Source organism: Actinospineispora spinosispora DSM 44797 (assembly GCF_000429025.1).
Classification (GTDB): Bacteria; Actinomycetota; Actinomycetes; order Mycobacteriales; family Pseudonocardiaceae; genus Pseudonocardia; species Pseudonocardia spinosispora.
Genome location: NZ_AUBB01000030.1, coordinates 1 through 57,671, shown reverse-complemented (window position 1 = coordinate 57,671; position 57,671 = coordinate 1). Strand labels below are relative to the sequence as shown.

Below are 57,671 nucleotides of genomic sequence, written 5' to 3'. Positions count from 1 at the left end.
CATGCGGGTCCGGGGGTGGGTGCCGTCCAGCGGTAGGAAGCAGGCCCCGGCCTTCCACAGCGCTACGACGGTGATCGGCAGCTGAATGCTCCGGGACATCATGGTGGCGACCACATCACCGGCGCGTACCCCGGCCGCGCCCAGTGCGCGGGCGAGCTCGGTGGAGCGGGTATTGAGTTCGGCGTACGACATGCTTCGCTCATCGTCGATCAGCGCGGTCGCCGTGGGCATCGCCGCGGCGCGGTCGGCGAGCAGGTCGATGACGTCGACCGCTTCGGCCTCTGGTCCGTCCGCCGCGACGTTGCCGTTGGCGGCGAGGGTGCGCCGTTCCATCCCGCCGATGATCGGAAGCGTGCGCACCGGGTCTTCGAGGTGGGTCGCGCCGTGTACGAGCACGGTCTCGATCCGCTCGACGAGCAGCCGCATCGTCGCCTCGTCGAACAGGTCGGTGTTGTAGTTCAGTCGCAGCCGCCACCGACCCTCGCGCTCGATGAACGTCGTGGTGAGGTCGTAGCGGGAACCGTCCAGCTCCACCACCACGGGTTCGATGGTCGTTCCGGTCAGCCGGAGTATCGGCGGCGGCAGGTTGCTCACCAGCACGGACACCTGGAAGACCGGAGAGGCGTCGGGCAGCCGGGTGACCCGCAGACCCTCCACGACCTGTTCGAACGGCGTCGACTGATGGGCCAGCGAGCGCAGCACCGAGGTGCGCGTGTCGCGCAGCAGCTCGCGCAGCGAGCGGTCCGGGTCGATGCGCACCCGTACGGCGATCATGTTGAGGAACAGGCCGATGAGGCCTTCTGACGCCGAGTGCGCCCGCCCGGCGACCGGGGTGCCGACGACGATGTCGTCCTGGCTTGCCATGGCGCGCAGCACTACCGAGACCGCGGCGGTGAGCGTCATGTACGGGGTCGTCCGGGTGTCAGCGCAGAGCGTGGCGACGGCGTCGGCGGCGGTATCGGACAGGTCCACGTTCAGTGTGTCGCCCGAGTAGGTCTGCTTCTCGGGGCGCGGGCGGTCGGTCGGAAGGGTGAGGCGATCGGGTATGCCTGCCAGGTGTTGCGCCCAGAAGGTCAGCTCCTCCTCGGCCTGCTCGCCGGCAAGGTCGTCACGCTGCCGGAGCACGAAGTCGGTGTACTGAAGGGGCAGCGGCGCCAAATCCGGCGCGAGACCACCGGCTTCCGCGGCGTAGAGCGTGGAGAGTTCGTCGGTGATGACCGCGAATGACCAGCCATCCACGACGATGTGGTGCGCGATCACGATCAGGGCGTGTTGCTCTGGTCCCCACGAGATCAGCGTCGCCCGCAACAGCGGACCCGTGCCGAGGTCGAAACCCGCCTCGGCCAACCGGACCGCCTCGGCGCGTACGGTCTCCCGGCGATCGATCGGGGATTGTGGTGCGACCTCGACCAGAGGCAGCTCGAAGCCATGCCCGGCGTGCACGACCTGAGTAGGAGCCGCGGCCCCCGGCGCGACCTCGAAGGTGGTACGCAGCGTCGAGTGTCGCTCGAAGAGGCGGTCGAACGCCCGCCGGAGCGCGCCGATGTCGAGGACGCCGTGCACCAGGAACGCGACCTGGTCAAGGTAACCGCGATTGCCGGGTGCCACGGCCTCCTGGAACCACAGCCGCTGCTGGCTGAAGGACAAGGGGTATCCACGAGACATCGGCTCTCCTGGCTGCGGTCCAATCAAGACTCCTCCGAAAACGGTAGACGAGTATGAGAGTGTCCGGCGCCGCGAAGATATTCAACTGTGTGTCAAACATGTTTGACACACAGTTGAATATGAGATTAGTTGTTGCCTGCGCCTGGAATCCAGGGGGAAAGAGAGCCGCGATGCGATATGCCGACAACAATATGTCTATTGTGGACATATTCGAGGATAGGGTGAGAGAGTCGGGTTCTCGGCCGGCACTCGCGCGTGGACCGTGGACATTGACGTACGCGGAGCTGAACGACTGGGCGAACGCGCTTGCCCTGCGGCTGAGTGCCGATGGCGCTCAGTCGGGCCGTCGAGTCGGCATCTGCCTGCCTCGTGGTCCCGAGTTCGTGGTCGCGGTGCTCGCGGTGCTCAAGACCGGCGCGGCCTACGTTCCGCTTGATGACAGTTACCCTGAGGAACGGCTGGGATTTCTGGCCACTGATTCGGAACTGTCCGTGATCGTCGGGGACGGTGCGGCCGATGATGTGTGCACCCGCCTGGGTGTGACGCGCACCGACCCTGGTGAGGCCACCGGGCATTCGGTCGAGAACCCAGGCAGGCCGGTCAAGGCCGATGACCCCGCATACGTCATCTACACCTCAGGCACTACCGGCCGCCCCAAAGGAGTGGTGGTAAGCCATCGGAATCTAGCCGGCCTTATCGGTCGACCTGCCGCGGAATTCAATTTCGGAACAAGCGATACGCTATTGCTCGCGCACTCTTTCTCGTTTGACTTCTCAGTGTGGGAGATGTGGACCGCACTGGCTTATGGCGCCACGCTGGTGATCGCCACGTACGAGGAGATCCGTAACCCTCGACGTCTGGCATCGATCCTAGCGCGGGAGAAAATCACGGTACTCAATCAAACCCCGTCGGCTTTCTACCGGCTGTGGCGCGATGTCGTGCGCGTCGGCGCGCACGGCGCGCTCCGATTGGTCATCTTCGGCGGTGAGCGGCTGGATCCGGCCAAGCTCCACACAACCCTGGGCTCCGCGCCCCGCCCGAACGTCGAGTTCGTCAACATGTACGGGATCACCGAGACCACGGTGCATGTCACGAGGTCTACCGTGGACCTCGATCAGCTGGGGACCGAGCGCCGCAGCATGATCGGCACGCCGATTCCGGGCGTCGAGCTCTCCATCAGGGACGCCGAGGGGCGGGTCTGCCCTGAGGGGGTCACGGGCGAGCTGTGGGTCGGCGGAGCGGGCGTCGCACTCGGGTACCACAACCGGCCGGAACTCACCGCCGAGAAGTTCGTGTCCACCATCAGCCCGGCGGGCACGACGCAGCGCTGGTACCGCAGCGGCGACCTCGGTCGCGCACATCCCGGCGGGGACGTCGAGTTCCTGGGCCGTGCTGACCGGCAGCTCAACCTCCGGGGCCATCGCGTGGAACCCGAGGAGGTGGAGCGGGCGCTGGTCGAACGGTGCGGTGTGCGCGACGTCGTGGTCGTGGTCGAGAACGAGGCATTGTGCGCCGTGGTCGTCAGCGGCGGTCCGGCGCCGGATATCGGGCAGGTACGTCGCGGCCTCAGCGGCACGCTGCCCCCGCACATGATTCCGTCGCTGGTGGTACCGGTCGCGGCGATCCCGCTCGACGCCCACGGTAAGACCGACCCGGCGGCCCTGCGCCGCCTGATCGGCACAGCCATCAGACGACGCGGAGCCGAACGGGGCGATACCTCGGTGCTCAGCGGCACCCAGCGGGTGGTTCGGGACGTGTGGCAGAAGGTTCTCGGCCGGGCCGTCACGGACCTCGACGTCAATTTCTTCGACGCGGGCGGGCACTCCCTGGCGGTGGTCGACGTCGTGGACGGACTCGTCGCCCTCGGCTATGCGGTGCGGGTGACGGACCTGTTCGCCGCACCCACCATTCGCTCCTGCGCGGCCAGGCTGGACCACTCAGGAGAAGCGGTCCGCCGCGACGCCGTCGACCGAGGGAGCCGGTTCGTCGACGCGGTGGAGTCACTGCGAGTCCACCGGCACGGGGAAGGTACTTGATGGGATCAGACGCAGGCCTGCCGCCGATCGCGGTCGTCGGCATGAGCGCGCGTACCGCGGGTGCGGCGGATCTGGCCACGTTCTGGGATGCCATTCGATCCGGGGAGGACCTCATCCACCGGTGGCAGGCCGACGCCGACGCCGACGCGCCCTCGCGGACGACCATCGGCGCACACGGCGTGCTGGCGGACTCGGACTGCTTCGATGCCGGGTTCTTCGGCATGGCCGCTGAGCAGGCTCGAGTGACCGACCCGCAGCACCGGCTACTCCTGGAATCGACGTGGCACGCCCTGGAGGACGCGGGCTACCCACCGGACCGAGTCCCTGGCCGGGCGGGCCTCATCGCCTCCTGTGGAGCGAACCGCTACTGGTCCCGGCACGTCGAAGCGGGTTTCGTCACCGCCCCGTCGTCGGCGGACCTGCTGGATGCCCGCCTCGGCAATGACAAGGACTTCCTCGCCACCCGCATCGCCTACCAGCTGAACCTGCGTGGCCCCGTACTCACTGTTCAAACGGCCTGCTCGTCTTCGCTGGTCGCCATCCATCTGGCGATCCAGAACCTGCTCACCTACCAGGCCGACGTGATGATCGCGGGCGGCGTCTCGATCACTCTGCCCGACGAACGCGGCTACACGCTGGAAGAAGGCAGCGCGCTGTCGCTGGACGGCTACTGCCGCCCATTCGACATCAGAGCCAACGGCACCGTCCTCGGTGACGGCGTCGGTGTCGTGGTACTCAAGCGACTGTCGGATGCGATCACCGACGGTGACGTCGTGAGTGCGGTGATCGCCGGGTCCGCACTGAACAACGACGGCCGAGGCAAGGTCGGGTTCACCGCGCCCAGTGTGGACGGGCAGGTAGGAGTGATCCGCGAGGCGCTCGCCATCGCCGGCATGGACCCGGCGCAGATCGGTTATGTGGAGGCGCACGGCACTGCCACTTCGCTGGGCGACGGCGTCGAGCTGGCTGCCCTGCGTGAGGCCTTCGGCGACGGCCTGGCACACCGGACGTGCGCATTGGGTGCGCTCAAGGCCAACATCGGCCACACCGACGCCGCGGCCGGGGTGCTGGGACTGGTCAAGGCAGTGCTGTGCGTGCGGGACGGCGTCGTTCCCCCGGTGGCGAACTTCGAGAAGGCCACCGACCGGATCGAGTGGTCGGGCACGCCGTTCTTCGTCCCCGAGGACAGCGAAGTCTGGCCTAACCCCGGCCAGGTCCGCGCCGCCGGCGTCACCTCGTTGGGCATGGGCGGCACCAACGTTCATGTGGTCCTCCAGCAGCACTCGCCGCTGGGCACCACGACCGACGACTCGAAGCCCAGGGTGCTCACCCTGTCGGCGAGATCGCCGGAGGGACTGGCCCGCTACTGTTCGACGCTCGCCGACCACCTCGATGCGCTGTCCGACGTGCCGATCAGCCGAGTGGCGGCGCAATTGCGCGGCCGATCGGGCGGCACGTGGCGGCATGCACAGGTGGCGGCGAGCGCCACCGAAGCGGCGACGGGATTGCGGCACGCGGTCGCCGACCAGCGATTCGGCAGGCGTGACGATGAGGTCCGCGCAGTGCTCATGTTCTCCGGACAAGGGACGGAGGCGGGCACCACCGCCCGGGAGCTCGCGGGAGACGTTCCGGCATTCCGGTGGTACTTCGACGACAGCTGCCACGAGCTCTCCGCGACGCTGGGGCGGGACCTGGCCGGGCTGGTAGCTCGCGGTGATCCTGAGCTGGAGACCACTGCGATCGCTCAGCCGGTGCTGTTCGCCCTGCAGTACGCGGCATCCCGTTGGCTGCGCGACCTCGGCCTCGAGCCGGTCGCGGTGGTCGGCCACAGCGTCGGTGAGTTCGCCGCCGCGACCGTCAGCGGAGTCCTTCCTCTCGAGCATGCCGCACGGCTCGTGGTGGAGCGCGGCAGGTTGATGCAGGAGGCTCCCGAGGGACGCATGGTGGCGGTCTCGTTGGGTGAAGCGGACGTTCGTCGGCGGCTGCCCGGGGACTGCGTAGTCGCCGGGGTGAACGCACCGTTCCTGTCCGTGGTGTCCGGATCACCGGCGCCCATGGCGGAATTCCTCGCCGCCGTGCGCCGCGATGGAATTCGGGCGTCCGAGCTGGCTTCGCGCCGGGCGTTCCACCATCCGATGATGACCAGCGCCGCCGACCGACTTCGCGAGGCGCTGGCCGACATACCCTGGGGCGCCGCGCACACCCCGATGGCCTCGACGCTGACCGGACAGCTCGCCGACGCCACAGTGCTTGCCGACCCCGGCTACTGGGTTCGCCAGATCACCGAACCGGTCCTGTTCGCCGCCGCCCTGGACGGCGTGAGCGACCTGCGGCCGAACTGCTGGATCGAGATCGGGCCGGGCCATGCCCTCCAGACCTTCGCCGGGGCGAGCGAGGTACTCGACGACGAGCACCTCGTCGCCGGGCTGGGCGCGGACCGAGCCGGAGCCGTCCCGTGGCGGGATCTGCTCGCCCGGCTATGGCAGCGGGGCGCCGACCTGCGCATCGACTACGGAGCTCGGCAGGCCGGCCTCGTCGACCTCCCCGGCTACCCCTTCGCACGGAACCGCCATTGGATCGACCGGACTGCCCGGACCGTTCCAGGCCGGCAGCCGACGCGACCCACGGACCTCGCCCCACCGGACACACGCGAGGTGAGCACCTCTCGCGACGAGCGGAACACCGTGATCGTCGACGTCACCACCAGGCTGATGTCGATCTGGCGGGAGGTTCTGGGGCTGACCGAAGTGAACCCTCATGAGGACTTCTTCGAACAAGGGCACTCCCTGGCCGCGGTCCGCCTCCTGTCCCGGGTCCGGGAGCAGCTCGCTCCGTCCGCGAGCCTGGAGGCGTTCTTCGAGGAACCGACCTTCGACGCCCTTCGCAGACAGATCGAGCGGGCCGCCGACCAGATGGACCCGGTCGGACCCGCAGCGGTCACCCAGACTCCTGTGGCGCCGACGCCGGTCACCACCGCGCAACGACGCCCGCTCGCCACCCCGGTCGAGCGCCCGGCCCCGGGCACCCCCGCCCTGAGTGTGATCTTCTTTTCCGCACCGGTCGACGAAGTCACCGACAGTTCCTACGAGGTCGTACTGCGTACCGCGAAGGTCGCCGACCGCCTCGGATTCGAGGCGATCTGGACCCCGGAACGGCACTTCCACAGTTTCGGTGGCGCCTACCCCAATCCGTCCGTGCTCGGAGCCGCCATCGCCGCGGTGACCGAGCGGGTAGGGATTCGGGCGGGGAGCGTTGTGCTCCCGTTGCACAACCCGATGCGGGTGGCCGAAGAGTGGGCGGTCGTCGACCAGATCTCCCGGGGTCGAGTGGCGATCTCCTTCGCCACCGGCTGGCATCCGATCGATTTCGCCTTCGCCCCGGACAACTTCGCGGACCGGTACGACGTGCTCGAACGCGAGCTGGACACAGTTCGCAGGCTCTGGCGTGGCGAGGCGATTGAGGTGCGCACCGGCGATGGCAGGGTCGAGTCGGTGCGCACTTTTCCCCGGCCCGCGCAGCCCGATCTGCAGGTCTGGCTCAGCGCGACCGCGAGTGAGGACAGTTTCGTTCGCGCTGGACGGCTGGGCGCCAATGTCCTCACCGCGCTGCTGAGCCTGTCCGTCGACGAACTCGCCGATCGGGTGCGCAGCTATCGGCGTAGCCGGGCCGACGCCGGCCTGGATCCGAAGACGGGTCGGGTCACGGTGATGGCACACACCTTCATCGGTGATACGCGAGAGCAAGCGCGCCGGATTTGCCGGGAGCCGCTCAAACAGTACATTCTCGAGCACAGCGAGCTCTTGCGGTCCATGGGCGGTGGGATACAGGCCGCGGATCTGAAGACAGCGTCTGCCCCGGACCGGGAGGCTGTGCTGAATCGCGCTTTCGAGAAATATTTCGGCAATCGCGGACTGATGGGTGATTCAGCCGACGCCGTGAGAATAATGGCGAATCTGACCGCGGCTGGAGTGGATGAGGTCGCCGCGCTCGTCGACTTCGGACTGACCCAAGATCAGATCGAGGAGAGCCTGACCCTGCTCGCTGACGCCCGCGCCGGGGGAGCGGAGGTGAGTGGTGGTGGATGAGGCAGACGCAGAATTCGACGGTATAAGAGAGCTACCACTGTCTCTCAGTCAGAGGTCGATCTGGGTGTCCTGGCTGATGAATCCGCAAAGTCGCCTGCATATCCTATGCTTTCCGATGCTCATGGCGGGCGATCTAGATTTCGATTCGCTGCGTGCGTCCGTTGCCGAGATCGGCACCCGGCACCCGATCTTACGGTCGCGGATCGTGGACACAGTGGCCGGCCCTCGGCTGCGGTTCAGTGATGTACCTGCGATTCCAGTTTCTCGGACCCGTACAGATCTTCCACTGGAGCTCGCCTGTCGGCAGGCCGCGACCATGCAGTTCGACTTGACCGTCGGGCCCTTGGCGAGAGTGGAGATTCGACATGGTGATGGATACAACCTGCTAATTCTCACGGTACATCACGTGGTATTAGACGCCAGATCGTGCGCACTGTTGTTCGCCCAGCTGCGCGACTTATACCGGGGCGCGACTCTTCGACCCGTGAACAACGTTCCGCTGTTGGCCGACTTCGCCGAATGGCAGAATGCCGTGGCGATGGGTTCGGCGGGTGTCGCCCACAGAGAGTTCTGGCGCAATCGCCTCACCCCTCCTCCGCCAGTACCGGATTTCCCGGCGGTCGCGGGATCGCAGGACTGCGCAGTGTTCCATACCCGACTGTCAGCAGACTCGCAACGAATGGCCGGCAGAGTTTCCAGAGAACTCGGCGTGCGCACTCTCGCGATTTATCACGGAGCGTTCGTTCTCTTGATGTACTATCACACGGGGGTCAGTGATCTCGTTGTCTCGACGCCCTATCACGGCAGGACGAAGCGAGAGATTCGTGACCAAGTCGGATTCTTTTCCAATCCATTGCCGCTTCGCCATGAGGTCGATCCCGACGGTACCTATCGGACCTTCATGCACAAGACACTCCACGAGCTGACGACCGGTATCGAGCACGGCGATCTGTCGTTCCCAGAGATTCTGCGGGCCGCAGGCTTGAGCGGCCCCTCCGCGCGCGGTTGCACGAATAAGTTCCTCTTTCAATACTGGAACATTCGACCAAGATCGGAAGGCGTCGATCTGCATTCGGTCGAGATGACGAGTGGGCACAACCAGTGCACACTGCAGCTGCTTCCCATGGAAGACTTCTCCGACTATATGCTAGCGGTGATGTTCCGCGTGGAATCCGACGGGATAACCATGTCATGGAAGGACCATGGTGGCGTACTAGGCGGTGAAATGTTGTCAGGATTAGCCGCGGCGTACTCAGAATTACTGGAAGAGATGCTCACTTATCCGAACCGTAGGATCGGCAGATCCCGTGGAGTTTCCTGATCGAGGTCGACCGAAGAGTGCGTGTGCTGGTAGTACGACCAAACCCTGGGCGGCGAGGGAGAACGTTGATGTGGAACAAACCTTATGTGCCGTTCTTGAACCTCGCCGAGGAGGTCGGCGAGCTGGCCGGCGAACTGCGGGATGCGTTCACCGAGGTCATCGAATCGGGCTGTTTCCTGAACGGTCCGCAAGTGGACCATTTTGAACGTGAGCTGGCTCGGCGCTGCGGGAGCAGGTACGCGATCGGGGTGGGCAGTGGTACGCAAGCACTGCAGATCCTGCTGCTCGCGCATGGGATCGGTCGTGGTGACGAGGTCATCACCACTCCGGCGAGCTTCTTCGCCACCGCCAAGGCGATCGCGATGGTCGGCGCGCGTCCGATCTTCGCCGACGTCCGACCGGGCGACTACTGCATCGACCCCGACGCCGTCCGGCGCCTGATCACGCCGCGGACAAGGGCGATCTTGGCTGTCCATCTCTACGGCAGACCTGTCGATGTCGCGGCGCTCGGTGAGATCGCGGCTGAGCACGGCATCTTATTGCTGGAGGATGCGGCGCACGCGCTTGGCGGGTCGGTGGACGGCCACCCGGTCGGCTCGCTTGGCCACGGAGCCGCGCTGAGCTTCTATCCGACCAAGAACCTCGGCGCCCTCGGCGACGCGGGGGCAGTGGTGGTTGATGACCCGAGGGTGGCGGCGCGGGCCGCCTCGGCCCGATTCCTCGGGACGTCCGGACGGCGAGATGAATTCGACCAAGAGGGCATCAGCGGCAGGATGGATGAGCTCCAGGCTGCGGTGCTGCTGGTCCGGCTGCGCCATTTCGACCAGCGGCAGGCGGAGCGCGCCGCACGAGTAGACCGTTATCGCGCGTCTCTGCCCGGCTCCTTGCTCCTGCAGCCTGCGCCGCTCGGAGTAATCGATGCGCACCATCTCTTCGTGATCCGGCACCCGGAGCGAAACCGACTGGCTAGGGAACTCGCCAACGCCGGGGTGGCGACCCAGGTCCACTATCGGGTGGCTCTGCACCGGCAGCCGGTTTTCGGGCCTCAGCGGCCTCAGCCGGTCGCCGACCGTTGGGCGGACGAGGTGTTATCTCTCCCGCTCAGCCGGGCCGTCACTGATGACTGCCAGGACCAGGTCATTCAGGCGGTTACGGGGCTGACGCACCGGCTCGGCCGAGGGTAGTCGGGTGCATCTGGCGCCCCATATCGACACCACATCCGGGGAGTCAGAATTCGCTGCCGGCCATCTCCCGGGCCGGGAACGGCTCCTGCTGCACTGTCGCATCCGCGAAGGAATACCACAATTCGGCGCACTCGTTCGCCGCGACCGCGACAGTCTCCCGGAGATGGGCCGGTACCGCTTTGGCGATTGCGCGCCACCCGTTCGGTTCCCACGCCAGGGGATCGAGTGCCCGCAGCAGGAACCGCCCGGTCTGGGACTGACGTAACGCTGGATCGCGGCGCAGATGGTTGATCAATTCCGATCGGCCGCGGCGCTGATTTTCCTTGGCCGGGTGCGATGTGGACAGGTCATCAGCGGGCTCATCGGGCGTTGCGCGTGGCCTGGGCACAGTTAGATCATGATCGCGTCGCTGCCTGAGGGGTACCGGGTCGCGGCCCGATTCGTACCGCAGCCGGACATCGCGCACGGTGCCGACGGACAGCCCGGTCCGGTGTGCGATCTCCCGCAGCGTCGCCTTTGGGTTGTCGGTGAACAGTTGAAACGCGTGACGTCGCTGATGCGCGGTGTGCAGCGGTCGTGAACGGCCATCCCGGCCGAAGCGCACCGTCGAGTCCCAGCGACCCGCGTCCAGACACCGTCTGCGCTCTGCCACCCAACGTGGTGATACCTCGGCAAAGAACCCGATGGTGTTATTGGACCAGTCGGGCCACATGACGAGCAACCGGTCCACCGCGGCCTGTCGGTCTTTACGTGACAGCGGGAGGCCATGGGAAGAGTTGAGCTTGACCGCGAGTGCGAACGCCTCGCGATCGTCGCCGTCAAAGAAATGTGCGCGGACGACCGTGTCTCCCCGAGCTAATGCCACGTGGACTCGGTGCGCACCGTCGATGACGATCATGGTTGACCGCTGGACCATGATATGCGGCATCGGCGAGTATGTGCCGGCAAGGTTGCGTACGTGTTCTTCGTCCGCGCCTGACGTGCGCACCGAGCGCTGTAAAACCAACGAAGAGATGGCTACGGTCTCTGCCGGAGTTTCCTCCGCTTTGTATCCGATCAATCTAAACAGCTCTTCGCGGCTTTCTCTCGAATTCTCGAATTCGCTAGATGCTGCCATATTGATACCCCCTGCTATTCGGATTCTGCGAAACCTCAGCGTCTCGAATCCGTCACGCGGATTGAGTAGTTCGCCGCGTGAAGTAGTTTGAATCGACAGGCTGCGCCACTTAACCCTTCGGCTAGAAACTTAAAGTGGCGATCACCCACTCTAAACCGTAATCGCCGAGAATGTTAATCGGGAACTACTTTTCGTCGACCAGTCCACCGTATCACGAGTGATTAGCCACCTGGAAGGCTTTATCTCGCTAGTGCTGAAGGAGCTTGAGTCAGACCTCTCAGGGAAGACGGACCGATGCGTTGGAGGATAGGATCGCCGTTCGTGGGTCCCACGCACTCGTTGCGCACACCGCGCACCTTGTGGTCACACCGCGCTATGTGCACATCAATGCCGCTTACCTTAAGTGGATCAAGCTGTTGGCCTACGGTTTTGTCGGTGGCCCTGTCTACTGCGGTCTGGACCGGGGACAATGTGGCTGCGCGATAGTTGTGCTGGCCGGGCGGCGGCGTAGTGCGCGGGCTGCGCCCGGAAACTCCTCAACCCAGCCCCACCAGTCTCATCCGCGCCACCCGCACCGGCTTTCTTGATCACCACGGCCTGGTGGCTGTAGTCAGGCGAAAAAACAGCCACCAGACCGTGGTGATCAAGGCACGACAGCTGCCGGGCGCAGCCCCGCCCGCCCCGGTACGATGCCCCGCTGACGGTGTGCCGTTGCAGTCCCCTTGGCCATACATCTGCGGTACACCTTTCGTGTATGGTTTGTGTATGGCGAGGGAGCGAACGAATATCGAGCTCGAGGGCGACGATGTTCGAGCGATCATGGATCGCTACGGGGTACACACCAAGACCGAGGCGGTGAATCTGGCGCTGCGGCATCTGGCTGGCCAGCCGATGAGTCGCGAGGAGGCGTTGGGGATGCGCGGCGCCGGTGCGATCGGGGACCTGCCGGAGGACAGCGCACCGCGTGGTGGCCGGTGATCCTGGCCGATACTTCGGCTTGGGTGGAGTACGACCGGGCCACCGGCAGCCCGGTTGATCAACGTATGACCGCGTTGATCGGTGAGGACGGCCCGTTGGGCTACACCGAGCCGGTGGTGATGGAAGTGCTGTCCGGCGCTCGCAACGACGCCCGGGAGCAGGATCTGCGGCGGCTGTTGCTGCGGTTTCACCTGCTGCGCTTCGATGCCCCGACCGACTTCTATGCCGCGACCCGGATCTATCGGACCTGTCGGCGGGTGGGGGTCACCCCCCGGGGGATGGTGGATTGCATGATCGCGGCGGTGGCGTGGCGTCATCATGCGACGCTGTTGTCCTATGACGTGGATCTGTATCGCTTTGCCGAGGTCATGAACATCGACATGGACGCAGCGTCACTGCGGGCATGACATGCGCTGTCGGCTGTGCACCTGGTTGCTTCACCGCCTGAGTGATTGCTGATAAAGGAGCGCATCTCAGGCTCACTTCGGATATCGCGTACGGATCGCTGGGACTTCGAAGACGAATTTTGGTGCCTAGTCCTGTACGTGTGACCGTCCCTATGCTGCCACAGCAGAGTTCGCCCACGCTGAGGAGCTAGAAAAGCATGACCCAGACGTCAGTGGATCGCCCCGCGCGTTTCGCCGATCGCACGTCTCATTTCACGCTGCCTAAGCAGTGGGCGGCAATGCGTAAGGCACAGGAGCTGGAGTGGGAGACAGGCGTCCGAATAATTCACTTCGAGAAGGGCGACTTTCAAGGTGATGAGTTCCGGCCCGCTCCGCATATCATCGAGGCGGCCAATAAGGCGCTCGCTGACGGGCACGTCCGTTACGTGCCCGGCCCCGGCCTGCCGGAGCTGCGAGAGGCCATCGCCGAAGAAATGAGCACCCGCGGTCGGCCGACCGAGCCCGCTGAAGTCCTGGTGACCATGGGTGCCAAACACGCGCTCACGCAATCGATCCTCACGATCGTCGGAGAGGGGGATGAAGTCATCTTCCCCAACCCGGGTTACCCACCGGACGAATTCTGGATCACCTACGCGGGCGGTCGAGTGGTATACGCCCCGCTGGTGGAGCCATCCTTCGGCGTCGACCTCGACGCGCTGGATAACCAGATCACGGCGCGCACCAAGATGTTGATCCTCAACTCGCCGCAGCGGCCGAACGGTATGGTGATCAAAGACACCGAGAAAATAGCCGAGATCTGCAGCAGCCGGAACGTCACGGTGCTCACCGACGAGATCTTCAGCAAGCTGGTGTACGCACCGAATATCCATCAGTCGGTGTCCTCGGTGCCGGGCATGGCGGATCAGTCCATTGTCGTCGACACGTTCTCCAAGACGTATGCGATGACCGGATTCAGGATCGGCTGGTGTGTCGCGGACAAGCGCACCATTACTGAGCTCGATATCTTCCAACAGAACTCGGTGACCAACGTCGCCGCCTTCGTACAACTCGCGGCATTAGCTGCGCTGCGGGGTCCCCAAGACCACGTTGCCGCTACTCGTGAGCTGCTGCGCCGGAAACGAGATCGAGCGGTCGCCGCTCTGAACAAGATCGACGGAATCTCGTGTAGCGAACCAGACGGTAGCTTTTATGTCTTCCCTGATATCCGGGGCACCGGCTTGACCTCCCAGCAGTTCTCCGACTACATGCTCGAAGCGCATCAGGTCGCGGTCGTTGCCGGCACCGCCTTCGGCGACCGGGGGGAGGGCCACGTCCGGCTCACCTATGCCTGCCCGGACGACGTCCTCGAGGAAGGTCTGGATCGACTTCGAGTCGGTGCGGGAAAGCTCTGATATTCCGCACCTGACTACGGGGACATCATGCGGATCGTGATCTGCGGTGCCGGTACCGCGGGCTGCGTCGTTGCGGGACGACTGGCGAGGGATTCCCGCAACGAGGTGGTCCTGCTGGAAGCCGGTCCACACTATCGGCCGGGGAGCTGGCCCGAGGCACTGCGCCACGGGCATCGAATCGTCACCGAATCCCACGACTGGGGCTACCTCGCTGACACCGAGTACTCGGCGACGGGACAACACGTGCCACGCGGTCGAGTAGTGGGCGGCAGTTCGGCGACGAACGGCTCCGTTGCTCTCCGCGGTCGCCCCGAGGACTATCAGCGGTGGGGCGGTGCGGTCGATGGCTACGACTGGAACAGCTGGCTTCCGTGGTTTCGCCTCATCGAGAACGATCGAGAGTTCGGCTCCACGCCATTTCATGGCTCGGCCGGGCCGATTTCAATCAGCCGCCACCCCCGACCGTGGCTGCAGCTGCAGGAATATTTTGCCGAAGCGGCCGTCAACGCCGGCCACGACTGGGTCGCTGACCATAATCTGGCGGGTGCGCTGGGCGTGGGTCCGGTTCCGTTGAGCATGGTCGATGGGCAACGCCAGACTCCCGCCGACCACTACCTCGATCCGGCGTTGGCCCGGGAGAACCTCGAGCTTCGCACGGGAGTGCTCGTCGATCGAATCCGCTTCCGGGGTGGACGGGCCACCGGGGTAGCGATCGTCGACGCGCGCGGAGCGGCCGACCTGGTCGATGCCGACGCGGTCATTCTCGCCCTGGGCACCTACGCAACGCCTGCGGTCCTGCTGCGATCCGGAATCGGACCGGTGGCCGAACTCGAACGCCACGGCGTACCCATCGTGGAATCACTGCCCGGAGTCGGCGCGAACCTACAAGATCATGCGAAGATCTCGTGCCGGTTCGGGCTGGAGATTCCGGCTCCGGCCGAGGGGAATCCGTGGTACCAGTGCCTGCTGACCGGCGTGACCGAGGTGAACGGAGAGCGCCGCTACTACCAGGTGCTGCCGTACTCGGGTTACCTGGAGGGTGACCGAAGCGTCACGGATCTCAACGTGCAGATCTGTGATGCCCGCGCTCAGCGGGGATCGGTACGACTCCGCGGTCGGGACCCGGCCGCTCCCCCCAGGATCGAGCTGGACTGGTTGCCCGGGGCCTCGGATCAGGCGGCGGCAGTGGCCGCCGTCGGGTGTCTGAGCGATATCGCCCGGACGGCACCACTCGACCGGATAGTGACTCCCGGTGAGGAAATGGTCGAGCCACATCGTTTTCCGTACCCGGTGCGGAGTTTTCATCACCCGGTCGGAACCTGTCGGATGGGAAAGGACGGCATCTCGGATGCGGTGGTCGACGGCCGGGGCAAGGTGTGGGGACTGGACCGCCTGTGGATCATGGATGCTTCGGTCATCCCTTATCTGCCGTCGGCCAATGTTCATCTCACCGTGATCGCTCTGGCTGAGCGGCTCGCCGCGTCCTTCCCTCCCGCCGGGTAGCACTCACGATGGTTGCGCGAAAGGACACACATGGCATCCGATGACAGTGTGGGACGCGCGGCGCGGCACGCCGCGCTGCGGGCAGCGTTGCCCGAGCACCTGCAACGCCGTACCTGGAACAGGGCGCGTCTGCTGGAGCACCAACGGGGCGCGCTGCGTGAACTGCTGAGCCATGCCGCCACACATTCGCCGTTTCACGCGGCACGGATTCGGGACAGCGGGCTCGATCCGGCCCGCGTCGAACTCGCCGACCTGGCCCGGATGCCGACGATGACCAAGACCGAGATGATGGCTGCGTTCGACGGCGTGGTGACCGACCGCAGGCTCACCAGGGCGGTAGCCGAAGCGCATCTGGGGGCGACCGGCACCGAGGCGACCGAGCTCATGGGCCGGTACATGGTCTTGGCCTCGGGCGGCAGTTCCGGCGAGCGTGGCATGTTCGTGTACGAGCGAGACGCGGCCGTGCACTATCGACTCGGGGCGCTGCGCGACGCGTTGGCCAGGACGCTCGCCACCGGTCCGCTGCCGCCCGGTGGGTTGCGTCGGACGATGGTCGCGGCAGGGTCGGCGGTGCACGCGACTCGGGCGACCGTCTCGCTGTACGGCGGTGCGCTGGACACCACCAGTTGCATCCCCGCGACGCTACCCATCGCCGAGATCACCCGCAGGCTCAATGCCGCACCGCCCACTAACCTGCATGGCTACCCCTCGGTGCTGGCGCAGCTGGCCGAGGAGAAGTCGGCCGGGCGGCTGCTGATCGAGCCGATCGAAGTGCGGGCACACAGCGAGCCGCTGTCGCGGGAGGTACGAGCGCGAGTGTCGGAGGCGTTCGGTGTCCCCGTCGGCAGTCGCTACGGCACCAGCGAAGGTCTGTACGGCACCACCGCGCCCGGCGACCCGGTGTTCGTGCTCACCGGTGATCTGGCGATCGTCGAGCTGGTGGACTCGGACAACCGACCGGTACCAGATGGAACAGAATCCTCGAAGATACTCATCACCAACCTGTACAACCGAACTCAACCGCTCATCCGCTACGAGCTGACCGACCGAATGATCCGCCTGCCGGATGCGGCCGAGCACGGCCATCCCCGGGTGACCGTCCGCGGTCGTGACGACGAGTTGATGCGGTTCGACACGGTGGCGGTTCATCCGCACGCGATCCGCAGTGCCCTGCTCGCCGAGCCCGGTGTGGTCGAGTACCAGGTCACCCAGGAGCCCCAGGGGATTCACGTCGACGTGATCGGGACACCCGGCGTCGAGTTGGCAGGCCGATTGACGGCGGCACTGGTCGCGGCCGGGCTCCGGGAGCCGAAGGTCACTCTCGCTGTTGTCGGATCTCTGCAGCGGGATCCGCGGACCGGGAAAGCCAGCCGATTCAGAGTGAGAGTGCCGTGACCCGCCCGCTGGGACCTGGTGATCAGCCTGTGAATCCGACCGGTCAGGTCGACCGACGACTCACCTGACGACCGGACGCGTCGCCCCACGTTGCCGGATCGATTCCGCGAGCGTCACGGCATGATGGCATCAAATGTACGGTATTACTGGGAATGAACCATCCACTTGACTGGTTATCCAGGTAGTTTCTGATCGGGCGTAACTCATTGTCTGGTTGCGTTGTGAGCGAGCCCGGCGACTCGGCGTAGAGGAGCCGCTCATGGAGCTTGTGTACCCCACCAGGCGAGTCCGCCCCGTCGTGCTGCGGCCCGCCGCGGCAGAGCCCACCGATGCCGTGGTCGCCCTCGAGATCAACTCACTGAATGCCGGCTACTCGCTGAGAGCGTCCGTACCCAACGCCGAGCACGTGCTACTACTCGCCGGGGCTCGGCGGCCGTTGCCACCGGTCATCGTGCACCGTGCCGGCATGCGGGTGATCGACGGAATGCACCGAATCCGTGCCGCTGCCCTGCGCGGAGACACCATGATCGCGGCGCACCTGTTCGACGGGAGCGAGGACGACGCGTTCCTACTGGCGGTACGGAGCAATGTCGGCCACGGGCTACCACTGACCCTGGCCGAGCGGAAAGCGGCGGCCCTGCGGATCCTCACCGCGCATCCCGAGTGGTCCGATCGTGCCATCGCGGTCACCACGGGGCTGTCGGACAAGACGGTGGCCTCCATCCGGCGACAGGCAAGCGCGGATCTTCCGCGGTCGACAGCCAGGCTCGGGGCGGACGGTCGACTTCGGCCACTCGACGGTGACCACCGCCGACGCCTCGCGGCGGAACTCGTCGCCACCCAACCCCGAGCATCACTACGGGAGATCGCCGACGTCGTGGGTATGTCGCTGGGCACCGTCCGAGATGTTCGGACCAGAATGAGCCGGGGCGAGGATCCTGTCCCGACCCGTCGCCGCGCCGAAGTGCCGCGCCCGTCCGCCGGCGTCCCCGCTGCCCCCGAAGTCTCGGAGCAGTCCGATACTGGCGCGCGTGAGATCAGGCAGCTCGTGACCACCCTGGAGCGGCTGCGCGACGACCCGTCGCTGCGCTTCAGCGCGTCAGGGCGGCACACGGTGCGCTGGCTGTATGCGCGAATGGTGGGCCTCGACCAGTGGGACGAGCTGGTGGAGGCCATTCCACCGCACTGGGCCGAGGTGGTGGCCGACCTCGCCAGGGACTGCGCCGATTCCTGGCGGGACTTCGCCACCGCGTGCGATCGCCGGGCCCGCCGCGCCGGCTGAGGGTCACGTCGACCCCTTGATCACCACGGGCTGGTAGCTGTTTTCAGGCGAAAAAACAGCTACCAGACCGTGGTGATCAAGAAAACCGGTGTGAGTGGTTCACTGAGCACCGGTGGACACGGCATCGGCGGTGACGGGTAGCGCGGCGACCGTGAAGTCATCGACGCCGCCGGCATCGGTCACCGCGTCGATGAGGCGGGCGGTGGCCAGGGCGGGGTCGATGTATGCCTCGACCGGCAGCACCTTGGCCAGCGCGACGGCGGTGGGCAGGTAGCGCGTCACCCCGTCGGTGACCAGCAGCAGCAGGCCGGGGCCGCCGGGGCGGAACGTGGTGCTGGTCGGTTCGGGTTGGTAGTCGGTGCCCAGCCAGCGGGTCAGGATGTCGGCACGGGTGTGATCGGCGGTCAGCTGGGTGCCGGTGGTGGACTCGGTGCCGGTAGTGGTGGGCAGCGGCAGGAAGTACGCCCGTGCGGTGCCGGTGTGGATCAGATCGATCGTGGTGCCCGCCTCGGGGTCGGTGCTGATCTGTGCGGCGGCGTAGACCGCCGCTCCGTGGTTGAGGTCGGGGTCGGCGGCCAGGTGCGCGGCCGCGTGCGCGGAGATCAGGGTCGAAACCGCGGTGTTGTGGCCGTCCAGCAGTGCCCGCGCCGGGGCTCGGCCGGGGCGGTCGGCGCGAATGGTCTCGGCATGGAAGGTGCCGGCAATGATGTGCACGGCCTGCGGTGAATAGGGGTAGCTGGCCACGCCATCGGCGACCAGGGCGAACCGCGCGCCCTCCGGGGTGGTCGCGGTGGTCGCGGCGTCCTGGTTTGCCGGGTTGCCCCGACCTCGGCTGCTCGCGGCGGCCATACCCGCCTCGCTGCGCGATCCGCTGCCGTTGGGGTGCGTGCGGTGCTCAGGATGCGGGATGACCATGGAAGGGCCGAGCGGCGGCGGGTCGGCAAGGACATCCAGCACCGATGGGTGGTCCTTGATCAGACGTTCGGCCCCTCGGACCGCATGCTCCATCGCCCGCCAGCCGCCGAGCCCGCGCCACAGCGAGCTGTCCCAGGCTTCATCCTGGTAGCTGTCGTTGCGCTCCAGCAGCAGGCGAGCCGCGCGCAGTGTCGCGCTGCGCCGCGGAGTATCTCGACGCAGCAGGTTCAGCGCTCGCCGGGCGGCGTGCAGCTCGCTGGTGAGCTCGCGCAGCCGGACCTCGACCGAGGGCGGCAGCGGATCGGCCCCGGGGACCCGGGGAAGCGCTCGATCGCTGGCTCGCAGGGTCTGTTCGACCTGCCGGGCAGTCGCATCGATGGTGCTCAACGCCCGGGAGGTTCGCTCGCGGGCTTCGGCGAGCGCGATGTAGGCGTCGAGCTGGGTGGCGCGGGACGTGGTCCGCAGCGCGACAGCCGCCGCGGGCGGGTCGGCGCCCGGGGCCAGTGCGGTGAGCAGGGTGGCGGCACGCCGGGCGCGGTCGCTGTGGCGGTCGGCACCGACGACCCACCGGATCTCGGTCCGCAGTTGTCGCCGTCGCTGGCCAGGCACGTAGGCCAGCCGCCGATACCCGGTCAGGTCATCGCGGATCCGGGCCGCGAACCGGGCGACGACGACGCTGTGACCGGTAGCGCCCGAACCAGCCGGGAGCGGCCAGCCCACCCGTCCAGCCGGGTGCCGCAACCGATAGCTCAGCCCGGTCGCCCGCCGCAGCAGCAGGCCCGCGTCGTCGATCAGGTCGTCGCGGTAGCGGCGGAATGCCAGATCGCCGTCGGTCAACAGGGCGAGCAGCCCGATGTATGCCTCGCCTGCGTCGGCGGTGAGCTGCTGGTGTCGCAACGGATCGAGCAGCTCCCCGCCGGGCAGTTTCCTCGGGTCGGCCCGGATGGCGTGCCGCAGCTGGGCTTGGGCCGCGCGCCACCGCCGAGTCAGGTCCATGCCCGGCCGATAGCCCTCGACCGGGTCACCGGTCACTGCCGTCTCACCGTTCGGCCCTGTCAGACCGGCGAACGCGGTCAGCGAGTCCGACCACGATCGTTCGGTCCCGCCGTACTCGCGGGCCAGTGTCGCGGCGGTGGCCGGGTGTCGCCGTCCGGCCAGCACCAGCAGCCGCTCCAGCGGTGTGGTCGGCGCCGAGGTTCCGTTGCGCGGGGAAGCCCTGGTCGCAGTGCCGATCGCGGTGCGCCAGAGCTCTCGCCTGGCGTCCCGGCTGACCGGGTTCAGCTCGGCTTCGAGGTTCAGCAGGGCTCCCGAGCGTTGCAGCCGCAGGCTCGCGGCCAGCTCAGCCAGCTCGGTGAGCCTGCGTGCGGTCGCGGCGGGATGACCGGCCGCGAGCCCACCCTGTTCGGCCTTGACCGCGCCCGACGCGCTGCGGGCGCGCTGGCGCAACAGCTCGACGGGACCGAGGAACGGGTCGTCCGGCGTCTTGCGGATGTCCTCGCGTTTGCGTCTGAACTGCAGCGAACCCAGCTCCGCCAGCGCCCGCCTGCGCAGCGGATGCTCGGGATCGCGTGCCGCGTAGTACTGGTCGATGGCCTTGAGCAGCAGGCGCTTGGGCCCGGTGCGGGACAGGTACCTACGGCGCAGCGTGATCCGCTGGGGGAGCTCTTCCGGCGCGAGCAGCGTCGACCAGACCTCGGCGGCCGGCACGCTCGGGCCCCTGCCCTGGAGCAGAGGCGCAGCCTTCGCCCACAGTCGTTGGGTGAGCATCAGCTGGAACTCCAGGACCTCGGCGTTGGCGCCGTCCTCTTCCCTGCCGGTGGCGCGCAGCGCCCGCGCGAGCCTGGCCAGCGACTCCGGATTCGCCGCCAGCGGCCCCGGGATCAGCGTGGCGATCCGGACGTGCTGGTTCTGCCGGTCGCGAACGGCGGCCTGGTCCCGCGCCCATGCTGTGGTCAGCTCAGGAACCTCTGGCAGGTCGTGCCACGGGTCGAGCGGCAGCGGGATCTCCGCGACGGTCCGGTCCCACTGCTTCTGGGCCAGCTGCTCGGCCAGGTCCTCGGTCAGCGGCCCGGACAGCTCGAACTGGGTCAGCGCCTCCTCCAACTTCACCCGGTAGGCGCTCACCCGTTGGCTCAGCTGGTCCCCACGCCACCGTGACGGCCGGGGCGGATCGCGGATCTCGCGGTTACTTTTGTAGCCGTCGTAGCCGGAGTGGCGCTCGTCGCGGTCTCGGACCCGAGTGCTCAGCCAGACCACCCCGGCGACCACCGCGAAGCGCGCGGCGATCGCCGTCAGGCTGTCGCCCTCGTGCAGCCATGGTGGGTTGATCGCCAGCGAGGCCAGACCGGCGGTGATCGGATCGACCGCCTTGCGCAGCATCAGGCGGGGATCCAGCGCTGAGAAGGTGAGGTTGTCCAGCCACCGCCAGCCTCGGCGGCGCTGTTCCCTGGTGTCCGCGCCAGTGATTCCGTCTCCCTCCGGGTCGGTGGCCAGACGAGCCTCCGCCCGCCCCATCGCCCGCTCCTCCCGCCGCGCCTGGACGTGCCCCAGCCATGAGTTCAGATACTCCGATGTCACCGTTGGCGCCGCGTACACCAGTGCCAATATCGTCACCGTCGCGGCCCAGCCGATCACGGCCGCCGGTGCGGTGACCGTCAGTACCCAGGCGGTCATCACGGCGACCGGGCCGGCGAGAACGCCGCCGATGACCGCCTTGTTGATCTTCGTTCGGCCGGTCTCCTTCTTCTGCAGCAGCGCGCTGACGACTCCGACGACCCCGCCGACCCCGATCAGCAGTACCCAGGTCGACAGCGCGGCCGGTGGATACACCCGCAGCAGGCCGTAGCTCGCGGTGATCACTCCGGCGGCCAGCATCGAACTCAGCGCATCCGCCCGTGGGCTGGCAGGCAAACCCGAGGTCAGGTTGGCCAGCTGTCGGCGGAGTACGTACCGGTAGATCAGCCCGGCCGAGATCACCGAGGTCAGCAGCGACTTCACCGCGCTGTATGCGTGCTGGGTCGCCTCGTACTGGGATGGGGCGGTGAGCACCGACAGCCCGTGCTCGACCAGCTGCCATGCCTGCGGACCGAGCAGGGCAGCGGCCAGTCCAGTGGCCAGCCACAACTCGGCGGGGACGCCGTTCGCGCGGACGGCGCGCACCAGCGCCCGCCACGGCGGACCCCTGGTCTGGTGGGTCCACGCCAGGCGCGCGAGCATCAGCAGCCCGGTCACGACCAGACCGGCGCCGAGGCCGACCCCCCAGCCCACCGCGATGACCCCGACGCCGAGACCGATCCGCGACCAGGCCAGCGGGAGCCAGCGCCGACGGTTGTGTTCGGTCACCGGCACGTCCAACCTGAGCGCGGTCACGGCGCGGACCCAGTAGCCGGCCACACCGCGGCCCCGCGCGGCCCGGTCCAGCACTCGCCGCGCACTCGGGTGCGACATCCCGGGTGCCCGGGCCACCAGTGCTCGACTCGCCCGCAGCGCCGCGTGCGCCGCGTCCCGCATCGCCACGGCGTTGCTCACTTCGGGGAACGCCTCGGCGAACCGGTCGGCGACCAGCGCGATGGCCTGGTCCAGGGTCGTATTCTCCGTCATCTCGGACGGCACCCCGACCCGCGCGACGCCGGAGGCTCGGGTGAGCAGATCGCGCGCGGTCTCGGTGGACAGCCCGAGCGCGTGGCCGAGCCGTTGCGCCAGCAGCTCGCCCGACAGCCACCGATCACCGGCCAGCAACCGCCGCCCGGAGATCCGCGCGTTGTGCTCCACCAACCAGGCGATCGGGCCCAACTGCCGCGCCGTCGCCGACGCGGCGATGCGGCGCGTGGTCCGCTCCAACCGCCGCGACGACGCATCCGCGTACGCCCACAGCCGGGCCAGCGTCACAGCCCTCGACGCCAATACGCCGAGTCGGACGCCCGCCACCACCCGGTGGCCCAGCCCACCCTCGGACCGAGGCGCTCGTGCGGGCAGCGCCCGCGGCCGGCGGCCGATGCCGGCACGATGGCGCCACAGCGCCCGCAGGCCCAGCGCACCCGCCAGCGCGGCGAGCAGGCCTGCGCCCACTGTGATGACCGTGTGCCAACCGCTGGGTGGGCCTCGGATATGCGGCGTCGGCAGCGGGTCGGACTTCGGCCCGGCGTGCTCTCCCGGGTCTTGCTTCGGTCCGGTCCGGTGCGGTGGCGCGTCCTGGATGTGCTGTGCATCGCCCGGCCGGATGTTGTTCGGCGTGGCATCGGCGGCCACCGCGCGTTGCCAACCGCGCAGATCACCGAACCGCTCGACGTAGATCCGCCAGTACGAGTCGCCTGGCAGGGCCAGCCAGACCCCGTTCCACTCTGCCGGTGCAACGACCCGTCGGCCACCGATCTGATCGTCGGGGCTGGTGAACCCGCCATGTCCTGCCGCGATGTTGGCCTCGTTGAACGCCTCGAAGCTGACCCCCAGTGCGTGCGCGACCTCGCCGGCGCGGTCGTAGCGTGCCGCGGTGAACTCCCGTTGCCCGCCCGAGGTCGCTGGGCTGTGCGGTGCCTGATCTGCTGCCCGATCCGACCCGGCGGGCACTTGCGCACCGGCCTGCACCGAGTGGGACGCCACCGGGCCGGCGGGAGCCGTTGATGCGATCGCCGGGCCGGCGATCGACCCGGACACCACCGCCGCGAGCACCGCTCCGAGAACAGCCCTGCCCAGCCGGCGGCCGACCCGCGCGGGCACCCCCGATCTGGTCGCGGCGCCGTCGGGGGCATCGCCGTTGAGTGCGGTTTCAGTGATGTGTACGACCGGGACGTCACCGCGGGGAGCGCCAGATGCCGTCGAATGGGCGCCGGATTCAGTCGCGATCCAAGGCACAGCAGACTCGGCTGTGGTGCGCGGTGTTTCGGTGATCAGATTCGGAGGGCTGGCCCGGGTATTACCGGGAGACTGACCCGACCCGTTGATCACCGGATAGCTGGTGGCCGACGACCCGGATAAGGGCCGCTCAGCCCCGATGTCCACCTCGCCGTTGCCGTCGGCGCGGTGCCCGCCGGTTCTCCCGCGACGACGACCGGCCGGGAGCGCTGAGCCTGGACCCACCTGGTTCGGGGCATTGATCGGTGGGGCGCCTGTCGAGGGGGTGGCCGTCGGTGTGGCGCCAGCCGGGGGAGCCGGTGGCGACGGCGCCTCGTCCATCGTGATGTGCACGATCTGGACAGGTCTATGGTCAGACGGTTCGCGGTCTTCGCTGGTTTGTGTTTTGACCGTGAACCTGTCCCCGATCGGGAAGAGTATCTCCCTCTCAATGGGATACTGCGACAAAGCTGAGATGTCCCGGCCGCCGCCCTGGGAGTCAATGTCGTATGTGACGTTCCCGGCCCGCGTGTCTTCACTTCCGGTTCCGGCACTCGTGCTGGTCGGGGGATTCTCGCGGACAGTCTGTCCAGGTCGGTAACGGTATCGAACCGCAGGCAGCTCTCCCGCCGGTACATTAATTACCCTGTCCGTGGCCCCGTAGAAAGGCGGCAGCTGATTGAGTCCTGAAGTTATCAGGCGAATGTGCAAATCATACTTCTTGATGATTGCCGGGTTTGTCTCCCGGAGGCCCTTGTTCATCCTTCCATAGAATTGATCGCCAGTAAATCCGCCAATCGCGACGAGGTCCTCCTCCGGAATATTCTTGAATTCCGGACGCTGCTCACGAACGCGGTGGATACGGGCGGCGACTTCTTCGTAACCGCTGAACTGGGCGCGGAAGGCTTGGCGGTCAGCCGGTGTCGCACGGAATGCGGGGTTATCGAAATAGGGTGCCGACGCCAACATCGCCTGCCGGACGACCGGGTCGAGCTCGGGGCCCACACCGATCGAGGAGCTCGAACTGTCGGCAGGGCTTGAACCGAGGATGTGGCTCGAACCGAAGAGACCGGCCGCCACCGACAGGGCCAGCGCCGAACTGACCAGCGCCTGCCGAACCCGTTTCGTACTCAGTGCCGCCATCAGCCGCCGGCGAGGAGTCGTCGGCGAGGAGCCACTCAACTGGGTCGTCTCGCCGGTTCGGGTGTGCGAGACCGGGACACCGAAGGCGGGCGGACCACGAACCGGCGTTGCCGGGTTCAGCGCGGCGGGCCACGCTGGCGATGCGCCGTTCAACGGTACGACCGGCGGGGATGTGGTGTCCTCGGTGGGGTCGTGGTCGGGCAGCAGGGTCTCGATGATCGAGGGCAGGTTGGCGGCCAAGCCGGGGTGCAACCGCAGGGTGAGCAGCTGATCGAGGGGCACCCAGCTCAGCTTGTCGCTCTCCTCGTCGGCCCGACTGATGAGTTGTGAGTCGGCTTCGGCGTGTTCGATCGTGTAGGACCAGTTGCCGTGGTCATCGACGTGACGCCGGCCGGTGAACGTGTAGTGGCCGGGATCTATGCCCGCCTCTTCGAATGTTTCTCGGGCGGCGGTGTAGCCGGTGGTTTCCCGGTAGCCTCGGGAGCCGCCGGGCAGTCCCCAGGTGCCGGCGTGTTGGTTGGCCGCCGAGCGGAGCTGCATCAGCACCGAGATGGCGCCGTCGGCGGCGCGGTGGGTCAACAGCAGGCCTGCGGCGCCGTGACTACCCCAGTGCGACTCGCCGCACCCACGGCAGTCGACCCATCCATCGCCGGAGTCATCCGCCGGCCACTCAGGCCCGGAATCGGCCTCGTCGATGAGCAACGCACCCCGGTTGAGTATCAGATACTCGACCGTGAAGGGGGCCTCCTGCTTGTCGACGATGACGTCGACGCCGATCAGCGCCCCATACACACCGATGTCCAAGAGCAGCTTGGCCAACTTGGTGTCACCGCGCCTCCGCGCCTCGGCGAGATCCGCCCGGCGCCATTGGTCGACCTGGGCGTAGCTCAGTGCTACCGCGTCGCGGTGCAGGTAGCCGGTGAGTATGGCTGCGGTCCGGCTCTTGCTGATCTCGGAGGACACCCCGCGGGCGGGTTGGAAGGCGTTATCGATTTCGAGGAGATTGCGCAGGGCGTAGGCGTTCGATATTCGCGGGTCGGTGGAGAAGTTGCTGCCGCTGCCGCCCATGTAGCCGGAGTGCCCGATGAACGGCAGTGGTCCGGTCCGGAACTGCTGGGCCAGTGCCTTCGCCCGGCCGCCATGGATGCCGCGATAGAGCGGTAGGTGCCCGGCTGCGAGCATGGCCTGCCAGTCCCGCATCCGCGACAAGGTGGGCGCTGCGTTCATGTGCTGGGCATCCAGTATCACCAGCAACGCGTTTCTAGCCGGCACAGCTTCCACGTTCGAAGACTTCGGGTCCATCTCGGCCAGTGCGTGCAGGAACTCCAGGTCCCATTCGTCCACACTGATCCGCCGGTTCGGGCCGGCGGGGACGAACCGACCCCGCGCGGCAATGTTGATCATTTTCAGCAGGTGGTGGGCCAGATCGAGCCACTCACTCGTCTGCTGCTCCTCGGCCAGCCGGCGTCGCGCCCACGCCCACCGGTTCAGCCCGGCCTGCGCTCGCTTGAGCTGAGGGATTGCCCCGGCGATCGCCGGGTGATCCCGTGCGGGTGGGTCGCCGGCACGCAGGGTGCCGAACACCGTGCGCAGGTCGTCGAGCACCGCGAATACCACCTGTTCCCGCCGCCGCGCTCCCGCCGCCACGGCCATGGCGGCCCCTACCGCGGCGCCGATCGCCCCGACCGCGGCAGCGGCCCCGACCGTGAGCAACAGCCAGAGGTGGGCTCTTCGGTCGGCGTCCCGGTGTTCCAGCGCGGGCAGCTGCGCGTCGAGCCGGTCCAGTCGAATCTGGAACCCGTCCAGCTCGCCGCGGATATCGGCAGGCTCTGCCCGGGCCAAGGCGCTGTCCCGATGGGGATCCAGGGCGAGCGACCTGGTATTTCGGGCGCGCCATTGACTGAGCCGCACCCAGCTATCCGGCGCGCCCTGGTCAGCCGAAACCTGCTCGGCAATCACCAGGTCCCGCGGTGCTGGACTCTGCGCCACTGCGGCCGGCGCCGTGGCCGAACCTCCCGCCAGCACGGCGCCGAGCAGACCCAAGGTGACCGCGGCGGACCGGACCCGCTCCCGCCAGCTCGCCCCCGACAGCGGCGTCCCGCCGTTGAGTGGGGTGTGACCGGTGTCGGTCAGCGCCGTGGAACCGCTCAACGGGCTCTCGTCGGTATCCGGGGCCCGACTGGAAAGTTCGGAGCTCCCAGAGCTGGTGCTGTCCGCGGCGGCGGGTGGTGTGAGGGGTGGTGGTGCGCGGGGGCGAGCGGGGTTGCCGGCGTAGCGCCACAGCACCGCGACCGCGGCGGCGACCACCGACGGCGCTGCCAACGCCATCCCCACCACGCCGAGCGCGACCGGGCCACCCCCCGGCATCGACAACACCAACCAGTCCTGTACTCCGACCGACAGCCAGGTGGCCACGCTCGACAACCCCTGCACGCCCAAGTAGTAGCGGAACCTACGAACCTCGAACACCGACGGCGAAGCCCGCACAGCCCGACCGAACCCACCGACGACCACCACTGCCGCCAGCGCGGTGTCGGTGGCTTTACCCAACCAGCGGCCGGCCCGCTCTGAGGTCGAGCCATCGGCGGCGGAGCCTGCCAATGGTCGACCCGTCTGCTCGGCGGCTCGTTCAGCGGCGTGGCCAGCGGGTTGTTCGGGTGTGCTCCCCCGCAATGGTCGATCAACTGGCCGCCGGGCAGAGAAACCGACGTTTCCCGACGCCGGGGAGTTCACCGAATGGACACGTTCCGTGCTACCATTGGCCAGATCATGTGGACGGGCGTTTACCCGCGATACATGTTTAACTGCATCTGCGTGAGTGCCCGACGCCGTCAAATCGGCGCCGGATTCAGTCGCGATTGAAGGCACAGCTGATGAGCGTGTTATCAGCGGTGCTGTAGTGATCAACTCGGGAGGGCTGGCCCTGGCGTTACCAGGGGACTGACCCGATCCATTGATCACCGGGTGGGTCACGGCCTCCGGCTCGTGGGGCGGCCGATCGCTTCCGATGTCCACGTCGCCGGTGCCGGGTTCCCTGGGTACCGGCTTGGGTATCGGATAGTCCCGTTCAGCGGGCGCTCTGCGTTTCAGCAGCCAGGACAACGGGCCGAGCAGAAGCCGCTGTGCCGCGAAGATGATCCGTGGCCGATCCGGAGCGCCCCCGGCCAGCGGGACCTCTCCCGTCGGCAGGCTGCCCGTATCGGCCAGGTGGTGCCCGTGACGGATTGGCGTGGCGCCGGACAGGAGCCGCATGCCTCCGGTGTTGTCCGGGTGGTCCTGCTCCGGCACCTGCCGGATGTACGGATCGACCGTCGGGGCCGGGGCGGCGGGCTCGTCCGCCGGCGTGCCCGCGTGACCGAGGTCGGGTGGTATGCGTCGCAGCAGTGGCGCGAGCAGCAGCGTGACGAGCACCACGACCGGACCGCCCACCAGGAGGGGCGCCTGGTTGCCCAACCGGTCGGCGAGCAGCCCCATCGGTATCGCGGAAAGCGCGAGAGAACCGGTGTAGATCAGCTTGTAGATGCTGTTCACCCGGCCGCGCAGATGGTCGTCCCCCTCGCTGATCGCGAGCTGCACGAGGATCCGCGCGGTCGTGGTGAACAGCAGCAGCACAGCACCCGTCGGCACCAGCAGCCCAGCGGCGACCAGCAGGTTGGGCGCGAACCCCACCGCGGTCACCGATACCCCCAGAGCCACTCCGGATCCGATCATCAGTCCGGGAGTGGGCCGATTACGTCGGGTGCTGAACAAAGCACCGGCCAGCCCGCCCGCCGCCAGCGCGGAGGTCAGCACCCCGAAGCTCGCCGGCCCGACGTGGAACACACCTTTGGCCAGCAGCGGCAGCGTGATACTGAAGTTGGAACCGAATGTGGACACCGCGAAGAACAACGCCAGCACCGGGATCAGGACCGGGTTGCGCAGTACATAGCGCACGCCTTCGGCGATACCGCGAATCCCGGTTCGGGCGGGTGTGGATGTGGCTGCAGAGGCGGGGGCGGGTTCGACCGAGGCCGAATGCCGAATCAGCCTGGTGGAGCCCATCGCGGCCAGGCTGGCGAGCACCGCGAGGTAGCTGGCCGCGTTCAGCAGGAACAGCGAGCCGGTACCGAGTGCGGCGATGAGGACTCCGCTCACCAGCGGCCCCACGATCCGGGCACCCTGGTTCATCAGTACGTAGAGATTGATCGCGTTGGCGAGCAGTTTCGGGGCGACGAGGTACTTCAGGAACGACTCTTGAACCGGCGCGTTGATCCCGGTCACCACACCGGTGGCCAGCACCACCCCGTAGATCAGCCAGAGTCCGTAGCTCAGGTGCAGCAGGCCGGTGCCGGCGATGATCCCCAGTGCCAGCGCGCCCAGCCCCAGCAGCAGCTCGGTCAGCGCAAGCAGCTTGCGCTTGTCGAAGCGGTCGGCCAGCACCCCGCCCGGCAGCATCATCAGCAGCGAGGGGACCAGGTGCAACGTCGTGACCATCGCGAATGCCTGACCGCTGCCGTGCAGGGCGTGCAACACCAGCCAACTGAGTGCGGTGACTTGAATCCAGTAGCCCAGCAGCGAGATCAGCTGGCCGCCCGCGTAGTAGCGGAACAGGGGCTCGCGCAGCGCGGCGAACATCCGGAACCGGTTCGCGCGTTCGGCGCCCACGCCCTCGGCCGGTGTCCCGCTCAGCTCGCGGACCTCGGCGTGGGTGTTCGTCAGGTGGCGAGCGATGTCTGGATTCGCCCTGACCGCCGGTGGGCCCAGCGGCTGGTCCGGGGTCCAGTCGTTGCGCACCGCGTCGATCCCGGCATCGCGGGACCCTTGACCGGTCGAGGGTGTGTGGCCGGCCGGTGTGCCACTCAGGGTCGAGGCGGCGGGGGAGAGGTACAGGATCAGCCCGATCGCAACCATGACGGCTCGAGCGGCGGCGCCTCGGCTGATCTGGCCGAGCCTGTCCTGGCCGGCCTGACTGGCCGCCCAGTGAGCGAGCCTGGTCAGCTCACGGATCAACCGGCCGAATCCGGCAGGCGGCGCCCGCTGCGCCCAATGTCGGGCTGCCGAGGTCAAGGACGTGGCGTATCTCTGGACCAGCCAGTGCACAGCCGCGGTCCACACCGCGACGCCGGTCGCCGACCACATCGTCAACTGCGGGTATTCCGTTCGTGCCCCCACGCCGGCCCCGGCCAAGCCGATGAGCCCGCCGATGAGCAACTCGCTGTGGCCGCGGCCGCTGAGCGGCCGAATGCCGGTGGGATCGGCGGTACCGCCGCCGCGGGTACCGGATGCCGGTGCACCAGCGCCGAGGGTGACCTGCCAGAGGCCGAGCCGCCGGATGCTGCCCGGCCACTGATCGACCCAGGTGAAGTCGTGCACCCCGATCGGTGTGTCGGTCAGTGCCGCGTCCCGTAGCTGCTGGTGGGGGACGACAACCCGTCCTTCGATCGGTGCCGGGTGGTGCGTAGGCGCGACTGCGGCGGTCTCGATCGCGCGGGTCAGCGCCGGGTTGTTCAACCTGCCGGGCCCGGACAGGCGCGCGGCGATGCCCGCGGGTAGCCGACCGCTCGCCACCACCTGAGCCGCCCATCCCACTCGGCCCGACAGCAGATCATGCAGCCGCGCGTTCGGTACCGCCGCCAGCAGCTCAGCTCGTTGCCCGACGATCCGGGCGAGTTGGTGCAGCAGCTGCTCCTCGGTGAACCGCCGGGGCCAGGCCCGATGGTTGTCCAACAGGTAGCCCAACGCGGACTGGTAGGTGGCGCCGGGTGAGTCGAGCAATGCCGCGCCGAAGTCGATCCGCGTCGGCACCCCGCGCCGGATGATCACATTGTCCGGCTCCAACCCGTCGAGATCGTGCAGCAGCGCGGTCAGCGCCAGCCAGTCGCGCTGCGCGCTCCACACCCGGCCCCACCGCTGCCACCATTGACGGTGCTGCCCACGCAGGTACGACATGCGCTCCGCGACATCCCCGACCTCGAACACTGGCCGTCCGTCCGGGCGCCGAAGCTCGTGCGAGGCCATCGCCAGCTCGCTGACCGGTGCGCGGCCGTCGCCAAGCCGGAATACCGACGAGGCCGTGGTCAAGTCGATGATCTCGGTCGGCGAGGACACCCACTGCCGCAGCAGCACCAGCTCACCGTCGCTCGCCTGGCGCGCAAGCACGATCTTCGGCCGGTCGCCGTGCACGTGCTTAGCCGACAGCGACGAGACATAGCTCAGCTCGCCGGTCAGCGCGAGTGGCAGCCCCGCGGCGGCGGTACCGCTGAGTGGTCTGACCGAACCGGTGCCGCGCACCGAGGTGGATGCCGGGCGGGGGTACTCGAAGGTGAGGTGCGGCCTGGGCCCCGCTTCGGAGGCCCGCCGACCCCGCCGGGCGTAGACATCCTCGACCGAGATGTAGGGAGTACCCGACAACGGCCGGACAGTGGCGCCGCCGACACCGCCGGTCTCGGTGATCTCGGTGGTGGCGGGTGGGCCTCGGGTGCCGGTTCCGGTGTTGCTCTCGGCGGGGTCGGTGATGGGCGGGGCGTGTCGGATGAGGTAGCCGACGATGGCGGCGGAGAGGACGGCGAGGGTGGAGAGCGCACCGATCTGGATGGAGGTGCCTGCCCATCCGGCCGGTAGCAGTGGGGTGTGGCCGGCGTAGGTGAGCGCACCGAGTTGGGCGCCGAGTATGAGTTGGCCGAGTGATTTGAAGGTGGCGGTGGCGTTCATCGCTCGGTTTCGTTCGGCCTCGGGCACGTATTTCTCGAAGAGCGCTTCGATGGCTATGAGGACACCGGTGGAGCCGATCTCTCCGAGTACGACGTTGGTGATGATGCCGGCTCCCGCGACGCCCAGTAGTTGGGTGACGGTGACGGACAGGCCGCCGATACCGACCGTGACGGCCATACCGACCATGATGGGCAGGGAGTATTTGACGACGAAGAATTCGCTTCCGGCCCCGGTCTTGTTGTGCCGGTTCTTGTATTCGGTGTTATCGCCGATGATGCTGCCGACGAGCCCGATCAGAGCGCCGGCGATGACCCCGTAGTTGAGTAGCAGCGGCAGCAGGCCGTGTCCCATGACGTGTGGCCACAGTTCGTCGAAGACTCCCAGCATTCCGGAGATGAACACGTAGGTGGCGATCGCGGCGGCGACGATCTTGTTCTTCACTGCGCGGAACGGGTCGAGTAGCAGGTTCTTGATGTTGAAGGGTGACCGGTCGGGTTCGGCGTGGGGAGTGGTCAGCCACAGGCCGGCGGAGACCAGCAGCGTCAACCCGACCGACACCGTGATGGTGTTGGTCAAACTGATGATCAACACGGTCTGAGCCATCAGGAAGCTGGCCAGCACTATCGCCAGCGCGGTCACCAGCAACGATTTGGTGCTGGAGGGGTAACGCACCGGGTCCTCGACACCAGCGCGGGCGGCGATGTCCCTGCGGGCGATGATGGTCGCGACGATCCATCTACCGGCCTGTCGATACAGGTTGAACCAGGTACTGGATACCACGCCGAGCACCAACGCCGCTCCGTAGAAGCCCCACACTCCAGGCAGCAACCCGGCGAGCAGGAACGACGCGTACCCCCCGGCATAGCTGAACATCGCCAGCTGGACCCGGACCCGCCCAGGCAACCGCTCCATCAACGGAACCAGCAGGGAGTTGCCGAACACCGCCCCGGTCAGGGCCAACGTGAACAACACACCGGCGCCCGCAGCGGGGATCGCCATGGTCAACACCCGTGAGCTGAACAGCCCCGCCAGCCCGATCCCGGTAGCAATCGACATCAAGATCATCTGCGCGACCCGATGCGACAACGACGACCCACCGCGCCAACCCACCACACCTGAAATCAGCCCAGCCTGCGCTGCGGCGGTCGCAGGCGCGGTCGCAGGCGCAGTGGCGGCGGCGGTCGCCGGAGCCGGAGCCGTGGCGGTCGCCGGAGCGGTGGCGGTGTAGGGGTCGACCGGTGAGCCCGTCAACGGGTCCACCGCCCGGCGGGTTTGACTGGCCGCGGTACGAGGTGGCGGCGACCGCGCCCCGGCCCGGCCCGGCCCCATCCGATTACGCCACCACAGATAACCGGCCAGCACCGCGGCCGCGACCGGCCCCACCGCTGCGACCCCTCTGATCACCGCGCCCACAGAAACCGAACCGCCGGCACCCGCCCGCGCCGTGCCGAGCCCCCACACCTCCCGCAACCACGCACCCACCCGAACGACCCGACCGACCACACCCGAACCTGACAACTCCCGGACCGTGGCAGCCGGCCCGGCTTCACCGTCGCGGTGGGTGATGAGTTCCCGGATCGTCTCGTCGAACGGTTCAGAGATGACGTCCCGCGCCGCCAGCTCGCCCAGCGCGCGGTTCAGCTCGACGACGGACTTCGCGATCTCCTGTCCGGTTCCGTGCTCGAGCGCATCGGCGATGGTGGCCGCCTTGCGGTGCAGCCGCAGCGTCTCCAGGACGGCCCTGGCCAGCCAACCCGGATCGGTGCGGACGTGCAGCTCGGGGGAGCTGACCTCGTTCACCCGCGTGAGCACCTGGTCGGCCAGCTGCGCGGCGGCGGTGAACTGGCTGTGGGCCGAGGACGGATCGGCGGATAGGGCTTGGAGGTCCTCGATCCGTTCGTGCAGCTGAAGGATCGTGCGGCCGGGGTGCTCCCGGGTGAACTGGGTTCGCTGCTCGTCGAGGATGTTGTTCCAGCGGGCGTCGTGGCTGTTCAGCGCGGTCACCAGCGCCAGCTCGAGCTTCGCCCTAGTGCGATCCAGCTGTTTCTGTGCCTCGGTCGGAGCGAGTCCTGCCGCGCCGATCAGCGCCCGGCGGGAGGCGGTCGCGAACTCGGCGATCGAGAGGAGGACCGGGCCGAGAACCGGGGTGGTGGGCACGTGTGCCAGCAGCGCGGCGCCCGCATCGGCGAACCGCTCGTTCGCATTCAGTAGCTCACGGTGAGTGACCGGGCGCAGCTGGCTGTCGGCGAGCAGCCGGATCAGCTCCGTCACCATGAGCCTGGCGCGGCGCAACAGCGAGGTCAGTTCCGGCGTCAGGCCCGCCCGGCGTGCCCGGTCGATCGCGTCGGTAGTGCGCTGAGCGAGTGCGGTCTGTTCTCGCCAGCGGGACTTCTCCTCGCTGAGCACCTTCGCCTCGGCGTAGTCGAAGGCATCGAACCAGTCGTGGACGTCGAGCCAGTCCGGGTTGCTCATGTCCGACGCGCCGGTGAACGCTTCGGACAGTGCCCGGTCGCGTTCGGCGCGCAGTAGAGCGAGCTCGGGAACCACGACGGTTCTCGGCAGCCCACCCCGACGCAGGGCGAACACCAGCGCGCGCTGCCCGGTCTCGGTGAACCACCACAGGTCATCGACGGACCAGCGGGCGCCGTCCAGGGCCTGAGTGATCCGCGCCCACAGCACGGCCTCGGTCAACCGGCGCTGCCCGTGAGCCACGGGCAGCCACGGCACCACCGTGCCGAACATCGCGGCCAGCTCGATTTCGTCACGTGCCTTCTGTCTGGCGTGCGCCGCGCCCAGCTTGCGCATCAGCGGCTGGCCGCTGTCCGACGCCGCGGTTCCACTCAGCGTCCGAATCGCCGCGGTTGGCGCGGCATCCCGGCGGATGTGGAGCAACACGTTGTCGCGGATCACCAGGGTGTAGCGATCGTCGTCGACGGTGGCTCGGTATTCCTGGTCCCCGGTGCTGGTGGTGATGACCTCGTTGGGTTCCCGCCGCGCTTGGGCAACCGGCCAGAGCAGCCAGTCGTGGATGTGCACGTCGGAGGTCACAACGCCCTGCATCTCGGCGATCAGCCGCAGGATGGTGTAGCCGAGCGGGTCGAGGTGGGGGTGGGCGTCGCGCGTGGCCTCGTCGGGTTGTTCGCCGACGATCCGTAACGGGGCCGTCGGCTCATGCATGGCCAGCTCGGTCCGGCCCTCGCCCGGCGGGGTCTGTCGCGGCCGAGGATGGAACCCGCCGAGCACCCGGTCATCGAGCAGCCACACCACGGCCGGTTCGCCGCCGCTGCTGATGATCGTCAGGAACGGATGGTCGATCACCACTCGCTCGAGTACCGACTCCGGCACCGCGAACCGGGACGCCAGCAAACCGATGCTCGGCGGGTACGGCACGCCGGCGAGCAGGGCAGTCGTCCAGCTACGGGTCTGAATGGTCGGCCCGAGTTCGGCGCGCAGCGCGGCCCAGGCTCCCGGTTCGTCCTGCTGAGTCGCCAGCGACACTCGGAAAGACCTGATCGTATTCCGCAGGATGCCCGACCGGTCCGCGAGCTGTGGCTCCAGGTGGTCGGCCAGAGCCAGCAGCGCCTCGGCATCGTCGATCGCGGCCCGGGCCCTAGCCGGCCAGCTGCGCGGTCGCTGCTCTGTCGAGGTCAGCAGCTGTTCCGCCGAGGTGACGTGTTCACTCGCCACGCGGAGCGCCGACTCGACCACAGCGAGCGGCGGTTGCCCGTCAGCAACCTGGTCAGTGGCCCGCGTGCCGGCCAGTGTGGCCAGCGCGGTGTTCGAATAGCGGAGCGCAGGAGGATCGGTTCTGGTCGACTTCTGGTTGAGGGAGTCGATGACCGCGTGCGCGAACCATTCCATGGGCGGCTCGAACGCCAGCGGATGTTCCCTGGCGATCTTCTCGGCCGCCGCGAAGAGCACCGGATCCACGAACAGCGATTCCGTGCCGTCCTCCTCGCGCACCTTGATCGCGAGAGGTGTCTCCGGCACGCCGAGGAGCCGGGCCAATGCCGACCGCACGCCGCGCAGCTCGAACAGCCGCCACCCCTGCGCGACCCAGCTGTCCAGCAGCTTGGAGCGCTCGTCCCAGGTGGGCAGTGGCGTCAGCAGCCGAGCGGTGGCGCGGTAATCGGCGGCCAACAGCTCACCGAGGACCTGACCGGCCGCGACCAGCTTGTCCGGTGCGTCGAGCCATAACAGCAGCCCGGTGTCGCGCGCGATGGTGAGCACATCGATCTCACCGGGAGGGCCGGCCGGTTCGGCCCACGGATGCGCCACAGCGGCGGCCACCCGGGCGCCTGCCTCGGTCAGCAGATCGGTGAGATAGGTCCGCAGCAGTGGGGCCCACGGACTGTCGAGGGTCGTGATGCCCTCGTAGAGCCGCGACAGGCGGGCGATCTCCTGGGTGAGCAGCATCGGGTCGAACCGGGCGAGGTCATCGAACTCGACCCGGTCCCGGTAGGTCACCCACGATTCCGGATCAACGACCTGGCTGACGACCGTTCGACCGCCGACCTCGGCAAGCAGCCGCGCGTACTCGGGGACAAGCCCCATCAGCCGCGCGACCCAGAAGGTCACCGCCCACCGTGCGTCGTCTCCGTTGCGGGCGTGCAGGTGCAGCGTCCGGTCCAGACCCGACCAGTAACCGCCGCTGGGTGTCTGGCCGGTGTGCTCGTCGGGTGTGCCCGGCGGCATCAGGTGGAACGCCACGAACAGCCGCGACAACCGCTGGCCGGTCATCGCCGAGATGTCGCTGCCTGCCGGTCCGGACCGTCCCTGTAGCAACTCGACGGTGAACCGCTTGAGTGTCCAGAGCTTCCCCGCGTCGAGCTCGTTCGGCAGGAGCGGATCGACCGTCAACTCGGCCGCCAGCTGGTGCCGTGTGTCGGCGGGCAGCGAAGGGTGGGCCGCTTCGGTGGCGAGGCTGCCGGTGATGGTCGCGCCACGCTGCCGGCGCAGCCGGCCGTCGTCGGCGGGCAGCGTTGTCGCCCTCAGGCCGCGCTGCCCGATGAGCCGGTCGCGGACCCGGCCGAACCAGCCGGTGCGCGAGGTCAGCGACTGATCGGCGAGCTTAGCCAGAACCTCGGCCAGGAACGATTGCAGCGCCTTCGGTCCGAAGTAGTCGTCGCCGGAATCCCAGATGCCGGCCAGCTGGCCTTGCGTGTCGAAGGCCACCAACGGGTGGCTGGCCTGCTTCGACGGCAGGACAGCGGTGAACCGGTCGCCCGCCACCGCCGTGACCGTGCCCCGTGTGGGGATCTCGACGCCACCCTGCAGCGCGACGAGAGTCAGCTCGTCACCGACAGCGAGCGGATCGACCCGCCGCCGGGCTGGTTCGGCGTTCAGCCCTTCATCGGTCAGTACGAGACTGAGCACCTCGGCCGCATCCGGCACATCACTGAGGTTCGGCTCGCCGGACACGACCTGGATGACCGGCGCCCGGATCGTGCCGGTGTCGCGGCTCGCTGACGCGGTGACCTGCTCACCATCGAGTGCGCCCGCGCGGTTCGACCTGGCCAGCACCTGTGAGGGGCTGACCAGGACGCCCCACCCCGATTCACCGTCCGGTGCAAGGAACCTGACCACGCTGTTCTCGCGCTCGATGTCGCCTGGGCGCACCGGGCCACGTCCGCTGAGCTGCCGGACTGGTGTGGGGGTAGCAGCGCCACCATCGCGCTGATGCGCTCCCGGGGGAGCCCGGGATCCTGTTCCGCTCAATGGGCGATCGGTCGAGCTGGACCCCGAGGGGGCGGAGGTCGTGGAGGTGCCGGCATCGGGGTCGATCCGGATGACCACCGCCGTGACGTTGTCGTGGCTGCCGCCGCGCTGGGCGAGCTCGGCGGCGGCCCGTGCCGGATCGATGAACCCGATGCGTGCCACGACCTCGGCGATGTCCCGTTCAGACACCTCCCCCCAGAGCCCGTCGGTGGCGAGGACCAGCACGTGCGGTTGCTGGAACCGCAGGTTCGTCACGTCGGGGGTGTGCTCGGCGACGCCGTCGATGAAGCGGGTGATCGTGCTTGCATCCTCGCGGGCCATCGCCTCCGGCTCAGGCATGCCCATGGCGATGTGCTCGGCCGCGACGGAGTGGTCGGTGGTGAGCCGGGTCAGTTCCCCGGCACGGTTCACCAGGTAGGCGCGGCTGTCACCGAGCCACCCCACGGTGACCCGCGCGGGCCGGCCGCTGCCCGCAGCGGGCATCGACACGATCGCCGAGACCAGGGTGGATGCCGGGGGAATGAGCGAGTCCAGGTCGATCAAGGAGGCCAGCACGGCGCCCGCCAAGGTGAACGCGGCGCGCAGCGCCTGCTCGGAGTCCCGCCAGCCCGTTCGGCCTGCCTCGATCAGGCTCTGGACCACGGTCTGAACCGCCGTCCACGAGGTCTCCTCGACCCCCGGCTTCGAGCCGGCTCCGTCGCCGATGGTAGCGACGATCGTCACCGGCCAAGCGGGGTCGCCGGTGTTCCACCATGCCGATGCGGCGGCGTCCCGGTTGTGGGTGTGGCGTGGGCTCTGTCCCTGGTCGCTCACCCCGGCGACCGGTCCGAGGTCGAATTCGGTGTGGCGGATTCGTGCACCCATCGGGACGGTGGCGGCCGACCGACGCAGCCGGCGATCCGTGTCGTCCGCCGACCACGGCGCCTCGGCGCCCCGCACCGCGACCTGTGCGCCGTCGGGGGAGGCGTCGAGGCGGTCCGACAGCAGCGCGGCCACCCACACTCGTTCGGCGGAGGTGCCGAGCATTCTGGCGAGCTCGTCGGTCGGCAGTCGGCCCCGCACTAGGGCCTCTTCGGCCGCCGCCGCGATGGCCGGGGCCAGGTGGTGCGACAGCCTGGCCATGGCCGCCCGGACCCAGGCTCGCGCGGTGTCGATCTGCATGACCAGGTAGTGGATGGGGACGCTGAGCGAGTCTCGCTCGGTGATCGGGGGCAGGGCGGCGGCCAGCCGCTCCGCGGTGACGGCCAGCTCGGTGAGCTGGGTGTATACCGCTGGGTCGGCGAAATCGAGCTCAACGCTGTCGACGCGTCTCCGCACGTCGGCCAGCGCGTCGTCCTCGTCCTCCGCCTCGGTGGCCGACACGTCGGCCAGCGCGGCGACCGCCGCGCTGGTCATCGCGGTACCCAGCTTCGCCAGCTCGCGTGGCACGTCGATCGGTTCCTCGGTGCTCGCCGGGGGTGGGCTCGCCGCCAGGGTCTGCTCCGGCTGGCGTGTGTGGGAGGCGAACATCTCGGCCCGCGCCGCCTCGGCCCGCTCGATCAGGCCGAGCACCTCGGCCGCGCGGCCGGTGGACGCGGCGAACTCGCGTGCGTAGGCGATGACCTGATCCAGCAGCCCGAGTCCTTCGAGATACTCGTACTTCTCATCGGTGATGACGACGACCCGCCGGCCGTCGACATCGGTTGGGTGGACAAGGAGGCGATCGACCAGATCGTCGGCTCCCTCGGGTGTCGCGCCTGCCGCTGCCAGCTCCTCGACCATCTGCTCCGCATCGTGCACCGCAAGGACCGCACCGTCGCCGAGCTCGCTCGGCCGCGCGCGCTCGGCGAGCGGGATCGAGGCCACCCGAGCTGCCCACGTTCGGACCAGCTCGAGATCGCCGGCGTCGTTCTCCGTGCTCGGGGACCGCCGCACGAACAGAGGCTGTGGTGCTTGGGCGTCAGGGCTGGTACCGCTGAGTGACCGAGACCCGCCACCACCCGGCGGGGTCTCCGAGACTGGGGTATCGACGCCGATGGTCGCTGTGACGGAGGGTCCGCTGCCGTCGTAGTGCAGCAGCAGCGGCGTGGGCAGGCTCGGATCGCGGTTGGGCCGCAGCCGGTGCTGGAGAGCGGTGAGGTCGCGCAGCTTGCGCTCGACCACGTCGAGCGAATGCCGCAGCTCCGAATCCTGGCCGAGCGCGCCCGACCGGATCAGATCGTGTTTCAGCTGTTCCAACATGGCCCGGTCGCGGGCACTGGTTGCGAGGTTGATCAGGTGGCGGGTCCCGGGCGGAACGTCGTCCCGGTTGCCGACCCGACCGGGGTCGTCGGCGATGGCGACCTGTCGCTGTCTGTCGCTCAGCGTGTCCCACCTGCGCTCAGCCGGGATCGCCCTGGTGGATGGCACGGCGGCTGGGTCGATGCGCTGGGCGCCGTGCTCGAACCTCGGCGCCTGAGTGGGCGTGTGGACGGGTGCCTGGATGGGTGCGGCTTCGGCTGAGGGGTATCGGCGTCCGGCTTGGGTCCGTGCCGTGGCGCTGACCACCCGTCCCGAGGTGTCCACAACGACCATGGCGTGTCTTCCGGTGAACAGGAACAGCCGACCGCTCGGGGTGTCCCGCCACGTCGTTGCCTTGACCGGGGAATGGACCGCGGCGTGCAGCGCGGCGTCCCTGACTCCGCCGCCGCGCTGGTAGACGTGCCGCCGACCCTCGTCGGTGAATCCGGTGATCTCTCGCGGCCGGGCCGATACCAGCTCATCGCGCCCGGCGATGAGGTGGCCGACAGCCAGCAGCGCCGGCGAATCCACGTCGTAGAAACCGCCGTGTCTGCGTACCGCGGTCAGGTAGGGACGGCGGAGTTCCCGCCGCACGACGCCGGCGTCGAAGACGTTCGCGCCGAATCTCGGGTCGGTCGGGTCGATACCGAACATCGTCCGGGGTGCCTGTGTTAACAGGTCACCGTCGATCTTGGTCGCCCAGACGTGCTCAGCGGGCACCCCCAACTCGGATACGTGGGCAGCGGTGGTTCCGGGGCTGCCGAAGAATACGAGACGGTTGTGCCCTGGCAGGCCCACCGTGCGCGCGGCGAGACCGGCGATCACCGTGCCGAAGCTGTGCGCGGTCACTGTCCTGCGCGACGACTGGCCCCCGCGGGTGGCCTCCAGGCCGGCCAGGAAGCGGTGCAGCCGGAGCGCAGCGGCCACGGCGTCACTCTCGCTGAGGGCTTCCAGGGGGTTCTGCGGCGCGTGGTAGCCCCAGGCGATCGTCGAGGTGCCCCGTGCGCCGGCCTGCACCGCCACCAGATGCACGACGTCCATGCGCTGGATGGCCGCACTGATCCAACCCAACTTGTAGGTCATCCCAGTGATGTCGAGCGCGACGTGTGGCGCATCGTCCGGGTCGCCGCGAGCGAGGGTGGCGTAGCCGTAGTCGCTGGTGTCGAAGTCGAGCAGCAGCACAGGAGCCCGGCTGGGGCGCAGGATCGTGCGGATGCCGCGTGACAACAGGTGGTCGTGGCCGAGGGCATCGCGGATGTCGGACGGCACACTCCGGGCGAGCGGCGGCAGTCGGCCGGCTACCCGGTCCTCGATGTCGCGGATGCCGGCCAGCTTGAACTCGATCTTTGTGCGCTCGGCGACGGCGAGTTCCCCGGTGAGCACCGCACGGAGCGCGCCCTTCGCCCTGGCCAGATCGGCCAGGTTGGCCCGGTGTCGGGTCCGCGCGGGGATACCGTCGCGGTGGCCGATGTCCTCGGGCGTGCGCAGCGCATCGCGGCGCTCCGACCTGCTCAGCCGGCGCCACCAGCGCGCCACCTCGGCGGGACTGGCGGTCATCGGCGGCGGGACCGGCGCGGTCCTGCCCCCGAGAGCGCGCCGTACCTCAAGGGCGTCGCTGGACTCCCCGACGACGACCCGGGGGCGGCCGGTGAACCGCCACACCGGGCTGAGCCTGGTGTTTACCCGCATCGCGGCCGGGGACAGCACGGGTCCGTCGGGTGTCCGGCCGGATTGCCGATCGGAGCGGGCCCTCGGCTCGGGACGCAGACCCCCCACCATGACCCGGGCCGCGCGCAGCACGGGGAGGCGCTCGGCAAGGAACCGGCCGAAGATCGACCCCGCCGAACCGAACGACGGGACGCCCCTCAGCACGTGAGCACGCGGCGCCTCCGCATCCAGCGGGGCTTTACCGCTGAGGTCGCGTGGGGTGGCACCCAGGGTGGTGGCGAGTGGGGCGAACGGCACGTCACCGCTGAGCTCACGGGATTCGGGCTCGTGGGTGTTGGACTGGGCTGCCGCGGGAGACTCGGCTGGTGTGGTCGTCGTCGGGGTTGTGGGTTCGGTGGCCGCCGGCCGGCGTTGTACGCGGATCAAGGTGTCGTCCTTGACCACCAGTGTGTAGCGGTAGGTGCCTCGGACGGCGGTGTAGGCGGTGCCGCCCTCGGTCGGGCCGGTCTCGGTGCGTTCGTGCCATACCCGCGCGATGGTGGTGAAGGTGTCTCTGCCCGTGCCGCCCGACCCTGGGTCCGGCGCGGTCTCGGTGATCAACCGGGCGACGGCGTCGATCAACGGCCGGAGCAGATATGCGGCGGGCTGTTCGGCGGCCGGGTTTTCCGGGGTGTCACCCACGATGCGCAGCGGGTCGTCGGTATCCGCGTCCAGCACCAGCTCGACCGGACCCCGCGTCTGTTCGTTCATCGTCGGCCGGAAGCCCTCGCTGAGTGGCCCTTGCCGCAGGAGCTCGTCGATCAGTGTGGCGGCCTCGGGCATGGCTGCCGCCCCCGCCCAGTAGACGGAGGACAGAGGGGACAGTAGGTGCAGCAGCGCCCTGGCCTCGGATGTGGCTGCCGACCGCACCCAGAGGGCGGAGGCCAGAGCGCGCAGCAGCGCCCTGGTCTTGGTCACCTCGCTCATCGCGGGCACCCGCTTGCTCAGGTCGGGACCCAGACCGGGGATCAGGTTCAGCGCGGCGTCGGCGTCGGAGAGGTACAGCCGAGCCTGTTTGACAGTGGCCGGCGGCAGGAGTGGCGAGGATTCCCGCAGCTGCTGGACCTTCTCGATCAGCTGCTGTGCGGTCGCCAGGTGCTGTTCGATGTCGGTGTTGAGGTCTGCCGGGGTGCGGTCGCTGAACATCGGCGGCACAGCAGAGCCCTGGTCCTCGAGACCGGAACCGGGACGCCTGATGAGGTAGTCCAGCTCCGGGTGGAAGGACACTCGGTGGGGATCGTCATCCGGGGAGCGGACCGGACCGGAGTCCTGCTCGGCTCCCGAGTCCGCGCGGGCTCGTCGGACTATCTCCTCGGCCAGCCGCGCTCGGAATTCGGGCCGGAGGTGTTCCAGCGCGGCCAGGGTGACCGGATCGATGTAGACCCAGATGCGGCCGTTCCGGTCGGTGACCATGGCCGCGAGCAGTGCGGTGATCTGGTCGTAGGTCCAGTCGCTTATCGGCCGTGTGACCGACTGGTTGCGGAGGTCGCCGGTCCAGGCGTGCAGCAGCCGCGCGAATGCCTGGTTCAGTCCACGCAGCTCGACCAGCATCAGCTGGCCGGCCCGGTCCCCGTCGGGATCCAGCCATTGGTAGCGCTCGTCTTCGGCCGGGATCGGCATCGGCTGATCGGCGGTGCGGTAATGCTCCACGGCCAGTTGCTGGCCGACCGCCTGCCAGGCCGCGATCCGCTGATACTCATTGGCCATGCCGCTGACCCGTCCGGTGAAACCGTCGGGCGACGTCAGCCCCGGACCGGTAGCGTGCGGTATGAATACCAGCCCGGTGATGGTGGTGGGCGGGCCGTCCGTACTGGCCCACGGGTGTGGTGTCGCCCTGACCTGTCGGGCGCGGGCCGTGTCATACAGCTGGTCGGCTCGGCGGCTCATCACCGGCAGCCAATCGCTGTCGGCGAAGATGGTATCGATGGCCCGGTCAGGACCAGGGCGGTACCGCGCCATCAGCTCCGCCAGCGCTGAGGGAGCGAACCGGGCCAGATAATCGAACTCGATGAGATCCCACACGCTCACCAACGAGGTCGGGTCGACCTCCTGGCCCGGCAGCAGCCGCACACTCAGATCAGCCAGCTCGCGCGCCTGCTCGTCGGAGTAGCCGGTCTTCCTGCTGAATGCGTGTACCAGCGCCGACAGCAGCCCTCGTACGTCGCGGCCGACCAGGTTCAGTACCCCTTCCAGGCCCCACCAGTAGCCCCAGTCGGCCTGCTGCCCGGTGCGCTCGTCACGGGCGGTGGGCCGCATCCAGTGCAGCGACGGAATCCGGGACTGGGACAACCCCAGCTCGGCGTAGCCGACGGCGCCGGCCCTGGCCGTCCCGTCGCCCTCATCGTGCAGAAGCTCGCCGAGGAACGCATGCAGGTTCGTGAGCACCCCGAACTCGAGTTGATCCCGCTCGCCGGCCGGCAGCACCGGCTTGTCCCCGAGTATCTCCGCCAGCAGCCTGCGGTCCCCATCGCTGACCAGCCGTCCGGCGACCTCGGTGATCGGTACATCGAGCTGATCGGCACCGCGCGGCGTCGCCAGCACGGCCGGCTCAGTATCAGCCGGGAAGAACGTCGCCAACGGAGCAGGCTCGGGCCGCAGCCGGCCGATCAGACCGCCGGCGGGTGCCCGCCGCTCGAAACGCGACGCGACCTGAGGTACCGCGGCATCGAGGAACCTGTTGATCTCCGACAGACCCACACCGTTGATACCGACCAGGCGTTGCCTGCCGTCGATCAGCACGGCATCACTGATCGAGCCCAGCCCGTTGGTCATGGTGAACCGGCCATCCGGCAGCACCTTCTCGACGGTGTCGTGTGACACGATCTGGCTGCCGTCGACGAACTCGACGACCGTCAGGTGATCCCTGGCCACGATCGGTTCGCGGCCGCGTAGGAGATGGTGGGCCCGCAGTCCGGGGATGGCCACCAGCGCGAGCTGACCGGCGGTCCCGTCCGGCTCCAGGGTGATCACCTCGATGGACCGTTCGGTACCGGCCCGCACCGAGCGTCGGTCGGGAACCTTGCCGCCGTGCAACCTGACCAGCACCAGGCCCGGATCGAGTACCACCCCGGTGCCGATCGATCGGTTGTAGCGAGTGGTCAACCTGACGACACCGGGGAATTCCACTTCGGCCGCGGTAGCGCCGCCCAGCGGGATGTCTCCGCTCGTGTGGCGGACGGACTTGATGGTGCCGGAGAGCGGAGTCGCGGGTGGACCACCGCCACCACGCTGACCGTCGGCCCGGTCCTGGTCGTCGAGAAGCACGGCCCGCACCGCCGTCGGGCCAGCCCTGGGGGTATGGGCGTTCAGCGGCTCCGCGCCGTCGGTGTCGTGAGCGGCTCCCTTCGAAGTCTTGCCGGGCCTGTTGGCGGACGCCTCGGCCTCGGCCAAGGTGCGTGCGCCACGCAGCGGGGAGGGCACGAGGAAGATCGCGGCGGCGATCAGCACCCCTGCCACGGCCAGGGCGGACGTCGCTCGGATACCCAACAGCTCGGCGCCTACGCCGCCCAGTATCGAACCGAACGGAACGCCGAAGTCGACGATCCAACGGCTGGCGGCCGGTACCGAGCTGCCCAGTCCCTCCGGGGCGGCGTGCTGTAGGTAGCTGATCGAGGTGGACACCCGGACCTGGGTCATGAATGTCGCCGCGGTCAGCGCGGCACCGGCCAGCACGAACCCGAGCGGGCCGACCGGGGCGAGCGGGTAGAGCAGCACCAGCGGCGTGGACAGCACCGGAACCAGCCACAGCAGTCGGGGCGCGCCGATCCGGTCGGCAAGCCGCTTGCCCGACCAGGCACCCAGCCAGCCACCGAGTGCCATGGCGGCGGCGACCATGCCGACGATCGGGCTCGTCGCGCGCAGGATCCGGTGATGGAGGACGAATCGCAGCCCGTCCCACACGGTGGTCTGCCGCTGCTTCTCACCGACCGGCTCCGTCGCATCTCCAGCCGGTCTCCCGTCCGCCTTCGCACCTCCCGGCACCGCCGCGTCGCCCGCTGACTGGCCGGTGACCGGCCTCGTCGCGTCCGGAGTACGGATACGCAGCAGCGACACCGCGTTGAACAGGTAGGACAGCGCGTCGAGCGCTACGGTCGCGGCTGGGGCGATGATCCCGGCCAACCCGGTGCCGATCGCGGGGCCGGCCGACCGCGCGCTGGTCGCGCCGGTGTTCAGCGAGCCGTTGGCGGAAGGCAGGTCACCCCCGGGCAACAGCTCACGCAGGTAACCGTTGGCGGCGGCGAAGTAGAAGGGGAACAACCCGCCGAGCAGCGCGGACACCACATAGAGCTGGCCGAGGGTGAGCAGGTCGAGCAGCGCGGCGATCGGGACGCTGGCGACCAGCGCGAACCGGATCGAATCCACCGAGATCATCAGTTTGCGCTTGGTGACCCGATCAGCCAACACGCCGGCGGGTAGCCCGAGCAGCATGCCAGCGGCGTAACCGAGCGTGGCCAACAGGCTGACCTGGAAGGCCGATGCGCCCAGGTCGCTGACGGCCACCAGCGGCAGCACCACGAGCGACACCGCCGAGCCACCCTCGCTGATGGTGCGACCCCACCAGAAACCCCGGAAGTCGCGTAGCTCCCGGACTATCTCAGTGGCGTCCCCCGCATGGTCCAGGCCGTGCTGGTTGCTCTCGCGCTCGTGGCCTCGGCGGTGGAAGAAGTCCTCGTGCTCGACCAGCCGCTGCCACAGCCCGGCCGCGCGCAGCCGCTTGGCCGTCGGCTCGAACACCACGACCAGATCCGCTGACGGCCAGTAGAACCCGACCATCCGGCGCTGCACACCGACCAGGTCGGCACCGCGCAGCAGCGTGCGGACCTTCCGGCTGACCGGCAGCTCCAACACTCCCGGTGGTGCCCTGGCCTGCCCCGGGTCGCCCCGGTACGACGAGACCTTGCCGAACTCGCGCAACTTCGGCAACAAAGCCTGGAACCGCTCCGCCTCGCCTTCCCGCTCGTTCTCGATCACCCATCCGGCGCTGGTGCCGCCGATCAGTGTGGTCGACGCTCTCGTGGGCTCTCTCGGTCGCGGTGCCGTCGCGATCGAACCCACCAGCACCGCCCGGTCGCCTTCCGGCACCGACAGGTTCAGCTCGTGGCGATCCCCTGCCACGGTCTCGGATCGGGTGGGTGTCGTTCCGGACAGAAGGTGTTCAGCGGCCGCGTCGGTGAGAGGCCTGGCGACCGGCCGTGCACCCGGCGCGATCAGCGGATCCACGGTGGTACCGGTCATGTGTCCGGTATCGGTAGGTGTCTCGGTCGATGGGGGGCCGCGAGGCCGGCCGCGCCGGCTGCCGGGGTTCGGGCGGGCCGGTGTCGTGGGGTTGGGGCGGCCGGCCACGGCGGCGAGGGTGGCGGTTGCGGCGAGGGCGGTCAGGCCGGTGATGAGGATGAAGGTGGAGACCCCGTTCCAGTGGCCGTGGGCCGTCCAGAGGGTGAGCGCGACGTGTGAGCCGAGGGCTGAGCCTGCGACCTTCAGGGTGTTGAAGAGGTTGAACGCGCCGTCCTCACCCGGCCCCGGTTCATCGGGTGAGCGGCCCCGGCGCAGGCGCTGGCGGATGATGCCCTTGGCGCCGAACCGCATGCCGGTGGAGCCGGCTTCGCCTGCGACGTTGGCGAAGACGATCCCGGCGACCAGGCGGCCCAGTATGTGCTGGGCGAACCAGATGAACACGGCGCTGACCCCCATGAAGCTGCCCATGGTGAGGGTGAACGCCTTGGCGTGGCTGGTCATGAAGTCCGGGTGCCTGCCCTGGCTGGGTTGACTACGGGCGGCGGCGCGGTCACCGAGGATCGAGATGCCCAGGATGGCCAGGTCGCCCGCGATGATCGCGTTGATCAGCACCAGGACCAGCAGCGGCGCGGCGTGGGCTTCGATCAGGGCACGTTCCCAGGTGTTGTCGAACGCGGTGAGCATCGCCCCGGTGGCGACGCTGGCGACGCCCAGGATGGCCACACCCAGGTCCCGCATCGAGGCCAGCGGGGTCCAGAACACCGACCGCAGATATCCGCCCACGGTGAACCGGGGCACCGAGGTGCCGCGCTGGGCCGGGGTCAGTACCGCCATTGCCACCGTCGCGGTGGAGGCCACCGCGGTGGAGGCCACCGCGGTAGCGGTCAGGCCTGCCGTGGTGGCGAGGAAATGCTGCAGCATGCCGACTAGCGCGGCGGCCACGGAGATGTTCATCCCCATCAACGTCAGGGTGGTGGACCGCCAGACGACCTTCTCCTTCCGGTCCAGGCGCACCGCGTTGCTGTCCTCGACCCAGTCCTCGACCTGGGTGATCAGTTTGATCCAGGTCGCGGCCACCATCCCGAGCAGGAACGCGGCGGCAGGCAGCATGGCCGGGCCGGCGACCGTGAACAGTGCGTAGGCGCCGGTGAACACCGCCAGAGCACCCACCATCCGGGCCCGTCGAGGCAGGTAGTCGAACAGCGGGGCTAGGGTGAGCACCCCGGCCAAGGCGCCGAGGGACCCCATCGAGGCCAGCCCACCGATGCCGCTGGCGTGCTCGAACTCCCGGTTGGCGTACCAGCCGGAGATCATCACGCCGGGGACGAACGAGCCCACCACCCGGTACACGATCAGCTGCGCACGGCCGAACGCGACATCACGGCGGTGCACATACCGGGCGTACCGGCCCGCGACCGCCGCGGCGGCGTTACCCGACACCGTGTTGCGGGATGTGACCGGATCCTCAGCACCGGTATCCGGCACAGTGCCGTTCAACTGTGCGGTGCCGCCGCTCGGAGTGTTTGTTGCGTCGTTCTCGGTTGCGGCGCTGACCAGTTGAGCCAGGTAGGTATCGGTCAGGTAGCGGCCCTGGTCGTGCAGCGCGGCGCTGCCGTCGATGAGTATCTCGGGGTGCATCAGGTGCCCGGCGGTCAGTGCCTCACCGGCACCGATGATCACTGCGGTGCCTAACGGCTCGCCGGGCGTCTCAGCGGTACTGACCGGAACGACACTGTCCAGGGCCTGGTCCACGGCAGCGGGATTGAAGTCCGCCGCGGTGCTGTATCCCTCGAAGAAGCCGGTCAGCTCCTTGCCGCGCAGGACGATGGTGGCCCCGTCGGCGTGATAGACACTCAGGCCTCCCTTGGCAGACAGGACCGGGGTCGTTCTGGCCAGTAGCGCACGGACCACCCTGGCTGGATCGACGGTGCCGGTGGTGGAATCGGTGGCGAGCGCGTTGAGCCAGGTCAGGGCATGCCCACGCGGATCGAGAGTGGAGCCCGATTCCCACCCCAAGTACGAACCGTCGACCGTGATGTCCGCTTCGGGGTGCCACAGCTCCTCCTGGGAGCCGTACCGCCTGAGCAGGAAGCCTGCATCCAGCCAGCGGGCATCGCTCGCCGACACCACGACGAAGGCGCCATCAGAGGGACGGAAATCCAGGCGGGGATGCGCCTGGATCACGTCCGCCAGCGCCATGATGTCCACCCCGAGAGTGCTGCTCAGCAGTTGTGCGTCGAGAGGTGCCCGCAGGTAGGGGAGGAGCTCGGCGATGATCAGCCCGGTCCGTCTGAGCCACTGCTCGGTGCCACCGTCGACATGCCCCCGGTCGAAATGGGGCACCGTGCCGTTGAGTGGTGTGTCATCCGGTGTGTGACCGGATGGGGGAGTGGCTGGTGTTTCTCCGTCGTGGTGGGTGATGAGTGCCCGGATCGACTCGTCGAACGGTTCGCCGATGATCTGTTGCGTGGCCAGCTCGTCGAGCGCGTGATCCAGATCGGCGGTGGCCCGCTCGATCTCTGATCGGGTGCCGTGATCGATGGCGGCCGCGATGGTGGCCGCTTTGCGTTGCAGCCGCAGGATGTCCAAGACGGTCAAGGCCAGTCGCCGGGGGTCGATTCGGTTGTCGGACGGGGCCAGGCTCGGGACCTGGGCGAATGCCAGGTTGGCGAGGACAAGCGCGGACCTGACCCGCGCTTGTTCATCGAGCGGATCAGCGGCGAGGGCTCGCAGATCGTGGATTTGCTGGTGCCGATCCAGGATCGCGTGGGTGGGCTGATTCCGCTCGGAATGCGTCTGCCAGTCCTGGATGACGCCCGCCCAGTGAGTGTCGTGCCGGACCAACGCCGCGGCCGATGCGGCGTCGAGTTGTGCTGTTGCGCTGGCCAGCCGTGCGTGTGCCCCGGTCGAAGAGGGTCGCAGCTCGTGGAGCGCCGCGACTGCCGCCGTGACCTCGGTCATCGCGGCGACGATCTGGTCGAGGTTTCGGGCGGGGTGGTTGCGGTTTTCGGCGAGAGGAGACTTGCCTAGTTGATGGGTTCCCACCGTCTGTGTGCTGAAGATGAACCGTTGCTGTGCCTGCCGTAGTTGCGCGTCGGGGGCGAGGGGCCACTGGATCAGCACATCCAGGCCGGTGAGAGCGATGCCCGCCTCTCGCAGCAGCGGGGTCAACTCGAGCTCGGCGAGATAAGCGAACTCGGGCCGCGAGTAGCGAAGGCTCTCAAGTTTTCGCTTGATCAAGGCACGCACCCGCTTCACGGCGTCGTTCCAGCGGGCGTGGTCGGCATCGAACACCTGGGCCTCGGCGTAGACGAACGCAGTGAACGCGGCCTTGACCCCGCTCCAGTCCTGGTTGGCCGGAGGCCGGCCAGGAGCGAGCGCTCCGAACAGGACAAAGTCTCGTTCCGCCCTGCGCAGCGCGACCTCGGGAACGTTGGCCGGCGTCGGCTCGCCTCGCTTGAGGGCGGACCGCAGCGCGCGTTGTCCGGTCGGGGTGAACCAGCGTTGTCCCGCGGATTCGCTTTCCGGGAACTTGTCGCCCCACCGGTGCGAGAAAGCGGCAACCGATTGGAACCGACGCTGGGAGAAAGCCAGACCCAGCCCGGAAACCAGCTCGGCGAACCAGCCGGTCAGAGCGGTGGTATCGAGCTCACGCTGGCGCGCCTGTCCCGCCGTGAGCGCCTCCCCCAGCGGGATGGAGCCGTTCAGTACAGACACCACAACCCCACCCACAGGGGTCTCACCGACAAAGCGGCTGGTCTCCTCGAGAGCACGCGGTGTCGCCGAGACGTCCGGTTCGTCGGCGAGCATCGTCACCAGATGCAGGGCATCCATGCGTTCGATTCCGGCACTGATCCAGCTCAGCTTCTGGGGCATCCCGGCCAGATTGATCGTGGTGTGCGCGGAGAGGTCCGGGTCGCCTCGGGCCAGGACGGCGTAGCCGTAGCCGCGGGTGTCGGGCACCTGACCGTTCAGGTTCGTTTCCGGGTCGGGCCGGTCCTCGCCTGTCGTGTCCCCGTTCGTCTCGGCACCCTCAGGCCGGAACGATCGGGAGAACGGCAGGCGGTGGGTGTGGGTGAATGCGTCACGCACCGCGTTGGCCGCCGCGATGGCCGCGCTGAGCTCAGCGGGTCCGGTACCGATTCGGGTCTTGGTCAGCGGGGCGAGTTCGGCGCGCAGCCGATCGGTGAGCCGGGGTGGCGGACCTCGGGCCATCCGGTCGAGCAGCCAACCCGGCAGCAGGTAGTGCTCGCCGTCGTAGCGGAGTTCGAGTAGGCCGAGCCGGTGCAGGTCGTCCAGCGGTCGGCCGGGCGCGACGGTGGGGCCTGGTCCCCACTCGTGGTCGGCGAGCCGCTCGTGGATGTCGCGGGCGGTGATCCCGTCGGGGCGTCCGATCGACAGTTCGATCGCGACCTGCCACAGCTCCAGCAGCGACAGCCCGGGCGTCCGCTGTGCTGGGGCACGCCACCTGACGGCCAGTCTCCGGCCCAGCCGCTCGGCCCGTTGCACTGTGCGGGCCTCGGCGCGGCGGGTCATCCCGTCATCCAGCAGCCCGGTGATCCGCTCACCGGACCCGGCGAGCGCGGGTCCCGACCCGATGTGGAGCAGGACACCGGCGAACGCGAGCACCAGCAGCGGCTGCGCCACCAGCACACCCAGCGGCCAACCCGCGACCGCGAGCCCGGCGGCGACGGTGAGGCCGGCGAGCACACCGAGCCGGGCGTCGAAGAGCTGACGACGAGGTGCCGGGATGTCGGCGAACCGGGGATTCGGCTGCCACCGGCGCCGCACCATGATGCCGGTCAACACGCCGAGTGCGCCGACCATGGCGATCGTCCAGGGACTGTCGATCCTCGCGCTGGACAGCCAGGGGCTGGCGAAGACGCTGGGCACGGTCAGCGCGGTGGTTCCGATCAGTAGCCCCAGGACACCGGCGGCGGATATCACGACCTGCCGCCGCAGGTTGCCCAGCGGCCCGGTGCGCTGCCAAAGCGCGGCGGCGATCGCCACGTTGGCGACCGCACCGGCCAGCAGCGCCGGATAGTGCTGCCCGACGAAGGCCAGCAGCTGAACGATCGAGAGCCCACCGAGAGCGGCGGCACTGAATATCGCCGTCGGCAGGAAGAACTCATCACTGAGCTCGTTCATCCGGTTCGTCAGCCGGTTCACCCGGTCGTCAAGTTCCCGCAGCTGCTCGGCATCGGCGGTCCGGTCAGCGAGACCGACCCCACCGCCGTCGGGTTCCTCAGGCAGGGCGCTCGGTGTCCGCCCAGCACCGTTCCACACCGTCGGCGGCGGCTGCCACCGTCGGGTCAGGACACGACCGACCGCGACACCGGCGAGTATCGATCCGACACCGGCGGCCGCCATCGGCGCACCGGCCACCAGCAACCCGACCGGGGTCAGCGCGAGGACGCTCAGCCCGGCCAGTCGCACCGCACGCAGCCCGCGCGGCGGACCCCGAGCCTGAACCAGGCCCACAATCTCACGCACGGTCGTCCGGTCCGGGCTGGTCAGCCGCCACAAGGCGCGGTCGGTCAGCTCGGGGTGCGCCGCCCGTGCCAGCAGGTGATCTTCCAGGAACCGCCGCGAGCGCATGCCGGCCTGGCTGAGCCCGTCGGCGAACAGTTCGCGGTCGACGAAGACGGTCGTGTCAGCCAGGACGCCGAGAACGTGCACCCGACGGGCCGGACGGGTCGTGTATCGATTGCGCGCCGCGTCCAGCCCGACGTTCAGGCCATCGACCAGCACCAGCCGCAGCCCGGCCGCCGACCACAGCCCCCGAGGGCTAACCGCCCCCAGCTCCCGCGCTGTGGCCACTCGCCGGGCCCGGGACGGATCGTCGATGACCCCCCACAGCTCACCCAGTGCCGTCACCGCCACCACTCGACCCCGGTCGTCGACCGCGAGGGCGGGACCACGCGCCCCGGGCCGGCCGAGTAGCCTGCCCAGCCCGGCACGCAGACCGGATAGCGCGCCGCTCACCCTCGGTGCCTCGCCGTTGAGGTCGACCGGCGCGGCCGGCGCCGAGGCGGCTACCGGAGCACCGTCCACCACCGGCGAAGCCGCGCCGGCCGAGCGGTCCGGGGTAGCCCGGGCCGACGTGGACGCCCGCGGGTTCGCCGTACCGGACACCGGCGAAGCCGGCACCGCATGAGCCGGGGCAGCTGTCGCGATGAACAGCGCCGTGACGGCGAGCACCAGCGCCCGTCGGATCAGCGGCAGGTCGAGCCGGCCGGACAGCCACCGGAGCGCGATCCGCGCGAGCGACGGCCCGGTGTGGGTGGTGGGTTCGGCGACCGGTGGGCCGCGCTTCGGCGCGGCGGCGATCAGCGTGTCGATTCGGATGATCAGGTCGGCGGTGTCCTCGGTGAGCCGGTCCAGCCGCTGTCGATCCGGTGTCGGCGCGGCGGCGAGCTCGGCGTGCAGGTCGTTCAACTCGGTGCGCAGGCCGCGCGCGGCGACGAGATCGGTGAGGTTCCAGCGGATCTTGGGGGCGCCGTCGAGACGGCCGAGCGCGCCGATGCCGGGACCGATGAGCAGCGTGTCCAGGTCGAGGGTCCGGTATGGGGTGGCGCGGGCCAGCCAGGACCGCCGGGTGGCCCGGTCGGCGTTGACCGACCGGGCGGCCTGCCATGGCCGCCTGCCCGCGGCGATCTCCAGGTAGAAGCTGGTGCGGCGGGGTAGCTCGCGTTGCGTGCCGAGCACTGCCGCCAGGTCGAGGGTGCCGGTGGACAGCGCGGTCGCGAACGTGCGCAAGGCGTCGACGTCCACAATGTGCCCGCCGACGGGCCGGTAGCGGCGGGACAGCTCCAGTACCCGGTCCAGATTCCTGATCCGGGTCAGGTGAGGATGATCGGCCGCCACCATGACCGCCCGGTGTCGAGCGAACACCCGCCCTATCCGGTGGTCGCCGATCTCCCGGACCACGTCCTGGGGCCGCAGCAGCGTCGAGGCCGCGACGACAGCGGTGAGCATGGTGAGGGCGTTGGCGAGCAGGATCGGCGCGTGCCCGCCGAACTGCTCGGCCAGCAGACCGAACAGCGGCGAGCTGATCGGGACGCCCACGAACAGCAGCAAGGTGTACAGGCCCATCACCCGCCCGGTCATCTCCGAGGGGATCGACAGCTGCAGGTAGGACTGTGCCGCGGTGATGTAGAGGACGGACATCACCCCGGCGGGCACGAACACCGCCGCAACCCACAGTGAGCCGGTCAGCAGACCGGCCACGAAGGACAGCGCGCCGAACCCCAGCGCGGCGCCGAAGATCGCCCGCAGCCGGGGCGTGCCGCGGCGCAGCGCACTCAGGTTGGCACCGATCAACGTTCCGACGGCGGCGGCCGTGGTCAGCGTGCTGTACACGCCAGCGCCACCGCCGAGGCCGTCCAACGCCAGCAGCGGCACGAGCACCTGGGTGTTCAGCGCCGTGGCGGACACGATCGAGCCCAGGGTGAACACGGCGAGCAGCGCAGGCTCGCCGCGCACGTATCTCAGCGCGACCCCGAGACCCTTCGGACCAGGCCTGGACTTGACCGCGACGAACGTGCCGCGGTCCATCAGTGCCAGCGCGGCCAGGGTGGCGACGAAACTGGCCGCATTCAGTAGGAACATCGGCCCGACGCCCAGTGCCGCGATCAACACCGCGGCCAGCGCGGGCCCGGCCAACCGGCCGACGTTGACCACGATCGCGTTCAGCCCGATGGTCCGGGCCAGCGCGGCGGCGGCAACCAACGATTTCACGAAGGTCTGCTGGACCGGCGTATTGACCGCGAACAGTGCCCCGCTGACGAACGCCAGCGCGTACACCTGCCAGAGCTGGACGACCCCGGTCACCGCCAGCAGGCCCAGCGCCAGTGCGGTCAGACCCATCCCGGACTGGGTGATCGACAGCAGCCGTCGCTTGTCGAGCTTGTCCGCAAGGACCCCGCCCCACAGCGCCAACACCATCGGGGCGGTCTGGAAGGCGGCCGTGATGCCCACCGCGGTCGCGCTGTGGGTCATGTTCCACACCAGCACGCCCTGCGCGACGCGTTGCACCCAGGTACCCGACACCGACACCACCTGGCTACCCAGGAACAGCCGGACGTTCCGGTTGCGCATCGGGCTGACCGGCTGATCAGCCGCGTCAGCGGGCGGGGCTCTGGCGGCCTGTGCGCCGCGAGCGGGTTTCCGCAGGTCTCGCGCGCCGGATGACAGCGCGCTGGCCGGCCCGCGATCGGGTGTCGCTCCGTTCAGCGGGTTCAACTCACTGAGCGGGTTCCCTCCGGTGATGCTCGGCGACGAAGCCACGGCATCGGACGGTGCTCTCCTGGGCGCCGCCGGCGGGCCACGCGCGGGCCAGGTGGTACGTGACGTATCGAGCACGGCGGGCGCCGCGATGGTGGACCGGCGCGCATCGTGGTGGTCGGGCACCCAGAGGCCACTGCCTGCCGGCTCGTGTCCGTCGACCACGGTGGTGACGTCCCATCGGCCGTCGGCCGGGATAACGCCTTCCCGGTAGGCGTCCCCGCCGCTCCGCAGCCAGATGATCAGGTGGTCGAGATCCAACTCGACCCGGTCGCCCTCGGGTCGGTCCGTCAGGATCAGGGTCCGATCACGCACCCGCCGGAAGTACTCCGCGCGACGGACCAACTCAGCCGGACCCACCGTCCGCGAGGCGGTCGCAACCCCCACCGAGGACGCCGACTCACCAGACAGCGGTACGGCCGGTGGGGCGTGGGGCGCGATCGGTGAACTGGCCGGATCGATCAGCGGATCGACCCCGAGAACGGTCATTCGACCGGTGGACGTGACAGCCGCGATGCCCGGACCGTGATCAATACCCCAACTGGTGGCGAGCCTCTTGACCAATCCCGGCAGACGCCTCAGCAGTCGCTCTCTGGCCGCTCGGTCCACCGCCGAGGACGCGACGATCTCATGCGCTTTTCCGGGATGTTCGCGGATCAGCTGGAGATATGCGGGCAGAACGTTCTCGGCGATGTATCTCCACCGAGAGTCCTGGACCGCGACATTGAAGTTCGGCAGTGGTGTGCGCACGATCCAGGCCGACCACTGGCCGAACTCCCCTGGTGTGCTGGCGCCGGGTATTGAGGGGGTGTAAAGGACAGTCATACCGTAGGTGGCCGCCTTGCCTACCGGGTGACGGCGACGGAGCAGGTGACTGTACTGGCCTGAGATGACGTGATTCTGCTCGAAGGAAAGCAGGGCTTGATTCCCGCGCGTCATCAGACGCTCATCACCACTGTCGATATCGCGCCAAGCGGCCCATACAGTATTTTCGATCAAGCCCGCTCGACGCATTTCTGCCATATTATCCAGACCTCGGCGGGACTCGTTTTCATCGGTATAGGCGGCAAGCTGCGAACCTAGCTCGATGAAGACGTGTTTATGCATCGACAGGAGCTTTCTTTCGAACCACCCCAGTTCTTCGTCAATCGATCGAATGGAGACTCCGAGTCGCGCGGGAAGCATGTCGGCCAGCGCTTTCACCGGCCGTCTGGCGCCGGCCAGGTCGTGGAACGCAGCGGCCAAGGATGCACCGATCATGTTGGCCATGCCGGCCCATTGGAGACGGGGATTGCGCAGGTAGAGCTCGCCGTAGTACTCGAAGACCCGCCTGATGTTCCCGGTATTGCCCGTGACGCCGGCTGTCGGATCCCAGAAATCGAGCCGGATCCCGGCGATGTTGGCCGCCTTGACCAGCCAATGCTGCCGCAACAGGGCGGCGTAGCGCCTCGGGTCGATGCCTGAACCGCGCACGTCACTCAGCTGGCGGCGCAGCACCGCCGCGTCGGTGGACAGGTCCGGGTTGATTCCGCCGTTTCTCTCGCCGTCACGGTTGGTCAACGGCAGGTTGAGTATATTCGCCGGCCCGACAGTGCTGGACGCCTCACCAGTGAGTGGGGTCACGGAGCCCTCGGCCAGTGCATCCCCGTTGAGCTGGGAGTCCTGGCTGGATGGCTGTTGCGGTTGTGCCGCGTCCCGCGGGCGGTTGAACCTGGAGAACTCCGGTGTCGCACCGTTCAACGTGGTCACCACGTCAGGTGTGTCGTCGCTGCGCTGGGCGGCGGTGTGGTCGACACCGTCCGGTATCGCGGTGAGGGGCACCGTCGAGCCGGACGGTGCCGTGGCACCCGGTGTGTGACCGGGTGGTGTGTCCCGTGGCGCACGAGCGTCCGGGGGTGTCTGTCGGTTCGCGGCGCCCGGGGGAGGACCACGAGCGTCGTAGGTGGGTGCGTCGGCGCTCAGGCCCTGGCTGGTGACCTCCGTCGGGGTCTTGTCGTCCCGGGTGGGACCGTCGTTCTGGTCGGGGGACAGCGCCGCTCCACCGGCACCACCACCAGTGGCGGCGGCGACTCGGCTGGAGACCACTTCGCGAGTGGAACCGTCCCGGCCACCGAGCTGTGTGACCGTCCTGGACGGTACTGAACTGTCCAATCCCGACACCGGGACATCTGCGCCGTCGCCGCCCGGTCGGGTTGGGAGGAATTTATGGTGGAACTCGTTGTTCAGTGTCGCCCGCTCGGCGTCGCTGAGCGGCGGGGTCGGGTAGGTCGCCCGCCCGGCCAACTCCCGTAGCGCGGCATCCGAGAGCCGTGGCCGGTTCCGCGCGGCCGACCAGAGTCGGAAGCCCGCGTAGACCAGCCCGCCCAGCCCGGTGACCACCGCCGACACCCCCAGTAGGACCCCGCGCATGCTGGGCAACTGGCTGGGATCGCCGATGTCGGTCGCGGACGCGGCGGACACCAACAGTGCGTCGGCATGTGTGGCGGCGTGCGCGACGTCGGGTACGGCGAGCAGCCCGAGGGCC

The 57,671-nt window shown here is 68.5% G+C and carries 13 protein-coding genes (1 of these 13 running past the window's edge); 10 read left to right on the top strand and 3 right to left on the bottom strand.

Going from position 1 to position 57,671, the window contains the following annotated elements; translation table 11 throughout:
* Positions 1 to 1,665 carry the 5' portion of a non-ribosomal peptide synthetase gene (locus G406_RS0114995; protein WP_084216077.1) on the bottom strand. The gene continues 2,061 nt to the left of window position 1, outside the view, so the window shows 1,665 of its 3,726 coding nt (coding positions 1-1,665); it begins with the start codon at positions 1,663 to 1,665; its stop codon lies off the left edge, out of view.
* 170 nt (positions 1,666 to 1,835) lie between these two features.
* Here G406_RS0114995 and G406_RS55655 point away from each other — a divergent pair, with 170 nt between their 5' ends.
* The 4 genes from G406_RS55655 to G406_RS0114975 all read left to right on the top strand — a co-directional run bounded on the left by G406_RS55655 (position 1,836) and on the right by G406_RS0114975 (position 10,291).
* Positions 1,836 to 3,701, top strand: a complete 1,866-nt coding sequence (locus G406_RS55655; RefSeq protein ID WP_169736693.1) for a non-ribosomal peptide synthetase — start codon at positions 1,836 to 1,838, stop codon at positions 3,699 to 3,701.
* A complete protein-coding gene (locus G406_RS46970; RefSeq protein ID WP_051342125.1) occupies positions 3,701 to 7,786 on the top strand; it encodes a type I polyketide synthase in 4,086 nt (1,361 codons plus the stop codon). Before G406_RS55655 ends, G406_RS46970 begins: the two co-directional genes overlap by 1 nt.
* Positions 7,773 to 9,107 (top strand): condensation domain-containing protein, encoded by a 1,335-nt coding sequence (locus G406_RS55650; RefSeq protein ID WP_084216075.1) that lies wholly within the window; start codon positions 7,773 to 7,775, stop codon positions 9,105 to 9,107. The genes G406_RS46970 and G406_RS55650 overlap by 14 nt, the downstream gene beginning before the upstream one ends.
* Positions 9,108 to 9,202: 95 nt before the next feature.
* Entirely contained in the window at positions 9,203 to 10,291 is a 1,089-nt protein-coding gene (locus tag G406_RS0114975; protein ID WP_169736691.1) for a DegT/DnrJ/EryC1/StrS family aminotransferase, read from the top strand.
* Positions 10,292 to 10,334: 43 nt separating this feature from the next.
* On the opposite strand, the gene G406_RS56820 is transcribed toward G406_RS0114975, so the two are convergent.
* Positions 10,335 to 11,408: a ParB N-terminal domain-containing protein gene (locus G406_RS56820; RefSeq protein WP_156934885.1), complete on the bottom strand. Its 1,074-nt coding sequence runs from the start codon at positions 11,406 to 11,408 to the stop codon at positions 10,335 to 10,337.
* Between the two features lie 765 nt (positions 11,409 to 12,173).
* On the opposite strand from G406_RS56820, the gene G406_RS0114960 reads away from it, so the two are divergent.
* The 6 genes from G406_RS0114960 to G406_RS46955 all read left to right on the top strand — a co-directional run bounded on the left by G406_RS0114960 (position 12,174) and on the right by G406_RS46955 (position 18,364).
* Positions 12,174 to 12,386: a type II toxin-antitoxin system VapB family antitoxin gene (locus G406_RS0114960; protein ID WP_051342123.1), complete on the top strand. Its 213-nt coding sequence runs from the start codon at positions 12,174 to 12,176 to the stop codon at positions 12,384 to 12,386.
* Complete coding sequence (gene vapC, locus G406_RS0114955; RefSeq protein ID WP_028934484.1) at positions 12,383 to 12,793, top strand: type II toxin-antitoxin system VapC family toxin; 411 nt, start codon at positions 12,383 to 12,385, stop codon at positions 12,791 to 12,793. The genes G406_RS0114960 and vapC overlap by 4 nt, the downstream gene beginning before the upstream one ends.
* Positions 12,794 to 12,990: 197 nt before the next feature.
* The gene (locus tag G406_RS46960) at positions 12,991 to 14,184 is read left to right on the top strand and encodes a pyridoxal phosphate-dependent aminotransferase (protein ID WP_051342122.1); all 1,194 of its coding nucleotides are present in this window, start codon (positions 12,991 to 12,993) and stop codon (positions 14,182 to 14,184) included.
* A 27-nt stretch (positions 14,185 to 14,211) separates the two neighbouring features.
* Positions 14,212 to 15,687, top strand: a complete 1,476-nt coding sequence (locus G406_RS0114945) for a GMC family oxidoreductase (protein WP_028934483.1) — start codon at positions 14,212 to 14,214, stop codon at positions 15,685 to 15,687.
* Positions 15,688 to 15,717: 30 nt separating this feature from the next.
* The gene (locus G406_RS0114940) at positions 15,718 to 17,082 is read left to right on the top strand and encodes a phenylacetate--CoA ligase family protein (RefSeq protein ID WP_028934482.1); all 1,365 of its coding nucleotides are present in this window, start codon (positions 15,718 to 15,720) and stop codon (positions 17,080 to 17,082) included.
* A gap of 259 nt (positions 17,083 to 17,341) precedes the next feature.
* Positions 17,342 to 18,364, top strand: coding sequence for a ParB N-terminal domain-containing protein (locus tag G406_RS46955; protein ID WP_084216074.1), 1,023 nt, complete (start codon positions 17,342 to 17,344; stop codon positions 18,362 to 18,364).
* A gap of 99 nt (positions 18,365 to 18,463) precedes the next feature.
* Here G406_RS46955 and G406_RS46950 read toward each other — a convergent pair whose 3' ends face one another.
* The gene (locus G406_RS46950; protein WP_211241156.1) at positions 18,464 to 57,556 is read right to left on the bottom strand and encodes an MFS transporter; all 39,093 of its coding nucleotides are present in this window, start codon (positions 57,554 to 57,556) and stop codon (positions 18,464 to 18,466) included.
* Between the last annotated feature and the right edge of the window lie 115 nt (positions 57,557 to 57,671).

Excerpts from the sequence above, each read along its gene's own strand:
- G406_RS55655 (WP_169736693.1), top strand. The coding sequence starts at position 1,836 with ATGCGATATGCCGACAACAATATGTCTATTGTGGACATATTCGAGGAT.
- G406_RS46970 (WP_051342125.1), top strand. The coding sequence starts at position 3,701 with ATGGGATCAGACGCAGGCCTGCCGCCGATCGCGGTCGTCGGCATGAGC.
- G406_RS56820 (WP_156934885.1), bottom strand. The coding sequence starts at position 11,408 with ATGGCAGCATCTAGCGAATTCGAGAATTCGAGAGAAAGCCGCGAAGAG.
- G406_RS0114960 (WP_051342123.1), top strand. The coding sequence starts at position 12,174 with ATGGCGAGGGAGCGAACGAATATCGAGCTCGAGGGCGACGATGTTCGA.
- G406_RS46960 (WP_051342122.1), top strand. The coding sequence starts at position 12,991 with ATGACCCAGACGTCAGTGGATCGCCCCGCGCGTTTCGCCGATCGCACG.
- G406_RS0114945 (WP_028934483.1), top strand. The coding sequence starts at position 14,212 with ATGCGGATCGTGATCTGCGGTGCCGGTACCGCGGGCTGCGTCGTTGCG.
- G406_RS0114940 (WP_028934482.1), top strand. The coding sequence starts at position 15,718 with ATGGCATCCGATGACAGTGTGGGACGCGCGGCGCGGCACGCCGCGCTG.
- G406_RS46955 (WP_084216074.1), top strand. The coding sequence starts at position 17,342 with ATGGAGCTTGTGTACCCCACCAGGCGAGTCCGCCCCGTCGTGCTGCGG.
- G406_RS46950 (WP_211241156.1), bottom strand. The coding sequence starts at position 57,556 with ATGCGCGGGGTCCTACTGGGGGTGTCGGCGGTGGTCACCGGGCTGGGC.